The organism is Actinokineospora lacus (assembly GCF_053813445.1).
In genome coordinates this window covers 1-57671 of sequence record NZ_JBQERA010000018.1, presented here as the reverse complement: position 1 = coordinate 57671, position 57671 = coordinate 1, and the positions used below count along the sequence as shown (strand labels likewise).

Annotated in this window: 39 protein-coding genes and 1 pseudogene (1 of these 40 running past the window's edge); 30 read left to right on the top strand and 10 right to left on the bottom strand. The window is 73.0% G+C overall.

The window, feature by feature from the left end; genetic code table 11:
- From ACTG9Q_RS31275 to ACTG9Q_RS31235, 9 genes and pseudogenes are all read left to right on the top strand, one after another.
- Nucleotides 1-7060: pseudogene (locus ACTG9Q_RS31275) on the top strand (type I polyketide synthase); its annotated part reaches 1925 nt to the left of the window's first position; the annotation flags it as partial.
- Nucleotides 7061-7263: 203 nt separating this feature from the next.
- On the top strand, nucleotides 7264-8142 hold the full coding sequence (locus ACTG9Q_RS31270; protein WP_455576555.1) for a hypothetical protein: 879 nt from the start codon (nucleotides 7264-7266) through the stop codon (nucleotides 8140-8142).
- Complete coding sequence (locus ACTG9Q_RS31265; protein ID WP_455576554.1) at nucleotides 8139-11216, top strand: non-ribosomal peptide synthetase; 3078 nt, start codon at nucleotides 8139-8141, stop codon at nucleotides 11214-11216. Before ACTG9Q_RS31270 ends, ACTG9Q_RS31265 begins: the two co-directional genes overlap by 4 nt.
- 17 nt (nucleotides 11217-11233) lie before the next feature.
- Nucleotides 11234-12235 carry a methyltransferase gene (locus tag ACTG9Q_RS31260; protein WP_455576553.1) on the top strand — a complete coding sequence of 334 codons (1002 nt, stop codon included), beginning with the start codon at nucleotides 11234-11236 and terminating at the stop codon, nucleotides 12233-12235.
- Between the two features lie 5 nt (nucleotides 12236-12240).
- A complete protein-coding gene (gene fabD / locus ACTG9Q_RS31255; RefSeq protein WP_455576552.1) occupies nucleotides 12241-15447 on the top strand; it encodes an ACP S-malonyltransferase in 3207 nt (1068 codons plus the stop codon).
- Nucleotides 15448-15504: 57 nt separating this feature from the next.
- On the top strand, nucleotides 15505-16728 hold the full coding sequence (locus ACTG9Q_RS31250; protein ID WP_455576551.1) for a cytochrome P450 family protein: 1224 nt from the start codon (nucleotides 15505-15507) through the stop codon (nucleotides 16726-16728).
- 29 nt (nucleotides 16729-16757) lie between these two features.
- Nucleotides 16758-17990, top strand: coding sequence for a cytochrome P450 (locus ACTG9Q_RS31245; RefSeq protein ID WP_455576550.1), 1233 nt, complete (start codon nucleotides 16758-16760; stop codon nucleotides 17988-17990).
- Nucleotides 17991-18003: 13 nt separating this feature from the next.
- Nucleotides 18004-18441, top strand: coding sequence for an aspartate 1-decarboxylase (gene panD / locus ACTG9Q_RS31240; protein ID WP_455576564.1), 438 nt, complete (start codon nucleotides 18004-18006; stop codon nucleotides 18439-18441).
- The gene (locus tag ACTG9Q_RS31235; protein ID WP_455576549.1) at nucleotides 18438-19394 is read left to right on the top strand and encodes a class I SAM-dependent methyltransferase; all 957 of its coding nucleotides are present in this window, start codon (nucleotides 18438-18440) and stop codon (nucleotides 19392-19394) included. The genes panD and ACTG9Q_RS31235 overlap by 4 nt, the downstream gene beginning before the upstream one ends.
- Before the next feature lie 6 nt (nucleotides 19395-19400).
- Here the strand turns inward: ACTG9Q_RS31235 and ACTG9Q_RS31230 are convergent, their stop codons facing one another.
- Nucleotides 19401-20738, bottom strand: a complete 1338-nt coding sequence (locus tag ACTG9Q_RS31230; RefSeq protein WP_455576548.1) for an acyltransferase domain-containing protein — start codon at nucleotides 20736-20738, stop codon at nucleotides 19401-19403.
- Between the two features lie 213 nt (nucleotides 20739-20951).
- Here ACTG9Q_RS31230 and ACTG9Q_RS31225 point away from each other — a divergent pair, with 213 nt between their 5' ends.
- The 5 genes from ACTG9Q_RS31225 to ACTG9Q_RS31205 all read left to right on the top strand — a co-directional run bounded on the left by ACTG9Q_RS31225 (nucleotide 20952) and on the right by ACTG9Q_RS31205 (nucleotide 25411).
- The gene (locus ACTG9Q_RS31225; protein WP_455576547.1) at nucleotides 20952-21587 is read left to right on the top strand and encodes a TetR/AcrR family transcriptional regulator; all 636 of its coding nucleotides are present in this window, start codon (nucleotides 20952-20954) and stop codon (nucleotides 21585-21587) included.
- Complete coding sequence (locus ACTG9Q_RS31220) at nucleotides 21584-21922, top strand: DUF6204 family protein (RefSeq protein ID WP_455576546.1); 339 nt, start codon at nucleotides 21584-21586, stop codon at nucleotides 21920-21922. The genes ACTG9Q_RS31225 and ACTG9Q_RS31220 overlap by 4 nt, the downstream gene beginning before the upstream one ends.
- A 259-nt stretch (nucleotides 21923-22181) precedes the next feature.
- Nucleotides 22182-23591 (top strand): MFS transporter, encoded by a 1410-nt coding sequence (locus ACTG9Q_RS31215; protein WP_455576545.1) that lies wholly within the window; start codon nucleotides 22182-22184, stop codon nucleotides 23589-23591.
- Nucleotides 23588-23728 carry a hypothetical protein gene (locus ACTG9Q_RS31210; RefSeq protein WP_455576544.1) on the top strand — a complete coding sequence of 47 codons (141 nt, stop codon included), beginning with the start codon at nucleotides 23588-23590 and terminating at the stop codon, nucleotides 23726-23728. The genes ACTG9Q_RS31215 and ACTG9Q_RS31210 overlap by 4 nt, the downstream gene beginning before the upstream one ends.
- 447 nt (nucleotides 23729-24175) lie before the next feature.
- Nucleotides 24176-25411 (top strand): MFS transporter, encoded by a 1236-nt coding sequence (locus ACTG9Q_RS31205; RefSeq protein ID WP_455576543.1) that lies wholly within the window; start codon nucleotides 24176-24178, stop codon nucleotides 25409-25411.
- A gap of 10 nt (nucleotides 25412-25421) precedes the next feature.
- Here ACTG9Q_RS31205 and ACTG9Q_RS31200 read toward each other — a convergent pair whose 3' ends face one another.
- Together ACTG9Q_RS31200 and ACTG9Q_RS31195 are read right to left on the bottom strand one after the other, a co-directional pair.
- Nucleotides 25422-26255: a class I SAM-dependent methyltransferase gene (locus ACTG9Q_RS31200; protein WP_455576542.1), complete on the bottom strand. Its 834-nt coding sequence runs from the start codon at nucleotides 26253-26255 to the stop codon at nucleotides 25422-25424.
- Between the two features lie 108 nt (nucleotides 26256-26363).
- Nucleotides 26364-27320: a helix-turn-helix domain-containing protein gene (locus ACTG9Q_RS31195; protein WP_455576541.1), complete on the bottom strand. Its 957-nt coding sequence runs from the start codon at nucleotides 27318-27320 to the stop codon at nucleotides 26364-26366.
- 152 nt (nucleotides 27321-27472) lie between these two features.
- Here ACTG9Q_RS31195 and ACTG9Q_RS31190 point away from each other — a divergent pair, with 152 nt between their 5' ends.
- From ACTG9Q_RS31190 to ACTG9Q_RS31140, 11 genes are all read left to right on the top strand, one after another.
- Nucleotides 27473-29401: a RiPP maturation radical SAM C-methyltransferase gene (locus tag ACTG9Q_RS31190; protein WP_455576540.1), complete on the top strand. Its 1929-nt coding sequence runs from the start codon at nucleotides 27473-27475 to the stop codon at nucleotides 29399-29401.
- A 51-nt stretch (nucleotides 29402-29452) separates the two neighbouring features.
- The gene (gene botA / locus ACTG9Q_RS31185; RefSeq protein ID WP_455576539.1) at nucleotides 29453-29593 is read left to right on the top strand and encodes a bottromycin family RiPP peptide; all 141 of its coding nucleotides are present in this window, start codon (nucleotides 29453-29455) and stop codon (nucleotides 29591-29593) included.
- Nucleotides 29594-29685: 92 nt separating this feature from the next.
- Nucleotides 29686-30807: a hypothetical protein gene (locus ACTG9Q_RS31180; RefSeq protein ID WP_455576538.1), complete on the top strand. Its 1122-nt coding sequence runs from the start codon at nucleotides 29686-29688 to the stop codon at nucleotides 30805-30807.
- Nucleotides 30740-32068, top strand: coding sequence for a YcaO-like family protein (locus tag ACTG9Q_RS31175; RefSeq protein ID WP_455576537.1), 1329 nt, complete (start codon nucleotides 30740-30742; stop codon nucleotides 32066-32068). Before ACTG9Q_RS31180 ends, ACTG9Q_RS31175 begins: the two co-directional genes overlap by 68 nt.
- Nucleotides 32065-33969 carry a RiPP maturation radical SAM C-methyltransferase gene (locus tag ACTG9Q_RS31170; protein ID WP_455576536.1) on the top strand — a complete coding sequence of 635 codons (1905 nt, stop codon included), beginning with the start codon at nucleotides 32065-32067 and terminating at the stop codon, nucleotides 33967-33969. The genes ACTG9Q_RS31175 and ACTG9Q_RS31170 overlap by 4 nt, the downstream gene beginning before the upstream one ends.
- Nucleotides 33956-34759: an alpha/beta fold hydrolase gene (locus tag ACTG9Q_RS31165; RefSeq protein WP_455576535.1), complete on the top strand. Its 804-nt coding sequence runs from the start codon at nucleotides 33956-33958 to the stop codon at nucleotides 34757-34759. Before ACTG9Q_RS31170 ends, ACTG9Q_RS31165 begins: the two co-directional genes overlap by 14 nt.
- A complete protein-coding gene (locus ACTG9Q_RS31160) occupies nucleotides 34756-36144 on the top strand; it encodes a hypothetical protein (RefSeq protein WP_455576534.1) in 1389 nt (462 codons plus the stop codon). Before ACTG9Q_RS31165 ends, ACTG9Q_RS31160 begins: the two co-directional genes overlap by 4 nt.
- Nucleotides 36134-37309, top strand: a complete 1176-nt coding sequence (locus ACTG9Q_RS31155) for a cytochrome P450 (RefSeq protein WP_455576533.1) — start codon at nucleotides 36134-36136, stop codon at nucleotides 37307-37309. The genes ACTG9Q_RS31160 and ACTG9Q_RS31155 overlap by 11 nt, the downstream gene beginning before the upstream one ends.
- Before the next feature lie 7 nt (nucleotides 37310-37316).
- The gene (locus tag ACTG9Q_RS31150; RefSeq protein WP_455576532.1) at nucleotides 37317-39260 is read left to right on the top strand and encodes a RiPP maturation radical SAM C-methyltransferase; all 1944 of its coding nucleotides are present in this window, start codon (nucleotides 37317-37319) and stop codon (nucleotides 39258-39260) included.
- 86 nt (nucleotides 39261-39346) lie between these two features.
- Complete coding sequence (locus ACTG9Q_RS31145; RefSeq protein WP_455576531.1) at nucleotides 39347-39880, top strand: DUF2087 domain-containing protein; 534 nt, start codon at nucleotides 39347-39349, stop codon at nucleotides 39878-39880.
- A gap of 21 nt (nucleotides 39881-39901) precedes the next feature.
- The gene (locus tag ACTG9Q_RS31140; protein WP_455576530.1) at nucleotides 39902-41302 is read left to right on the top strand and encodes a leucyl aminopeptidase family protein; all 1401 of its coding nucleotides are present in this window, start codon (nucleotides 39902-39904) and stop codon (nucleotides 41300-41302) included.
- A gap of 407 nt (nucleotides 41303-41709) precedes the next feature.
- On the opposite strand, the gene ACTG9Q_RS31135 is transcribed toward ACTG9Q_RS31140, so the two are convergent.
- The 3 genes from ACTG9Q_RS31135 to ACTG9Q_RS31125 are packed head-to-tail and all read right to left on the bottom strand — an operon-like array spanning nucleotide 41710 to nucleotide 48590.
- On the bottom strand, nucleotides 41710-43506 hold the full coding sequence (locus tag ACTG9Q_RS31135; protein ID WP_455576529.1) for a cupredoxin domain-containing protein: 1797 nt from the start codon (nucleotides 43504-43506) through the stop codon (nucleotides 41710-41712).
- Between the two features lie 52 nt (nucleotides 43507-43558).
- On the bottom strand, nucleotides 43559-47479 hold the full coding sequence (locus ACTG9Q_RS31130) for a ThuA domain-containing protein (protein WP_455576528.1): 3921 nt from the start codon (nucleotides 47477-47479) through the stop codon (nucleotides 43559-43561).
- Between the two features lie 13 nt (nucleotides 47480-47492).
- Complete coding sequence (locus ACTG9Q_RS31125) at nucleotides 47493-48590, bottom strand: multicopper oxidase domain-containing protein (protein WP_455576527.1); 1098 nt, start codon at nucleotides 48588-48590, stop codon at nucleotides 47493-47495.
- 458 nt (nucleotides 48591-49048) lie between these two features.
- On the opposite strand from ACTG9Q_RS31125, the gene ACTG9Q_RS31120 reads away from it, so the two are divergent.
- The 4 genes from ACTG9Q_RS31120 to ACTG9Q_RS31105 all read left to right on the top strand — a co-directional run bounded on the left by ACTG9Q_RS31120 (nucleotide 49049) and on the right by ACTG9Q_RS31105 (nucleotide 54789).
- Nucleotides 49049-49219 (top strand): hypothetical protein, encoded by a 171-nt coding sequence (locus ACTG9Q_RS31120; protein ID WP_455576526.1) that lies wholly within the window; start codon nucleotides 49049-49051, stop codon nucleotides 49217-49219.
- Nucleotides 49220-50483: 1264 nt separating this feature from the next.
- Nucleotides 50484-50930, top strand: a complete 447-nt coding sequence (locus ACTG9Q_RS31115) for a hypothetical protein (RefSeq protein WP_455576525.1) — start codon at nucleotides 50484-50486, stop codon at nucleotides 50928-50930.
- 4 nt (nucleotides 50931-50934) lie between these two features.
- Entirely contained in the window at nucleotides 50935-51738 is an 804-nt protein-coding gene (locus tag ACTG9Q_RS31110) for a hypothetical protein (RefSeq protein ID WP_455576524.1), read from the top strand.
- A 132-nt stretch (nucleotides 51739-51870) separates the two neighbouring features.
- Complete coding sequence (locus tag ACTG9Q_RS31105; protein ID WP_455576523.1) at nucleotides 51871-54789, top strand: nSTAND1 domain-containing NTPase; 2919 nt, start codon at nucleotides 51871-51873, stop codon at nucleotides 54787-54789.
- Nucleotides 54790-54948: 159 nt separating this feature from the next.
- Here the strand turns inward: ACTG9Q_RS31105 and ACTG9Q_RS31100 are convergent, their stop codons facing one another.
- From ACTG9Q_RS31100 to ACTG9Q_RS31090, 3 genes are all read right to left on the bottom strand, one after another.
- Nucleotides 54949-55218 (bottom strand): RICIN domain-containing protein, encoded by a 270-nt coding sequence (locus tag ACTG9Q_RS31100; RefSeq protein WP_455576522.1) that lies wholly within the window; start codon nucleotides 55216-55218, stop codon nucleotides 54949-54951.
- 471 nt (nucleotides 55219-55689) lie between these two features.
- Nucleotides 55690-56280: a M23 family metallopeptidase gene (locus ACTG9Q_RS31095; RefSeq protein ID WP_455576521.1), complete on the bottom strand. Its 591-nt coding sequence runs from the start codon at nucleotides 56278-56280 to the stop codon at nucleotides 55690-55692.
- A gap of 300 nt (nucleotides 56281-56580) precedes the next feature.
- Complete coding sequence (locus tag ACTG9Q_RS31090) at nucleotides 56581-56751, bottom strand: protein kinase domain-containing protein (protein ID WP_455576563.1); 171 nt, start codon at nucleotides 56749-56751, stop codon at nucleotides 56581-56583.
- A gap of 218 nt (nucleotides 56752-56969) precedes the next feature.
- Here ACTG9Q_RS31090 and ACTG9Q_RS31085 point away from each other — a divergent pair, with 218 nt between their 5' ends.
- The gene (locus ACTG9Q_RS31085) at nucleotides 56970-57365 is read left to right on the top strand and encodes a helicase-related protein (protein WP_455576520.1); all 396 of its coding nucleotides are present in this window, start codon (nucleotides 56970-56972) and stop codon (nucleotides 57363-57365) included.
- On the opposite strand, the gene ACTG9Q_RS31080 is transcribed toward ACTG9Q_RS31085, so the two are convergent.
- Nucleotides 57319-57671: IclR family transcriptional regulator domain-containing protein (locus ACTG9Q_RS31080; protein WP_455576519.1), on the bottom strand; the 353-nt coding region annotated here is incomplete at its 5' end. The genes ACTG9Q_RS31085 and ACTG9Q_RS31080 overlap by 47 nt on opposite strands.

Here is a 57671-nt window from a genome sequence, read left to right as displayed (position 1 = left end):
CACCGCGCTGGCCGGGCGCGGCGGCATGGTGTCGGTGGCCGAGTCCGCCGACGCCGTCCGGGCCCGCGTCGCCGCCTGGGGCGATCGGATCTCGGTCGCCGCCGTCAACGGCCCCGGCTCGGTCGTGGTGTCCGGGGACGTGGACGCGCTCACCGAGCTGATCGCCGCCTGCGAGCGGGACGAGGTGCGCGCCAAGCGGGTCGAGGTGGACTACGCCTCGCACTGCGCGTACGTGGAGTCCTTGCGCGAGCGCCTGCTCGCCGACCTCGCCCCGATCACCCCGATCACCCCGCGCGTGCCGTTCTTCTCCTCCGTGCGCGCCGAGTGGGTCGACGGGCCGGACCTCGACGCCGAGTACTGGTACCGCAACCTGCGCCAGACCGTCCGCTTCGACGACGCCGTGCGCGGCCTGCTCGAGCGCGGCGTCACGGCCCTGGTGGAGGTGAGCCCGCACCCGGTGGTGTCGCTGGGCGCGGCGGAGACCGCCGCCGCCGCGGGCTCGGACGCCGCGGTGGTCGCCACCCTGCGCCGCGACGAGGGCGGGATGGCGCGCGTGCTCACCGCCGTCGCGTCCCTGCACGTGCTCGGCGTGCGGCCGGACTGGTCGGCCGTGCTGCCCGGCGCGGTCGCGGTCCCGCTGCCGACCACCGCGTTCACCCCCAGCCGCTTCTGGCTCGTCGCCGAGTCCGGTGTGGACGCCGGGGCACTGGGCATGGACCCGGTCGGGCACCCGGTGCTGCGCGGCGCCCTCACCGACGACGAGGGCGGGCTCGTGCTCACCGGCAGGCTCACCCTCGCCACCGACCCGTGGCTGGCCGACCACGCCGTGGCGGGTCAGCCGCTGCTGCCCGGCGCGGGCGTCGTCGAGCTGTTCCTGCGCGCCTGCGACGAGGCCGGGGCCACCGGGATCGGTGACCTCGCGCTGCTGGCCCCGGTGGCCCTGCCCGCCGAGGGGGACCTGCGGCTGCGGCTGGAGGTCGACGCCCCCGACGCCACCGGCGACCGCCCGGCCCGGCTGCGCTCGGCGACCGCGGGCGCCCCGTGGCGGCTGCACGCCACCGCCACCCTCAGCACGGGGCCCGCCCCGGTACCCGCCGTCGACACCGCCGCGTGGCCGCCCGCGGGCGCCGAGCCGGTCGACCTGGCCGACCTGCGCGCCGCGATGACCGGTGTCGGCCTGCGCCACGGACCGCGCTTCGAGGGGCTGCGCGCCGCGTGGCGGGTGGGTGGCGATGTCCACGCCGAGGTCGAGCTGCCCGGTGGCGAGCCCGGCGAGTTCGGCGTGCACCCGGCGCTGCTCGACGCCTGCCTGCACCCCGTCGCCGCGGGCGGGTTCCTCTCGGGGGAGACCGACCGCCCCTGGCTGCCGTTCGCCTGGACCGGCGTCCGCCTCCACGCCACCGGCGCCGTCGCCGTCCGCGTCCACCTCGCCCCGGCGGGCACCGACGCCGTGTCGGTGCGGGTCACCGACCCGACCGGCACGCCGGTGCTGACCGCGGAGTCCTTGGCATTCAGCCCGCTGGCGGAGGTCGAGCCCGCGGCCATGGCCGGGGATCTGCTGCGCCTGGAGCGCGCACCGCTGCCCCTGCCCGCCGCGGGGGAGTTCACCGTACTCGGCCAGTGGTCCCTTGTGGACGGTCACCCGGTCGTGGCGTCGATCGCCGAGCTGGAAGCGGTCCCGCCGCTCGTGGCCACCCCGGTGCCCGACGGCGACGTGCTCGACACCGTCACCACCGTGCTCGCCCTGGTCCAGGAGTGGGCCTCGGCGCAGGCGTGCGCGGACTCCACGCTCGTCCTGGTCACCCACGCCGCCGAGCGCGAGCCCGCCGCCGCCGCCGTCTGGGGCTTGGTGCGCTCGGCGCAGGCGGAGTACCCCGGCCGCTTCCGCCTCGTCGACCTCGACGACCGTGGTCCGGCCACCCTCGCGGCGCTGCCCGCCGCGGTGGCCGCCGATGTCCCGCAGCTCACCCTGGCCGAGGGCAACGCCACCACGCCCACCCTCGTCCGCGTCCCCGCCGCGGGGAACGAGGACGCGCTCGACCTGGGGACCGTGCTCGTCACCGGCGCCACCGGTGCCCTCGCCGCCGTCCTCGCCCGCCACCTCGTCGAGCGACACGGCGTGCGCGACCTGCTGCTCCTCGCCCGGCGCGACCCGGACCCGGTTCTCCTCACCGAGCTGACCGAACTGGGCGCGACCGTCGACGTCGTCCGTTGCGACGTCACCGACCGCGCCGCCCTCGCCGAGGCGGTGGCGGGCCACGCCATCGGGACGGTCGTGCACACCGCGGGCGTGCTCGACGACGGCCTCGTCGCCGACCTGACCCCGGACCGGTTCGCCGCCGTGCTGGCGCCCAAGGTCGACGCCGTCGGCCACCTCTGCGCGCTGCTGCCCAAGGCCCGGCTGGTCCTGTTCTCCTCCGCCACCGGTGTCCTCGGTGCCCTCGGCCAGGCCAACTACGCCGCCGCCAACGCCGCCGTGGACGCCTTGGCCCGCGCCCGCGCCGCTCCCACCACCTCGCTGGCGTGGGGACTGTGGGCCGAGCACAGCGCCATGACCGCGGGCGCCGACCGCGCCCGGTTCGACCGCTCCGGCCTCGGCGCGCTACCCACCGCCGACGCGTTGGCCGCGTTCGACGCCGCGCTCGGCCTGCCAGACCCGGTGCTCGTCCCGCTGCGCGTCGACCCGGCCGCACTGCGCGCCCACGGCGAGGCGTTGCCCCCACCGCTGCGTGCCCTGGCCGGGGTCCGCGGCCGCCGCACCGCCGCCCGCGGCGCGGCCGAGCGCTCCGAGCTGGCGGGCAGGCTGGCCGGGCTGTCCGACGCCGACCGGCTGCGCGCCGTGACCGAGCTGGTCGCCGGGCACGCCGCCGCCGTGCTCGGCCACGGCGGCGCGGACGCCGTCGACCCCGACCGCGCGTTCAAGGACACCGGGCTCGGTTCGGTCGGCGCTGTGGAGCTGCGCGACCGGCTCACCGCGGCGACCGGCCTGCGCCTGCCCGCCACCCTGGCCTTCGACCACCCCACCGCCGCCGCTCTGGCCCGCCACCTCGACGGCAGGCTGCGCGGTGGCGAGCGGGTCGCGGTCTCCGCCGTCCCCACCGGCCCGGTCGGCGGGGCCGCGGACGACCCGGTGGTCGTGGTCGGCATGGCCTGCGACCTGCCCGGCGGCGTGCGCACCCCGGACCAGCTCTGGGAGCTGCTGATCGCCGAGCGCGACGCGGTGTCGCCGTTTCCCGACGACCGCGGGTGGCCGCTGGAGCGGCTGCTCGACCCCGACGCCCCCGGCGGCCCGCTGAGCGGCCTCGGCGGCTTCCTCGACGACGCCGCCCACTTCGACCCCGGCTTCTTCGGCGTCTCCCCGCGCGAGGCCGTCGCCATGGACCCGCAGCAACGGCTGCTGCTGCGCACCTGCTGGGAGGCGTGCGAGGACGCGGGCATCGACCCGACCTCGCTGCGCGGCACCAGCACCGGGGTGTTCGCGGGCGTCATGCACGCCGACTACGGCCGCCACCTGGAGGGCGTCGCCGCGGCGGGCTTCCTGGCCCCGGGCGTCGGCGGCGGCGTGCTGACCGGCCGCGTCGCCTACACCCTGGGCCTGGAGGGGCCCGCCATCACCGTCGACACCGCGTGCTCGTCGTCGCTGGTGGCCCTGCACCTGGCAGCCCAGGCGGTCCGGGCGGGGGAGTGCGAGCTCGCGTTCGCAGGCGGTGTGACCGTGCTGGCCACCCCGGCGGTGTTCGTCGAGTTCTCCCACCAGCGCGGCCTCGCGCCGGACGGGCGGTGCAAGCCGTTCTCCGCCGACGCCGACGGCACCGGGATGTCCGAGGGCGTCGCCGTGGTCGCCGTCGAGCGGCTGTCGCGGGCCCGCGCGCTCGGCCACGACGTGCTCGCCGTGCTGCGCGGTTCCGCGGTCAACTCCGACGGCGCGAGCAACGGGCTCACCGCGCCCAGCGGCCCGGCCCAGGAGCGCGTGATCGCCGCGGCCCTCGCCGCGGGCGGCCTCCGGCCGTCGGACGTGGACGCGGTGGAGGCGCACGGCACCGGCACCGCCCTCGGCGACCCGATCGAGGCCAACGCCCTGCTCTCGGCCTACGGCCAGGACCGGGCGCACCCGCTGCTGCTCGGCTCGGTGAAGTCCAACCTCGGGCACACCCAGGCCGCCGCGGGCGTCGTCGGGCTCATCAAGGCCGTCCTCGCCCTGCGCCACGGGCTGCTGCCGCGCAGCCTGCACCTGGGCACGCCCAGCCCGCACGTCGACTGGACCGCGGGGGCGGTGCGCCCGCTGACCGAGGCCACCCCGCTGCCCGAGCGGGACCGCCCGCACCGCGTCGGCGTGTCCTCCTTCGGCATCAGCGGCACCAACGCCCACGTCGTCGTCGAGGCGGCTCCACCGGTGACGACCACCGAGCCCGCGGGCGCCCCGCTCGTCGGCGCGCCCTGGGTGCTCACCGCCAAGACCGAGGCCGGGCTGCGCGCCCAGGCCGAGGCCCTGTTGGCCGCCCCCGCGACCCGGACACCGCTCGACACCGCCTACTCGCTGCTCACCAGCCGCGCCGCCCACCGGCACCGCGCGGTCGTCACCGGCGCCGACGGCGGCAAGCTCGTCGCGGGCCTGCGCGCGCTCGCCGCGGGGCGGGGCACCCCGGCGGTGACCACGGCGGTGGCCGGGCCGCGCACCCTGGCCATGCTGTTCACCGGCCAGGGCAGCCAGCGCCCCGGCATGGGCGCGGACCTGTACGAGGCGTTTCCCGCCTTCGCCGCCGCGGTCGAGGAGGTGTGCGCCGAGTTCGACCGGCACCTGGACCGACCGCTGCGCGAGGTCGTGCTCGACCCCGGGCACGAGGACCTGCTCGACCGCACCGAGTACACCCAGCCCGCCCTGTTCGCCCTCCAGGTCGCCCAGGTCCGGTTGTTGGAGACCTTCGGCGTGCGGCCCGACGTCGTCATCGGCCACTCCGTCGGCGAGCTGACCGCCGCGCACGTGGCCGGGGTCTTCTCGCTGCGCGACGCGGTGGCCCTGGTCGCCGCGCGCGGCAAGGCCATGGGCGAGCTCCCCGGCGGTGGGGCCATGGTCTCGGTGCGCGCCACCGAGGACGAGGTCCTGGCCTGCCTGGGCGGCCACGCGGGCGAGGTGTCGGTCGCCGCGGTCAACGCCCCCACGTCGGTGGTGGTCTCCGGGGCCGAGCACGCGGTGGTCGCCGTCGCCGACGAGCTGCGCGCCCGGGGGCACCGCACCAGGCGGCTCAAGGTGGGCGTGGGCTTCCACTCCCCGCAGGTCGACCCGGCGCTGCCCGGCTTCCGCGCCGCCGCCGAGGCCGTGACCTGCCACGAGCCGAGGCTCCGGCTGGTCTCCACGGTCCGCACCGACGAGAAGGTCACCGCTCCCGCCTACTGGGTCGACCAGCTGCGCGGCGCGGTGCGCTTCGCCGACGCGGTCGCCGCCGCCGGGGCCACCGCCTGGCTGGAGGTCGGGCCGGACGCCGTGCTGACCCCCGCCGTCGCGGAGTGCCTGCCCGACCTGGCCGTCCGCCCGGTCGCCCTGCTGCGCCGGGACCGTCCCGGCACCCGCGCGGTCACCGAGGCGCTGGCCACCCTGCACGCGCTGGGCGTGGCCGTCGACTGGGCCGCCGTCTGGGCCGAGCGCCCGGTGCGCCGGGTCGACCTGCCCCGCCACGCCTTCGCCGAGCGCCGCTACTGGCCCGAGCCCGCTCCCGAGCCCCGGGCCGCGGGGCGGGCGGTGGCCGCGACCGACGACCCGGTGCTGGCCGCGGTGGACCGCGCCGACGTTCCCGGCGCGCTGGCGCTGCTGGGCTTGCGCGGCGACGAGCCCGCGGCCGACGTGCTGGCCGCCCTGGCCCGGCTCCGCCGCCCGGACCGCCCGGTGCGTGAGCAGCTGACCTGGACCCCGGTCGCCGACACCATCGCCGAGCTGACCGGTGAATGGCTCCTGGTCGCACCGGCCGACGCCGACGACACCGCCGAGGCGGTCGACGCGCTCGCGGGCGCCCTGGCCCGCCACGGCGCCCGCGTCCGGATGGCCACCACCATCGACCCGGAACCGGGGAACCAGGTCGTCGTCCTGCCCGCCATCACTCCGGAATGGACGGTCGTGGTCGGTGGCAGGCGGATCGACGTGCGGTGCCCGCTGGACCGCCAGGCCCGCGTGCGGTTCTGCGCCGCTCTCGCCGCGACCGAGCCGCACCTGGCCGTCACGGCCGATGGCCTGCGCGCGGCCGGGTACGAGCCCGCCGTGCCGGTGGCCCCGTGGAGGCCGGAGGGCACCGTCTTGGTCTCCGGGCCCGCGGACGAGACCACGGCGGCGGTGATCGCCTCGGTGCTCTCCGCCGGGGCGGCCTGCCTGGTGGCCGGTCCCGCCGCGCGGGTGTGCCCGGAGGGCGCGACCGTGGCGGACCTCGACGCGCTGCCACCCCTGTCGGCCGCCGTGGTCGACGCGCCCACCACGGTCAGCGCCGACCGGGCCGTCGTGCTCACCCGTGGGGCCGAACCGGCGGAACTGCCGGGCACGTGGACGGTGGCCGCCGCCGAGGAGATCCCCGCCGAGGCCGTTGTCGCCGGGCTGTGGGAGGCCGTCGCCGCGCCCGCCGCCGCTGCGCGCCTGGTCCCGATGGGCGGCGCCGGACCGGTTCCGGCCCTGCCGCTGTCCACTGTGGTCGACCGGGTCTCGGCGCCCGCGCCGGAACCGGAGCCCGCGGCCGTGGGCGGGCTCTCCGCCGGTGTCGCGCCGGAACTGCGCGAGCGGCTCACCGCGGTCGGGCCGGGGGAGTGGGAGGCGGTGCTGCTGGACGGGGTGCGGTCCATCGCCGCGGTCGTCCTCGGCCACGAGAGCGCCGAGGGCGTCGGTCCCGACGACGTGTTCCTCGACCTCGGCCTGTCCTCGGTGACGGCGCTGGAGCTGCGCGACCACCTCGGCAGGCTCACCGGCCTGGACCTGCCCCCTGACCTGTTCTACGACCGGCCCACCGCCCGCGAGCTGACCGCCTGGCTCCTGCCCAGGGCCACCGATGGGGAAAGGGCGGCGACCGGCTGGCCGGACAGGTGAGAATCGAATAGGCAAATACGTCAGGACAGGGATTTCGACTGGCAGGTCGAGGTCCTTATCTGGCGTCCGAAATAATAGAAAGTGCAGGTGGAGGGCATTGACACCCTCAATAGAAGGAATGTTGGAAAATCCTGGACAGGGTGAGATGAGTATTTCTATGCTCGGGTCTGAGTGGCGTTGTGAGAACTGAGGAGAGTGACACCATGGCGAGTTCCGCGCCTGCCCCTTCCGCCGCGCCGGACCCGGCGGTGTGGAACGTCCTGCGCGAGGCGGAGTCCGCCGAGGACCTCGTGCTCGCCGCCGACTTCCCGGTCACCGGCCGCAACGAGGGCGGCTTCCTCGAACTGGTTCCCGGCCTGGGCCTGGACTGCGCCGTCTGGCAGACCGTGGCGCCCAAACTGGCGCCGGGCTGCGGCGTGTCCACCGAGGACTACCTGGCGCCGTGGCTGGACGCCGTGACCGCCAGCGGTCGCCGCGTGCGCGCCGTGCTGGGCTACTGCGCGGGCTCGGTGTTCGCCGGTGCGCTCGCGCAGCGCGTCGCGCGGGCCCAGGGCAGCGAGCCGGTGGTCGTGGTCTTCGATCCGGAGCTGGTCGACGTGCCGACCGTGCACCTGCAGTTCGGCCGGGTGGTCGGCAACATGACCACCGTCCTCAGCGAGGACGAGGCCGCGTCCCTGGCCGCCACCGCCGAGAAGCTGGCCGAGGACAGGACCGCGACCCCCGCCGAGTTCGCCGCCGAGCTGCACGCGGAATTCCGCCCGGTCGGCATCACCGCCCTGCGGCGCGCGGGCATGGACGAGGACTACGCGGGCGAGCTGGTCGACCTGGTCGGCTCCTTCATGACCTACCTCGGCGTGGCCGCCGCGCTCGACCCCCGGCCGGGCTGGTCGAAGGCCACCGTGTTCACCTCCACCAGTCCGCGCAGCGGTCTCAACCGCATGCGCGCCACCCCGGGCATCGCCGAGATCGCCACCGGCGACGAGGTCCGGGTCGAGGTCGAGCACCGCGACCTGCTCCGCGACCCCGCCGCCGCCGAGGCGGTGTCCCGCCTGCTGGCCCCGGACGCCGGAGAGGCCAGGTGACCGCGACCACGGCACCGGCGGTCCCGGCGAGCCGCAAGGAGACCGCCCTGTGGTTGCTGGACGACCTCGTCCCCGGTACCACGGCCAACACCTTGTCGCTGGCCTTCCGGGTGCGGGGCGGCCTCGACCCCCGCGTCGCCGAGGCCGCCCTGCGGCTGCTCGTCCGCCGGTTCGAGGTGCTGCGCACCGCCTACACCCGCACCGGCGCCGAGCTGACCAAGCACGTGCCCGCCACCGTCGAGGTCCCGCTGGAGCAGGCGGCCCTCGACGGCGACGGCGCCGACCAGTTGACGGCGTTCGTCGCCCGCCCCTTCCAGCCCGACGGCACCCTCCTCACCCGGGCGCTTCTGCTGACCGGCGCGGGCTCGGCGCTGTTCTGCCTGGCGCTGCACCACGCCATCGGCGACGTGCGGTCCACCGAGGTCCTGCGCTCGGCGTTCATCGGGTTCTACGAGCGGGTGCGCGCGGGCGAGCACCCCGACCCCGGGCACGTCCCCGCCTGGGCGGGGCCCGAGCCCACCGAGGCGGACGCGGCGTTCTGGCGCACCGCCATGGCGGGCTTCCGCCCCGCCGCCCTGGAGCTGGGCTGCGAGCGGGCCGACCACCCCGAGCCGACGTTGGTCGGCGACGAGGTCACCCACACCCTGTCCCCGGGGGCCACCGCCGTCGTCCGCGAGCTGCGGCGCTCCCTGCGCGCGCCGGAGTCGGTGGTGCTGCTCGCCGCCTACTGCGCCCTGCTCGCCGCGCACGGCGCCGGGCCCGACCTGGCGGTCGGCTGCCCGGTCAACACCCGCACCCGGGAGGCGGCCGACACGGTCGGCTACCACTCCAACATCGTGCCGGTGCGCGTGCGCGTCGATCGCGCACGCGGGTTCGACACCCTCGTGGCCGACACCCGCGCGGCGTTCCTGGACGCCATGGCGCACTCCGCCGTCCCCGCCGACGACGTGGTCGACCTGGTCGGCCGCGAGGGCACCGGGTGGCGCAACGCGCTGTACCGCCACGTTTTCAACTACATCCCGCACAGCGGCGGCCACCGGGAGTTCGGCGTCGCCGGGGCGCGCGCGGAGCTGGTCGTGGTCGAGAACGGCGCCAGCCAGTTCGACCTGGAGTTCTTCGTGACCTCCGACCAGGAATCGATCACCGTGCGCGCGGTGTTCTACACCGGCGTGCTCGACCGCTCCGACGTCGAGCTGGCCGTGCGCCGTTACGACGCGCTGCTGGCCGCCGCGGGCGCCGACCCCCACGCCCCGCTGGCGGGCCTGTCCACCTGGTGCGACCGCGACCACGAGGTCATCGACGCGGCCAACGCCACCGACCGCGCCATCGACGCCCCCACCGTGCTGGCCGCCTTCGCCGACCGGGTCGCCGAGGACCCCGACGCCCCGGCACTGCGCCACGACGGCGAGGAGACCACCTACGGCGCACTGTGGGCGGCGGCCACCGCCACCGCCGAGGCGCTGACCGACGCGGGCGTCGGCAACGGCGACGTGGTCGCGCTGCTGCTTCGCCGCGGACCGGAACTCGCCGCGGGCGTGTTCGGCACCTGGCTCGCGGGCGCGGCGTACATGCCGCTGGACCCCACCCACCCCGAGCAGCGCATCGCCTACCAGATCGAGGACTCCGGCGCCGCCGTCGTGCTCACGGGCCCCGGCACCAGCGCCCCCGAGGGTTGCCGCGCCGTGGTCGCCCCGGAAGTGGACCCGCACGGTGCCGCCCCGGTGGACGCGGTCGAGGTCGAGCCGGACGACCTGGCCTACGTCATCTACACCTCCGGCTCCACCGGCAAGCCCAAGGGCATCCCGATCCGGCACCGTGGCCTGGTCAACCACATCACCGACTACGCCGAGCGGTTCGGTGTCGCCGGGTCCGAGCGCCCCACCGGCTGGCTGAGCACCTACAGCTTCGACACCTCGGCCATCGAGCTGATGATGCCGCTGACCACGGGCGGGTCCACCGTGGTGCTGCCCGACGAGGCGCGTACCGACGGCGAGCTGCTGGCCGCGGCCGTGCGCGCCGAGGACATCGGCTTCCTGCAAGCCACCCCGACCACTTGGCGGCTGGTCGCCCCCGCACTGGGCGAGCTGGTGGCGGGCCGCACGCTGCTCACCGGCGGCGAGCCGCTGCCCCCACCGCTGGCCCGCGCCCTGGTCGACGCCGGCGCCCGGCTGTGGAACGTCTACGGCCCCACCGAGAGCACCATCTGGGCCACCGCGGGACTGGTCGACCCGGACCGCGGCATCCACGTCGGCGCCCCGGTGGCCAACACCCGGGTCTTCATCGCCGGGCCGGACGGCGAGCCGCTGCCGGTCGGCCTGCGCGGCGAGGTGTGCGTGGCGGGCGTCGGCGTGGCCCCCGGCTACCACGGCAGGCCCGACCTGACCGCCCGGCAGTTCGGCGAGGACGCCACCCACGGTCGGTTCTACCGCTCCGGCGACGTGGCCCGCTGGCGCCCGGACGGCGGCATCGACCTGCGCGGGCGACTCGACCGGCAGGTCAAGCTGCGCGGCAACCGGGTCGAGCTGTCCGAGGTGGAGGCCGTGCTGGCCGCGCACCCGGACGTGGCCGCCGCCGCCGTGGTCGTCGTCGGCGACCCGCACGGCGACGGCGTGCTCGCCGCCTTCGTGCGCGTGCCGGAGCGGCCGGAGGCCGTCGACGAGCTGTGGGACCACGCCCGCGCCCACCTGCCCGCCGCCGTGGTCCCGCACCGGTTCACCGCCGTGGACGCCTACCCGCGCACCGGCAGCGACAAGATCGACTACCAGGCGCTGGCCGCGCTCGCCGCTGAACGGCCCACCACGACCAAGGCCGTGGTGGGCGGTGACACCGCCGACGAGCTGGTGGCCTTCCTGGTGGGGCTGTGGGCTGAGCTGCTGGAGCAGCCCGACCTCGGCCCGGACTGCCACTTCTTCGCCAACGGCGGCCACTCGCTGCAGGCGGCCGTCATCGGCCAGCGCGTCAAGGCCGCCACCGGCGTGCGCCTGGCCCTGACCGACGTGTTCGAGAACCCGACCCCGACCGCCCTGGCCGCCCGCGTGCGGCGTGAGGACCCGGCCGCGCGGCCGGGCACGTGAGAGAAGGACGTGCACCGATGGAGATCCTTAAGCTGGCGGTCAGTGGCTGGTTCGCCAGGGCGCTGGCGGTGGCGGCCCGCCTGAAGATCGCCGACATCCTCGGCGACGGCGCGCTGACCGCCGACGAGCTGGCCGAGCGCACCGGCACCCACCCCGGCGTGCTGTACCGGCTGCTGCAGATGCTGACCGTGCCCGGCGTGTTGGTGCGCGACGGCGAGAGGTTCCGCCTCGGTGAGGCATACGCCCCGCTACGCGCCGACCACCCCTACACCCAGCGGCACTTCGCAATCCTGGCCGCCGAGCTGTACGACGACGCCTTCGGCGGCCTGATGCACACCGTGAAGACCGGCGAGTCCGGTTTCCGGGAGGTCTTCGGCACCTCGCTCTACGAGCACCTCGAACGCGAGCCGGAGATGGCCGACCTGTTCGACCGCGGCATGGTCGACTTGGCCCGCCCGGTCGCCGACGCCCTGGTCGCCGCCCACGACTTCTCCGGTGTCGCCACCGTCGTCGACGTCGGTGGCGGCTCCGGTGGCCTGCTGCCCGGCCTGCTCGTGCCGAACCCGGGGATGCGCGGCATCGTCGCCGACCGGGCCGGCGTGTGCGAGCGGGGCCCGGCGCGGCTGGCCGAGCTCGCCCCGGCCGAGATCGCCGAGCGGGTCTCGTTCGTCCCCGGCGACTTCTTCGCCCAGGTGCCCGCGGGCGCCGACCGGTACGTGCTCAAGAACGTGCTGCACGACTGGACCCAGGCCAACTGCGTGCGCGTCCTCAAGACCGTCGCCGCGGCGATGGCGGAGAGCGGTCCGGACGCCCGCCTGCTCGTCGTCGAGCCGCTGGTGGAGAACGACATCGACGGGTGGCGCGCGATGTTCCAGGCGGTGGCCTGCGACCCGGGCACCCTGGGCCTGGACGAGACGGCCCTGCGCGCCGTGCTCGCCGAGGCCGGGTTCGCCGTGGAGGCGCTGACCCCGCTGCCCACCGGGCACAAGGTCATCACCGCCGTGCTGGGCACCCCCTGACGGCCATGGCGCGCACACCGGTCTTCCTGTTCGCGGGACAGGGGGCGCAGTACCACGGCATGGGGCGCGGGCTGCGCGACGCCGACCCGGTGTTCCGCGCCGTGCTGCGGCGGCTCGACGACGTCGTGGTCGCCGAGCGCGGTGAGTCCCTGCTCGCCGCCCTGCACCACGACGGCGTCGGCGCGGAGGTCCCGCTGTCGGACTTCCGCCACAGCCAGCCCGGCATCTTCATGATCGAGTACGCGCTGGCGGAGATGGTGCTGGCGCACGGGTTCACCCCCGCCGCCGTCCTCGGCGCCAGCCTCGGCGAGGTGGCCGCCGCCGCGGTGGCCGGGGTTTTCGACCCCGAGGACTGCCTGCGGCTGCTGTTGGCGCAGGTGGACCTGTTCGCCCTGAAGTGCCCGCCCGGCGGCATGCTCGCCGTGCTGGCCGACCCCGCGCTGGCCCGCACCGACCCGGTGCTGGCCGCCACCCACCTCGCGGCGGTCAACTCGCCGGGCAACTTCGTGCTGGCGGGCACCGTGGCCGACCTCGACCGCGCCGAGGCACACCTGTTCGCCCGCGGTGTGCTGTGCCAGCGGCTCCCGGTGCCCTACCCGTTCCACTCCCCGCTGATCGACCCGGTCGAGGCGGCGTTCAAGGCCCTGGTGTCCGGCATGAGCGCCCGCCCGGCCCGCATCCCGCTGCTGTCGGCCACCAGCGGCGGCCCGGTGCGCCTGCCCGACCCGGCGCACCTGTGGCGGGTGCTGCGCGACCCGTTCGACGTGCCCGCCACCCTGGGCCCGCTGCTCACCGGTGAGCACCTGTTCCTGGACCTGGGCCCGTCGGGGTCGATGGCCAACCTGGTGCGCGCCGCGCTGCCCGCGGGCTCGACCGCGAAGTCCCTGCCGCTGCTGTCCCCCTACGCCCGCGACGAGGCGCTGCTGACCGCCGTTCTCGCCGAAGCCCCCGCCCGGACCGAGGTGCCGCCCGTGACCACCCTGACCGCGCCGACCCCCTCCACGACCACCACCGCCGACGCGCTGCGCGTGTGGGTGTTCCCCGGGCAGGGAGCCCAGTCCAAGGGCATGGGCCGCGAGCTGTTCGACCGGTTTCCCGACCTGGTCGCCCGCGCCGATGCCGTCCTCGGCTACTCGCTGCGCGAGCTGTGCCTGGAGGACCCGGGTCGCGACCTGCGCCGCACCGAGTACACCCAGCCCGCGCTGTTCGCCGTGGAGGCGCTGACCTGGCTGGCCGCGGTGCAGGAGGGCGGCAGGCTGCCCGACGTGGTGCTGGGCCACAGCCTCGGCGAGTACGCCGCGCTGTTCGCCGCGGGCGCCTTCGACTTCGAGACCGGCCTGGCCCTGGTCCGCGAGCGCGGCAGGCTGATGGGCGCCGCGGGCGGCGGGCGGATGGCCGCGGTCTCCGGCATCACCGCCGAGCGGGTGGCCGAGGTGCTGCGCGACAACGGCCTGGACCGGATCGACATCGCCAACTACAACTCCCCGCTGCAGACCGTCATCGCCGGTCCGGACGACGCGATCGAGGCGTCCCTGCCGCTGTTCACCGCGGCGGGCGCCCGCTGCGCCCCGCTCAACGTCAGCGCGCCCTTCCACAGCCGGTACATGGAGCCCGCCGCCGCCGAGTTCGCCGCCGTGCTGGCCCGCACCCGCATCGCCGCGCCGAAGATCCCGGTGCTGGCCAACGCCGAGGCCGACTTCCACACCCCGGACGGGGTCGCCGACGCGTTGCGCAGGCAGATCACCGCCCCGGTGCGCTGGACCGAGAGCGTCCGCGTGCTCATGGGCCTCGGCCCGTTCGAGCTGCGCGAGCTGGGCCCCGGCCAGGTGCTGACCAAGCTGGTGGCCCGCATCCGCGACGAGGCCACCCCGCTGCCCCGCCGCCCGCTGCCCGTCTCGCTGTTCACCACCGCGGCCCCCGCGCCCGCCAGGCAGGCCCCCACCGCCGAACGACTGGGGTCGGCCGAGTTCCGCGCCGACCACGGCGTTCGGCTGTCCTATGTGGTGGGTGGCATGCACGAGGGCGTCAGCTCGCCGGAGCTGGTGGCCCGCTTGGCGAAGTCCCGCGTCCTGTCGTTCCTGGGCGCCCCCGGCCTGCCCGCCGCGGAGGTCGCCGACGCCATCGCCCGCGTCCGCGCGCTGGCAGGCGCCGACGCCCCGTTCGGCGTCAACCTCACCCACGACCCGTTCACCCCAAACGCCGAGATCGAGCTGGTCGACGTGGTGCTGCGCACCGGGGTCCGCGCCGTCGAGGTGTCCACCTACGTCGAGGCGAGCGCCGAGCTGGTCCGCCTGCGCCTGTCCGGCGCCCGGGTCAACCCCGACGGCACCGCCACCCCCGCCCGCCGGGTGCTGGCCAAGGTCACCCGCGCCGACATCGCACGGGTGTTCCTGTCGCCCGCACCGTCGACGGTGATCGCCGCGCTACGCGCGCGGGGCCGGATCACCGACGAGGAGGCCGAGGCGGGCGCGCTACTCGCCCTCGCCGACGACGTGTGCGCCGTCGGCGACGCCGCCGACTACACCGACCAGGGCGCGCTGTGGGCGCTGCTGCCCTCGATCCGCGCCGCGCGCGCCGAGGTCGGCGGGCCCGCCACCGGGGTGCGCGTCGGCGCGGGGGGCGGCATCGGCACCCCGGAGGCCGCCGCCGCGGCGTTCGTGCTCGGCGCCGACTTCGTGCTCACCGGCTCGGTCAACCTGGCCACCGCGGAGAGCGGGATGAGCGCCGCGGCCAAGGACCTGCTCGTCGCCGCCGACGCGCACGACACCGCGTACGCCCCCTACGGCGGCCTGTTCGAGCTGGGCGCCCGGGCGCGCGTGCTCAAGCGCGGCGTGCTGTTCCCGGCCCGCGCGGGAAGGCTCTACGACCTGTGGCGCAACCACGACTCGTGGCAGGCCGTGCCATCCGACGTGCGCGCCCGGGTCGAGCGCGACTACCTCGGCATGCCCTTCGACCAGGTCCCCGTCACCGCCGAGCCCGACCCCAAGCGCCGCATGGCCTTGGTGTTCCGCTGGTACTGCGCCCGTGCCCGGCAGTGGGCGATCAGCGGCGACCCCGCGCGCGTCGCCGACTACCAGGTGGCCGCCGGACCGGCGGTGGGCGCCTGCAACCAGTGGCTGCGCGGCACCGACCTGGCCGACTGGCGCGCCCGGCACGCCGACGAGCTCGCCGACCGGATCATGGCGGGCGCCGCGCTCGCCATGGCGGGCTGAACCCGGCCTGCCGTGACCACGACCCGAGGGCGGGGACGGGAAGGAGCATGGACAGCGATGACGAGAGTGGAACAGGCAGGCGACCGCAGTGAGTTCGACCTGTCGGACCCCGCGTTCATCACCGACCCGGCCGCGGGTGAGCGCTGGCTGTCGGGCCCGCGACCGGTGTGCCGGGGCACGTTCGCCGACGGCACCGACGTGTGGGTGGTCACCGGCTACGACGAGGTCCGCGCGGTGCTGTCCGACCCGCGCATGCTCAGCAGGCCGCCGGGTGACTCGCACCGGGAGAGCATGCTCAGCCGGGGCGTCCCCGAGGACATCGTCGACATGTTCGACTCCACCCTGCTGACCATGGACGGCGCGGACCACAGCCGGGTCCGGCGCATCGTCGTCCCGGCGTTGTCCACCCGCCGGATGCGCGCGATCAGGCCGCGCATCGCCGAGCACGCCACCGCGCTGCTCGACGCCATGGCGGACAAGCTGACCCTGGACCTGATCGCCTGCTACGCCCACCCGCTGGCGATCGCGGTGATCTGCGAGCTGCTCGGCGTCGACGAGGCCGACCGGGAGCCGTGGCGGGAGTGGAGCGACGCGCTGGCCGAGGCCCTGCGCCCCGACCCCGAGCAGTTCGCGCCCGCCGTGCGCGGCATGGCCGAGATCACCCGCCGCCTGGTGGCCGCCCGGCGCTCGGAGCCACGCGACGACCTGGTGTCGGACCTGGTGGCCGTGCACGAGCGGGACAGCGACCGCCTCACCGACGATGAACTGGTGGCGCTGGCCATGGTGCTGGTGCAGGCCGGCCACGAGACCGTGCGCAACCTGATAGCGCTGGGGGTGTTCACCCTGCTGCGGAGCCCGCACCAGCTGGAGCGGCTGCGCGCCGAACCGGGGATCACCACCCGCGCGGTGGGTGAGCTGATCCGGCACACCGCCCCGGTCAAGCACGCCTTCCGCCGGTTCGCCACCGACCCGGTCGAGGTCGGCGGCGTCACCGTCGGGCCGGGGGAGGCGGTGCAGGTCGTCCTGGCCGCCGCCAACCGCGACCCGGCCGCCTTCGTCGACCCCGACACCCTCGACCTGGGGCGCACCGGCAAGCCCCACGTCGGCTTCGGCCACGGCCCGCACCACTGCCTGGGCGCGGGCCTGGCCCAGATCGAAGGCGAGGTCGCCATCACCGAGCTGTTCGCCCGGTACCCGCGGCTGCGCCTGGCCGCCGACCCGGCCGAGATCGGCCCCCGCTACCTGCTGCCCATGCGCACCCTGCCCGTCCACCTGTCCTGACCAGGTCCGCGTCCTAGGAGGACCCCCGGATGACCGACACCCCGACCACCGGAACGCACCCGCCACAGCCCCGCGTGGTGGACGGGCTGCCGATGCGCCGCGGCTGCCCGTTCGACCCGCCCCTCGGGCTGGCCGAGCTGCGCGAGCACGACCCCGTCGCGCGCATGGTCTTCCCCGACGGCCACCACGGCTGGCTCGTCACCGGCTACGAGCAGGTGCGCGCCCTGCTGGCCGACCGCGGGATGAGCTCGCGCGGCGACCTGCTGCGCAGCCCCATCCCGCTGCCCATGGCCGGGGACCGCACCGAGGTGGACCCCGGCATGTTCACCGCCATGGACCCACCGGAGCACACCCGCTACCGGCGCCGCATCGCCACCTGGTTCTCCGCGCGGCGCACCCGCGAGCTCGAATCCCGGGTCGCCGAGATCGTCACCGAGCACCTCGACGCGTTCGAGGCCGCCGGTGCGGGCAGCGCCCCGGTGGACCTGGTGAAGGTGTTCGCCGAGCCGGTGTCCGCGCTGGTGATCTCCGAGCTGCTCGGTGTTCCCGCCGACGAGCGGGACACCTTCGTCGAGGCCACCACCGCGCTGTTCACCACGCACTCCAGCGCCGAGGAGGCCATCGCCGGGTGGCAGCGCATCGGCGGCCTGCTCGCGCACCTGGTGGAGGCCAAGCGCGCGCACGGCGGCGACGACCTGATCGGCAGCCTGGCCGCCGAGGGCGAGCTGACCGACCGGGAGCTGGCCACCGTCGGCAGCGTGCTGCTCGTGGCGGGCCACGACACCAGCACCAACATGCTCGGCCTGGGCGCCTTCGCGCTGCTGGAGCACCCCGATCAGTACGCCGCCCTGGTCGCCGACCCGGACTTGGCCGCGGGTGCGGTCGAGGAGCTGCTGCGCTACCTGACCATCGTCCACGCGGGCTCCATCCGCGCGGCGGGCACCGCCACCGAGATCGACGGCCACACCGTCGCCGAGGGCGAGGCGGTGTCACTGTCGCTGGCCGCGGCCAACCGGGACCCGGCGCTGTGCGCCGACCCCGACCGGTTGGACATCACCCGCGCCCCGGTGCCGCACCTGGCCTTCGGCCACGGCATCCACCAGTGCGTCGGCCAGCAGCTGGCGCGCCTGGAGCTGCGCCTCGCCTTCGGTGAACTGGCCCGCCGCTTCCCCAACCTGAGGCTGGCCGTTCCGGCCGCCGAGGTCCGCACCCGCGCCGAGATGATCATTTACGGCGTGCACGCCCTGCCCGTCACCTGGTGAGAGGACACTTGTGATCCACCGCGAGATGCTCAAGTCCAAGATCCACCGGGCGACCGTGCGCCAAGCGGACCTGCACTACGTCGGGTCGATCACCATCGACAAGGCGCTGATGGACGCCGCCGACCTGCTGCCCGGGGAGAAGGTCGACGTGGTCGACATCGACAACGGCAACCGGCTCAGCACCTACGTCATCGAGGGGCCCGCCGACAGCGGGGTCATCGGCATCAACGGCGCCGCGGCCCGCCTGGTCAGCCCCGGTGACCTGGTCATCATCATCTCCTACGCCCAGGTCCCCGAGGACCGCGCCCGCGACTACCCGGCCCGCGTGGTGTTCGTCGACGCCGACAACCGCCCGGTGCGGACGAGCGATGACCCGGCCGAGGCGCCCGAGGGCTTCGGCCTCCGGCGCGGCGACGAGTTGGCGGGCACCGCGCGGGAGGCCCTGCGATGAGCACCCCGGCGGTCATGACCGCGTTCACCAGCGGCCTGGCCGAGATCAACCTCGCCGAGGACGACAGCGTCGGCGGTGACGCGGGCGCGGCGAGGATCAAGGACGCCAGCGCCGCCATCTACGACATGGCCGCCCAGCACGCGGCCGCCGGTGCGTTGTGGAACTGGGGCATGCACGATCCCGAGCAGCTGGCGGAGATCCGCGATCTGCTGCCCGGCTTCGCCGAGTCCGGCACGGACGGGTTCAGCGAGCAGCTGTACTACCGGGCACTGCGCGGTCTGCCCGGCGGACTCGCCGCCGTCGCCGACAAGGACGTGCTCGAGGTCGGCTGCGGTATGGGGGAAGGGCTGAACTTCCTGTCCCGCTTGGTCCCCACCGCGCGCATGGTCGGCCTGGACCTGTCCGCGGGGGCGGTCGCGCGGGCCACCGCGACGCTCAGCCGCGGCGCGGGCCTGACCTACGTGCACGGCGACGCCGAGGACCTGCCGTTCCCCGACGCCTCAGTGGACGTGCTGGTCAACATCGAGAGCTCGCACACCTACCCGAACCTGGGCAGGTTTCTGTCCGAGGTCGAGCGGGTGCTGCGCCCCGGCGGCCACCTCACCCACATCGACGTGTTCACCCGCCAGCGCCACGCGGCCATGCGCCGCGTCCGCGAGCAGATCCCGGGTCTGGAGTGGACAGTGGATGAGGACTTGTCGGAGTTCGTCCGCGCCGCCGTGCGCGGGCGGATGGCCGCCGACAGCCACTTCCGCCGGGAGCTGGGCAAGCGGCGGATGAACCGGCTCGTGCGTGAGCTGACCGCGCACGGCCAGATCCTCATGCACGGCGGGATGTTCGCGGGCTACGAGCCCAGCCGCACCATCAAGGTGCTGGCCAAGCTGGGCGTCGTGCCGTGGATGACGGGCCTGCCGATGGAGAGCTACCGCCACCAAGTGGCCGTGCGCCGCTGACCCGGATCAGGCCGCGGGCACCGGGCGGGGCAGCCGCGCCGCCCCGAGCACCGCGGCCTGGTAGGGCGTCAGCTCGCCGCCGACCACCCGGGCGGGGCCGACCCGCACCCGAGGGTCGCGGCCCGCGCCGAACAGCACCGCCGCCGAGGACACCATCGAGCGCAGCTCGCCGTCGCGCCGTCCCGAGGCCAGCAGGTGGCCGGGCAGGTCCGCCGCCGCCAGCGTCTGCCGGACGGGGGTGAGCAGCACCGGGTGCGCGCTCACCTCCAGGAACAGCTCGTGGCCCGCGCGGGCCAACGCCCGGATGGCGGCGGCGAAGCGCACCGGCTGCCGCAGGTTGCGCATCCAGTACGGCGCGCCGAGTTCGGTGCCCGATACCGGGGACCCGGTGACGGTGGAGTAGAAGGGGACCACGGCGGGGCCCGCGGGCAGGCCGCGCAGGGCGGCGTCGAGGTCGTCGCGCAGGAAGTCGATGAAGTGGCTGTGCGTGGGGACGGTGCCGTTGATGAGGCGGCAGTAGACGTCCTCGGCCTCCAATTCGGACACCAGCGCGGCGAGCGCGGCGGACTCCCCCGCCAGGACGGTGGAGCGCGGGCTGTTCTCGCCCGCCACCGCGATCCGGCCGCCGCTGGCCGCGGCGAGGTCGTGCGCGCGCTCGGGCGACAGCTCGGTCGTGGCCAGCGCGCCGTGCCCGACGACGCGGCGCAGCAGGTCGCTGCGCCTGCACGCCACCAGCACCGCCTCGCGCAGTCCGAGCGCGCCGCAGGCGTGGGCCGCGGAGATCTCGCCCATGCTGTGCCCGACCACGGCGTCGGGAACGATGCCCCAGTGCCGCCACAGCGCGGCGTAGGCCACCTGCAGCGACATCATGGTCGGCTGGAGGACGTCGATGCGCGTGGTGCCCGCCTCGCCGTCCGGGTGGTCCAGCACCTCGTGCACGGAGAACCCGGCGAACTCGCGCACCAGCGCGTCGCACCGGTCCAGCGTCTCGGCGAAGACCGGTTCAGCGGCGCGCAGCTCACGCCCCATGCCGTTCCACTGCGCGCCTTGGCCCGCGAAGACGAACGCGACCTTGGGGGCGCGCGCGGCGACGTCGGCGGGGAGCAGGTCGGCGGTGCCCGCCAGCGCGGCGTCGAGGCGATCGAGCAGCTCCGCCGCGGTCTGCACGGCGAACGCGGCGCGGTGCGGCCCCACCGGGCCGGTCGCCGCCGCGCGGCAGTACCCGGCGAGGTCCGCCACGCCCATGGCCGCCCGCTCCCGGTGGGCGGTGAGCAGTGCCCGCAGCCCGTCCTCCGTCGCCGCCGCCACCGCGAACAGCCGGACCTCGTTCTCCGTGCTCCGCACCACCGGGACCATCCCCTCGCTCCGCCGGTCGGGTCCGCTCCGACGGTAGCAACCGGCAGACGCCCCGGACAGGTCCGATCGTCGGTGGCGCAAGGGTTCCGGGTCCGGGTGACCCGCTTCCGCGCATCCGTTCGACTTTGATACCGTCCTGTATACAGATACAGGGCTGTATCTGAAACGACGGGCGTCGGGGAGGCCGTCATCGCGAAGCGGGTGAGCAGGCAGGAGAGCCGGGATCGGACTCGGGAGAAGCTGCTGCGCGCGGCCGCCGAGTTGTTCGGCGAACGCGGGTTGAACGGCACGTCGGTCGAGCAGATCGTCGAGCGGGCAGGCTTTACCAGGGGCGCGTTCTACGGCAACTTCGAGGACAAGCACGAACTGGTCCTCGCGCTGCTCGAACAGCGCACCGAGCGCGAACTGGGGGAGCTCAGCGCCTTGGGCCGCGAAGCGGGCTCGTTCGCGGGCATGGCGGAGCGGTTCCGCGAGTGGCACCGCGACCGCGACCGGCACCTGCCGGAGTGGCTGGCGCTGCGCACGGAGCTGTGGCTTTACGCCATGCGCCACCCCGAGATCCTCCCGCTGCTGGCCCAGCGGGAGAGCCGGGTGCGGGCGGCCATCGCCGCCGCGCTGGCGCGCGACATGGCCGGGAGCGGAGCCACTCCGCCCGCGCCGGTGGAGCTGCTCGCGCTGGTGGTGCACGCGCTGGAGGACGGGCTGGCGATCCAGCGCGTCCTGTCGCCGGGCGCCATCCCCGACGACATCGCCGTCGACGTCGTCGCCCTGCTGCTGCGGTCCTGGGCCGCGCTGGGCGAGGCGGGTTCCCGAGTGGAGAAAGAGGAGAACCGGTGAGCGAGCACACTTTCCGGGTGATGGTGCGGGGCAGGTTCGACCGCCTGGACAAGGCGGTGCGGGAGAAGTTGCTGGCCGAGATCGATGACCACGACCTGGTGTTCGGCGCGTCCTTCACCGACGAGGGCACCGTCACCTACGGGCCGAACCTGACCAGCTTCACCTTCCGGGTCGTGGTGCGCGCGGAGTCGGGCGGCAACGCCGAGCGCGAGGTCCGCGAGCTCGCCGAGCGGCGCATGGCCGCGGTGCTGGGCGCCTTGGGCTGCGGTTACCGCGAGCCGCAGTTCGGAATCACCGACATGGACGAGATGAGGATCCGCGGGCGTTCCCGCTAGGGCCTGTCCTCAAACCCTGGTTGATGAGAGTCGGGATCGGATCGGTTGCTGGCGGCGCTGGCGCAGGGCCCTCGTACCGGGTTGTACTCGGGTTCTGTGGCGGTGTCGTCAGCGGCCGATCCGGCCCGGCTATCGCGATTGGGGTTTGAGGACAGGCCCTAGGCCGCACGAGGGAGACCAGGCCACGTACTCGGCTCCCGACGGCGGTCGAGGGCGCCCGCTTCCCTTGCCCGCGCTCACCCGCGCGTCGGAGGAGAGAATGACCGGCACCGACCAGACCGCGCTCGAGGCGCCCGCCGCGCCCGAAGCCGCACCGGCGGGCCCCGCGCCCCCGCCCACCCCGGCGCCGGACCCCCATCGCTGGCGGGCACTGGGCGTGCTGCTGGTGGCCACCTTCATGGACCTGCTGGACGTCAACATCGTCACGGTGGCGATCCCCAGCATCCAGGGCGACCTCGCCGCCTCGGCCGCGGCCATCCAGTGGTCCACGGCGGGCTACACCCTCTGCTTCGCGGTCGTTCTGATCACCGGCGGCAGGCTCGGTGACATCTTCGGCCGCAAGCGGATGTTCCTCACCGGCGTCATCGCGTTCACCGCGGCCTCGCTACTGTGCGCGCTGGCGCAGAGCCCGGAGGCGCTGATCGGGGCCAGGGTGTTGCAGGGCTTGGCCGCGGCCGTCATGGTCCCGCAGGTCCTCGCGCTGATCCACGTCACCTTCGCCCGCGAGGAGGTCGGCAAGGTCGTCAGCCTGTACGCGGGCATGGCGGGCCTGGCGATCGTGGCGGGCCCGGTGCTCGGCGGCCTGCTGGTGCAGTGGGACCCGTTCGGCTTGGAGTGGCGCTCGATCTTCGCGGTCAACCTCCCGGTCGGCGTCGCCGCCGTCATCGGCGCCATGGCGTGGATGCGCGAGTCGAAGTCCCCACACGCCCGCAAGCTCGACCTCGTCGGCACCGTGCTGGGGATCGTGGGCCTGTTGCTGTTGCTGTTGCTGCTGCCGCTGATGCAGGGGCGCGAGCTGGGCTGGCCCGCGTGGACCATCGTCTCGCTGGTGCTGTCGGTGCCGGTGCTCGGGTTGTTCGTCCTCCACCAGCGCCGCCTGCGCGACAGCGGCGGCTTGCCGCTGCTGGCCCTGGGCCTGTTCAAGAGCCGCGGCTTCGCCACCGGCGTCGCCGCGCAGCTGCTGTTCAGCTGCGTGCCCGCGGGCTTCTTCATCAGCTGGACGCTGTACCTGCAAGCCGGCCTGGGCTGGTCGGCGCTGCAGACCGGGCTGACCATCATCCCGTTCTCCATCGGCGTCCCGGTCGCGGGCGGCCTCGCGGTCCGCCACTGGTTCCCGAGGCTGGGCAGGAGGCGGGCTCGGCCTCCGGCGTCATCAACGCCACCGGCCAGCTCGGCGCCGCGGTCGGCGTGGCGATCGTCGGCAGCCTGTTCTTCGCCGCGCTCGCGGGCATCGGCCTGGCCACCGCCGACGGCGACGGCGAGCGGGCCAAGGCCGCGCTCGTCGCCGAGGGTGCCACCCCGAAGCAGGCCGACCGGATCATCGCGGGCCTGCGCCGGTGCGCGGAGGACTCCCTGGCGGGCAAGGACATCGCGGCCGCCCCGGCAGGCTGCGCCACGCTGGCCGAAGGCCTGCCCGCCACCCAGCGGGCGGTGGTGGTGGACTCGGTGACCGCCACCCACCAGGGCACCTTCACCTCCGCGTTCCAGCGCGCGCTGTGGTACAGCTGCGCCGCGCTGGTCCTGGTGTTCCTGCTGCTGCTGAGACTGCCCAGCGGCAAGGCCTCACAAAGGAGGGCCCCTGGTTGACTCGGTTCCGGTCGGCCCGTCCGCGCCGGTGAACTCTTGGCGCGGTCAACGCTGTCGAGACGCCGGGCACTTTCCCGGGTTCGCTTCGACGCGCTATTCGAAGTGAATTCGGTGTGAAGCCCGGGGCGGCGCGGCCATTCACGCTGGGCCGTGACATCGAGGTCGACCAGACCGGTGTCCGATTCACTAGCACAATTTTGGATGCTTCGCCACATGATCGTCTGCGGCGCCCCCGGGAATGCCCATGTGGCCAGTGCGGGGTGTCCCATTTGTTCAGCTTGGAAAGCGCTCATGTGCCCGATTGGCCCGTTCGTGTCCCCGCCTGCCTGCCGGAGCCGCCGGGCGCGTGCGCCAATCGTCACCATCACCCGGTCCAACGCCGCAACCGGGTGACAAGGTGCCTCGGATATGGATTGCGCGGCGGCTCACGCAAGAATTGGAGTTGTGGTGATCCGGTACCTCCTTTCCCATGCCCTGTCCATGCTCGGGAACTCCATGGCGGCCATCGCGCTGCCGTGGCTGATCCTCGTGCGCACCGGCGACGCCGCCGCAGCGGGCCTCATCGCGGCGGTGAGCGCGCTGCCGGTGCTGGTCGCGGGCGTGGCGGGCGGACTGGTGGTCGACCGCTTCGGCAGGCGCAGGACGTCCATCGGGGCCGACATCGCCTCCGCGCTCGCGGTCGCCGCCCTGCCGTTCGTCGACCACGTCTCCGGCCTCACCATGACCTGGTTCCTCGTGCTGGGCGTGGCGGGCGCGCTGTTCGACGTGCCGGGCATGACCGCCCGCGAGTCGCTGGCCCCGGACGTGGCCGCCGCGGCCGGGGTGCCCCTGGAGAAACTGGCGGGTATGCGCGAGGGCGTCAACGGCGTCGTGCTCGTCGTGGGCCCGGCCGTCGCCGGCGGGCTGCTCGTGCTGTTCGACCCGACAACGGTGCTGTGGGTGACCGCGGCCTGCTCGGCCGCCGCCGCGCTGTGCACCGCCACCCTGCCCCGGCGGCTGGGCGCCAGTTCGGGCGAGCCGTCCAAGGGCGTGCGCGGTGACCTGGGCGAGGGCTTCCGCGCGCTGGCGGGTGACCGGGTGCTGCTGACGATGACCGGTGTGGTCACCGCGAGCCTGCTCGTGCTCGCCCCGATGCAGAACATCCTGCTGCCGGTGCACTTGATCGCCGAGGACGCCCCCGGCGGCTACGGCCTGGTCATCGCGTGCCTGGCCATCGGCGGTATCGCGGGCTCGATCGCGTACTCGGTGGTCGGCGCGCGGCTCTCGCGCCGCACGGCGTTCGTCCTGGCCCAGGTCGTCACGGCGCTGGGCACCGTCGGGCTGGCGCTGCTGCCGCCGACCCCGGTGCTCCTGGCCGCGGCCGTGCTGGCCGGGTTCGGCGCCGGTCCCCTGCAGGCGATGGTGCTGGTGCTGGTCAACGAACGCATCCCGGGGCGGTTCCGGGGCCGCATCCTCGGCCTGCAGAACTCCGCGCAGCTCACCGCCGTGCCGCTCGGCACGCTCGCGGGCGGCCTGCTGATCGAGGGCATCGGAGTGCGCCAGACCGGTGTCACGCTCGCCGTGGCCTGGGGTGTCGTCGCGGTGTTCGCCCTGCTGGTCCCGGCCCTGCGCCGGATGGAGCGACCGGCCGAGGCCGCGGCGGGCACGGCGGCCTCCGAGACCGCCGTGCCGCCGCGGGAGTGAGGCGGGGGCCTCAGTCGAAGGCGAAGCGCGTGATGTGCCCGACCCCGCGGGTCACCGGCAGCTTGGCCAGCACCTTGGTGTCGAGCAGCAGCAGCAGCCGCAGCCCCAGCGGCAGCCGCCGGTGGTCCCCGGGGTCGGTCGTCTCGTACGCCTTGACGGACTCGACGACACGCAGTCCGGGCACCTGTTCGAGCAGCTCACGCGGGTCATCGATGCCCCAGTGCATCTGGGCGCCGGTCTCGCGCATCACCGGCATCGGCCTGCTCATGCGCACCGTCGCCCGCGAGTACGAGTCGAACGCGATCTCCCCGCCGCCGGGGAAGTGCCCCACGATCGCGCGCAGCATCTCCGGCCCCTCCTCGGCGCCCAGGTACATGGCCAAGCCCTCGGCCACAACCAGCACCGGGAGGTCGGTGGGCACCGCGTCCAGCCAGACGGTCTCCACGACCGAGGCGCCGATGGCCCGGTACCGCGGGCGCTCGGGGTAGAGCCGGGCCCGCAGCTCCATCACGTCCGACTGGTCGACGTCGAACCAGCGCACGCCGGGGCCGGGGTCGATGCGCTGCACCCGGCTGTCGAGCCCGCAGCCAAGGTGCAGCACGGTGCACTCGGGGTGCTCGGCGAGGAACGCGCGCACCCAGCGGTCGAAGAACCGGCTGCGCAGCGCCACGCCGATCGCCGTCGTCGCCTGGACGCGCAACTTGGCGAAGTCGTAGTCCAGCTTGTCCATGACCTCGACGGCCGTGGTGTCACCGAGCATGGGGTGCGGGGACCGCGCGTCCACGGCGCGCGCGCACAGCGTGGCCAGCAGCGTCTCCGCCGAACCCGTCAATGAGACCTTCATCTGAACCCCCATCGGGTGTGGTGCGTCAGGTGGGTGGGAACCGTGGCGCCCCGGCGGTGCCGAGGCGGGCGGCTCGACCGGGCGCTTGGCCGTCGAGCCTGGTCGGGATCATCGGGTCGGGCCGTCGGGATCACCCCAGATCCGGCAGGGGCACACCCGCGTGCCGGGGTCCCCGGACTGCGTCGGCGGCCACGGCGCGGGGCAGTCGGGCTCGGTGAGGCGGGTCCAGCCGCGCGCCCGCGTGCGCAGTTCGGCCACTTGCGGCGTGGTGTCCACCGCCCCGAGCCAGCGGTCCACCAGGACCGACCAGCGCGCCGCGCCAGGGATCGCCTGGCAGCGGATATGCGGTTTGCGGGCCAGCCAGTGCCGCACTGGGTAGGTCGCCAGCGCGCGCTCGTCCGAGCAGAGCACGTGCAGTGGGTCCGTTTGCCCGCCCGCGTCCACCGCGTCGAGGAACCGGGGCAGGTCCCTGGTCCAACCGGAGTCCGGGTGGGTCCGCACCACCGGTTCCGGAGCCGCGTCGCCCGGCTTCCGCGCGCCCCGCCGCACGGCCAGCGCGAGCGCGCCGCCGCCGGGGGCCAGGAGCACGCCCGCGATGCCGCGCACCCGGGCGACGAAATCCGGGTCGAACACCAGGCGCCACGTCTCCACCAGGTCAGGGCGCAGGCCCGCGTCGCGCCAGATGCGCGACACCACCGTCTGCGACAGCCCGCGCTCCGCGGCCATGGACCGGGTGGTCCAGCGAATCCCGCCGGGCGCGGGAAGCTCCAGGGTCGCGGCGACCAGACAGCGCGCCGACTCGTCGCTGATCGCGCGCGGCGGACCGGGGCGTGGCCGGTCGCTCAAGCCCTCCAACCTGTCCTCCTGGAAGCGGTCACGCCACTTGCGGACAGTTTCCCTCGACACCTTCAGCTGCTTGGATATCGCAACGGCGGTCACTCCTTCGGAGCAGGCGAGAATAATCTGTGCACGCAGCGCGATCGGTTTTCCGCTTCGCGCCAACTGTCGCAGTATGCGACTCTCCACTGCGGACAATTCAACCGGCTCAGCACCGGCGGTCTTCATGGCCCTCCCTGCCCAAGTATTTGAAACTCACTGGCCGGTTAACGCCTGGAAGTGCGGGGGTGGCCGCTGCTGTGCCCATTGTGGGGGCGTTGACGGAGTGGGTGTCATCGACGAACATACTCTCCAGAGTGCCACAACCACTGGGGTGGTGATTGGTCATCAAAGCACGCAGGGTTTCCCTTGTCTCGATGCCGTGGAATAGCGCTACCCGTCCTTCCATCCAGGTGGGAATTTTGCGCTCCGTGGCGGAGGTCGAGGGATGGCAGGTCGATTCCCACTACGCCTATCTCGAGTTCTACTCGATGGCCCCGGACCTGGTCGGGCTGTCGCGGGAAAACTGGGCACAGGCCTACGAGCTGGTGTCCGAGCGGCTTTACCACCTGTCGGTCGGTGACTGGATCTACACCAACCGCCGGGGCGACGAGGCCGCGCGGGAGGCGTACTTCGACCTGCTGCGGTCCAAGCGCGTCGACGACGAGACCATCCGCGTGCTCGACGCACTGCGCGAGGTGGCGGACAGGCACGTGGAGTCGACCACGCGGCGGCTGCTCGACGTCGAGCCGGACGTGATCGGGTTCACCACGATGTTCAGCCAGAACGGGGCCACCCTCGCGGTGGCGCAGCGGCTGCGCGAGTCCGGCTACACCGGCCGGATCGTGCTCGGCGGCAGCAACTGCGAAGGGCAGATGGGGCGCACGCTGCTCACCAACTTCCCCGCCATCGACGCCGTCGTCGACGGCCCCGGCGAGGACGCGTTCGCCGCGCTGCTCGGCCAGGTGGCCACCGGTTCCGAACTGCGCTCCACCGGCAGGCTCGTCACCCGCGGCGCGGCCGATGTCGAGCTCGCCACACTGGTGCCCGCGGAACGGCTCAGCGTGCCGATGCCCTCCTACGACGGCTTCTTCGAACAGCTGTCGGACGCGGGGCTCACCGAACTGGAGGCCGAGGTCTCGCTGCCGGTGGAGTTCTCGCGCGGCTGCTGGTGGGGCGCGAAGACGCACTGCACCTTCTGCGGCCTCAACGGCGCCACCATGCGGTACCGCAGCAAGCATCCCGACGCGGTGGCCTCCGAGCTCAAGTACATGATGGACCGCTACGGCGTGCTCGACTTCTTCGCCGTGGACAACATCCTCGACCTGGGCTACCTCGACACCGCTCTGCCCGCTGTGGAGGAGCTGCGTGCCGACCACTCACTGTTCTTCGAGGTCAAGGCGAACATGGAGTGGGCCGATATCCGGCAGATGCGCCGGGCGGGCGTGCGCTCGGTGCAGCCGGGCATCGAGAGCATCAGCACCGAGGGCCTGCGCGCGCTGCGCAAGGGCGCCACGGCGTTCCTCAACGTGCGGTTCCTGCTCGGCTGCGAGGAGTTCGACGTGCGCGCCGACTGGAACATCCTCACCGGCTACCCCGGTGAGACCCCGGCCTCCATCCTCGCCCAGATCGACCTCGTCGCGTCGCTGTCGCACCTGACCCCGCCGCACGTGACGCTGATCCGGTTCGACCGGTTCAGCCCGTACGTGGAGAATCCACAGCAGTACGGGCTGGCGCTCACCGAGCCGTTCCCGGGCTACAAGTACGCCTACCCGGGACTGTCCGATGAGGACATCTGGAACATCGCCTACCACTTCGAGGGCGAGTTCACCGACGACCCGCGCAACGCCGAGCTGCGCAGGCGCCTCGCCGCTCGCATCCGGCTGTGGCGCAACCACCACGAGACCGCCTCCTTCACCTACCGGTTGGGCTTCGACTCCGTCCTGCTGGACGACCGGCGACCTGGCCTGCCACGAGAGCAGACCATCCTCGCCGGGGACGAGGCCAAGCTGTTCCGGGCGGTGATCGGCGGCACCCGCTTCCGAGACCTGCAAGCCCAGGGGTGGGACGGACCGCGCTGGGACTTCGCGCTGGAGCTGCTGCACAACTGGCAACGGCGCCGCTGGGTGATGATCGAGGGCACCAAGGTGATCGCGCTGCCGATTCGCCACGAGCCGTCGGCACACCGCACGCCGCCCGCCAAGGGCACGCCCAAGCGCGCCAAGACCCCGGTCCCGCTCACCCTCGCCAACCCCGCCCCGCGCCGGTGACGGCTCGGGGCGGCGGAAGTGCACATCCCTCTGAAGAGAAAGGAAACGATCATGGGTCCGGTTGTCGTGTTTGACTGTATGACCGCGGATTTCCTCAACGACGACCCCAACAACGCTGAGCTCAGCGCGCTGGAGATGCGTGAGCTCGAGGCGTGGGGCAGCTGGTCCGACGAGAGCGACGCCACCGTCTGAGCATGGTGGCACCGCTTTCCGCGGTTCGCATGACTGAGTCCGAATAGGATGAAGTCGGTCGACGGGTCCGGGTGACCCAGGGGAGAAGGGCGATGGTCGTGACACCGGTGGTGGAGTGCGCGCTGCGGGAGGTTGCCTACTGGGCACACCCCGCGGAGCACACGGTCACGGTCCGGTGCGCGGTCGTCGCGGAGACGGGATCGGCGGAGGGATACGGCACCGCCGACACCGAGCGGCTCGCGCGGCTGAAGGCCTTCTCCGAGGCCGTCGAGCGCCTGCTCGCGTGCACCCCGTTCGCCCTGGTCGCCCGCTCGTCGACCACCCGCGCCGCGGTGACGTCCACACAGGACGGAATGCGGTCCGCCCCGCCGGGCGCGAGGTTGCGCCGATACCGCGGCATGGACGGGAACGTCGACCGCGACGTCCCGCTGTTCTGGTCGTCACCGTGGTTCTCGGGCGCCGAGCTGTCCGAGGGCGTGCTCACGCCCCCGGTCGCCCGGCTGTCGAGCACCATCGGCTGGGCCGTCGCGGGCACCGAGGCCGAAGCGCTGCGCGGCGCGGTCCTGGAGCTGACCGAGCTGCTGGACTACGGCGCGTTCCTGCTCCGGTCCCTGGAGGGCTCGCCCGACGGGCGCGCGCCCGACCCGGCCGAGGACGACACCACCGAGACCACCACGATCTCCTTCGTCGGCCGCACCCCCGTGGTGCTGGCCGTCTCCCGCACCGCGGGCAGGCTCATGCCCGCCACCGGCCTCGGCGCGGCGGCCACGGTCGCCGAAGCCACCGAACGGGCCGAGCTGGAACTGGCGCAGGCGGCGACGATGTGGCGGGACAACCCCACCAACGCCGCCGCGGAGCGGTACTTCCTGCGCCGGTTCGAGCGTTGGCCGTTGCTGCTGCGGTGCGCCACGCTCGACTTCGACCCGGCCGGGTCCACCGCCGATGGCCCGCCTTCCTCCCCCCGGGCGGAACTCGCGGCGGCGGGCGTGCGGCTCTGGGCCGATACCGGGGCGCTGCGGGTCAGCACACCGGGCTCCGACCCCATCCGGCTGCACTTCGCACACGTCGTGTCCCGACCCCAGCCGCTCCTGGGCCTTGTCCGCGCAGGCATTCCCGTCTTCGACGCGGGGGAAGTGAGGAAGACCCTTGACCACCGAGCACCTGGAACAGGACCTGCTGACCGCCGCCTTGCTGGGCGGGGCGCAACGCGATGACGTCCCGCCCGAGCGGGAGACCACCATCGGCTCCGCGCTCACCGCGGTGCGCGACTGGCTCGACGCCGAGCGACTGACGCCGCTGATCAGCAAGTACGGCCCCGACACCGCCCCCACCTACGAGGTGCAGCTGCGCGACGCCGACGGCACGCTGTGCTCGCGCAGCTCGGGCAAGGGCCTGGGCCACCGCAGCCTGGCCAGCGCCTTGTTCGAGAGCGCGGAGCACTACCACCTGGACTGGCGGCGCGAGCCGAACGCGGGGACCGCGCGGTTCCTGCCCGGCGCCGAGGTGGCGGGGCAGCCCACCGCCCGCCGCTCCGCGCTGCTGCGCAGGCTCGGCGGCATCATGCCCGACGCGCCGGTGCTCACCCGCGAGTACGTGCCGATCGGCACCGCCTTCGGCGAGGAGGGCGGCACCCCGCACAACCAGCCGGTGTTCCTGCGCGACGGCGGCTACCGCAACTGGCCGCACCCCGAGGACGACCTGGCGTTCCGCCCGCTGTGGCACTACACCTCCAGCGCGGGCTACGCCGCGGGCACCACGCTGTTCGAGGCGCTGGTGCACGCGGTCAACGAGCTCATCGAGCGCGACGCCTGGTCCTGCCAGCTCGCCCGCACCTACTTCGGCACCGGCGAGAAGGACCTGGTGGTGGTCGACCCGGCCACCCTGACCGAGGACTTGGCCGCCCTGTGCGCCGAGGTCGAGCAGCTGACCGGGGCGTCGGTGCTCATCGTCGACATCACCTGCGAGAGCGGCGTCCCCGCCTACGTGGTGTGCGACGGCGCGGCCGACGAGCCGATCCGGCTGATCGGCAGCGGCGCCTCCCCAGTGCGCCACTACGCGCTGCAGCGCGGCCTGCTGGAGTACCTGCAGGTGCGCACGATGTTCCAGCACGGCCCGGTCGACGCCGACACCGAGGCCACGCAGATCCACGCCGCGCTGGCCAACTACCCGCGCCACCTCGCCGCCGCCCGCTTCGACGTCCGCGACCTGCCGCGGCGCACCGTCGCCTTCGACCCGGCCGACGGGCTGTCCCAGCAGGCCGCGCCGGAGGAGCTGCTGCGCCACCTGGTCGGCCGCCTCGCCGCGATCGGGGTGGACGTGTTCTACCGGGAGCTGGCCCGCCCGGGCGGCATCACCGTCGTCGACGCGGTCGCACCCGGCCTGGAGCTGCTGGACAAGGCGCGCGCGGGCTACCCCGTGCTGCCCACCGGCCGCCTCGGCGAGGGCCTGCCTGCCGGGGGAGGGGCGAAGGCATGAAGCTCGTCCTCGTCGCGCCGCCGTGGAACAGCCTCTACCGCCCGTCGATCCAGGTCGCGTCGCTGGCCGCGCTGGCCGCCAAGTCCCCCGGCGGGCCCGCCCGCTGCGAGTACGCCTACCTGGACTGGTTCGAGTTCGCGGTCAAGGCGCTGGACTGCGAGCCGGAGCGGTTCACCGCCGTGTACGACACCATCAGCGAGGAGCTCTACGGGCTCGGCGTCGGTGACTGGGTCTTCGGCGCCGGGCTGGCCGCGGTGTCCGGCGAGGACGAGGCCGCCATCCGCGCCGAGTACGGCACCTTCCTGCGCGAGCGCGGCACCTCCGACGAACTCGTCGAGCACGTGCTCGCGATGCGCGAGGCCGCCGGGGAGTTCCTGGCCGAATACACCGGCAAGCTGCTGGCGACCGGGGCGCAGGTCTTCGGCTTCACCACCTCTTTCAGCCAGCTCGTGCCCGCCCTGGCCATCGCCAAGGCCATCAAGGACCGCGCGCCGGAGAAGGTCGTCGTCCTCGGCGGCGCCAACTGCGACCAGCCGATGGGCGAGGCGGTCATGCGCGCGTACCCGTTCGTCGACATGGTCGTGCAGGGCGAGGGTGAGGCCGCGGTGGCCGCGCTCTGCGCCGCCGACGGCCCCGGCGAGCAGATCACCGCCCCAGGCCTGGTGACCCGCGGCGACGCCGGGCTGCTTGTGTCCCCCGCGGTCGTGCAGTCGGTCGAGGCCGTCCCGGTGCCCCGCTACGGCGAGTACTTCCGCAGGTTGCGCGAGCTGCCGTGGAGCGAGCTGATCCGGCCGCACGTCGCGCTGCCGTTCCAGATGTCGCGCGGCTGCTGGTGGGGCGAGAAGATGCACTGCACGTTCTGCGGTGAGAACGGCAGCGGTATGCCTTACCGCAGCAAGCCGGGCAAGCAGCTGGTGCACACCCTGCGCGAGCTGACCGAGACCCATGGTGTGTTCGACACCTACGCCGTGGACACCATCCTGGCCAAGGACGACAACGGCCTCGCCGAGCTGGCCGAGGCCGAGGTCGACGTCACCACCTTCTTCGAGGTCAAGGCCAACCTCAGCCCCAAGGCCCTGGCCCAGCTGCGGGCCGCGGGCGTGATGACGGTGCAGCCGGGCATCGAGAGCCTGAGCACCGGGTCGCTGAAGCTGCTGCGCAAGGGCGCCACCGGGTTCCACAACCTGCGGTTCCTGGTGCTGTGCCAGGAGCTGGGCATCGAGGTCGGCTGGAACCTGCTCTCGGCCATGCCCGGCGAGCGGGCCGAGATGCTCATCGAGCAGCTGCGCCTGATCCCGTTCCTGTCGCACCTGCAGCCACCCTCGACGGTCAGCAAGGTCCGCGTCGACCGCTACAGCCCCTACTTCGTGGACCCCGACGAGTTCGGCATCGACCTGGTGGGCCCCGAGGCCAAGTACCGGTTCGTGCACCCCGCCGCGGACGCCGACCGGGCGGAACTGGCCTACTCGTTCGACCACGTCGAGCGCGAGGCGCCCACCGACGGGGAGACCATGCTGGCGCTGCGGCGCAGGCTGGGCGCGCGCGTGGGGCTGTGGAAGAAGCTGCACGGCCAGTCCCGGTTCACCTACCGCTTCGGGCCCTCGATCACCGTCGTGTTCGACCACCGCCCCCACCTCGGTGAGGGCAGGCAGGTGCTGCGCGGCTGGCGCCACGAGCTGTTCCGCGGGTTCGTGCACGGCGGCCGGGTCAACCAGGCCGTCGCGACGGCCATCGCGGCCGGGGGCCCGCAGGACGAGGTCCACGCGGAGCTGGCGGAGTGGACCCGCCGCGGTTGGGTATACGTGGAGGCCCCGCACGGGCTCGTCCTGGCCGTCCACGACAGCGGACGCGACGAGTTGGGCCGCGCGGTGGCCCTGGGAGGCCGCAGTGCGACGTCCTGACCGTTCCCTGGAGCCCTTCGAGACCACCTCCGCCGACGGGACCCGGCTGCGCGGCGTGCGCCGCCCGGGGGCGGGCGAGACCGTCGTCTTGGTGCACGGCGTCGCGATGGACTCGCGGGTGTGGGCGGACTCCGGCTTCTTCGACGCCCTGCCGGACGCCGACCTGCTCGCCCTGGACCTGCGCGGGCGCGGTGCGAGCCAGCGGGTGGGCGACCCCGGCAGGCACGGCATCGCCTCCCACGTCGAGGATGTGCGGGCGGTGATGGACCTGTTCCCGCGCGATCGCCACCACGTCTTCGGCGTGTACTTCGGTGGCCGCACCGCCCTGCAGGTCGCCGCCGCCGACCCACGGGTGTCCATCGCGTACTCGTTCTGCGCGCACGCCGAGGCCGTCGAGCTGCCCGAGGGCGCGGTGGAGGAGGAGGCGAACGCCATCGAGACCCAGGGCGAGCGCTACCTCACCGAGCACTTCCGCAAGGTCGGCGCGCCGGACTGGATGGTGCGGGCCTGCACGCGGGTCGACATCCCCGAGCTGGCCGCGGTCACCCGCGGTCTGCACCACGGATCAGCCCGCGGGGTCGAACACCGCCACCCCGGACAGGAGCTGGTCATGATCACCGCCGCGGGCGATGCCGAGCTGGCCGTCTTCGCCGAGGGGGAGCGCCGCCTGGGCGCCCGCCTCTGGCTGGTCGAGAGCCCGACGCGCGTCACGGCGGCGCACCGCTTGGCCGAGGTCGGCGCGCGCGTCGCCGAGGACCTCGCCGCGCGGGCGGGGACGGGGGCGCGGTGAAGCCCAGCGAGGACGCCCAGTGGCGGTTGCGCGTCGGCTTGCTACCCGAGGGCGACCCGCTCGCCGAGGCACTGCGGGCGCTGGCCTCCCGGCCCCGCACCCACCACGTGCCCGGCGTCGCGCTGGTCGATCCCGCCACCGGGCGGGCGGGGCAGGTGACCGACCTGACCGTCACCGACGGCCGGGTCTCCACCACGCCCCGCCCACCCGCGGCCGGCCAGCCGCTCTGGTATGCCGTGCCGGGGTTCGTCGACGCGCACGTGCACGTGTCCTCCGCGGGCGACCTCGTCGGGCTGATCACCCACGGCATCACCGGCTACCGGCAGATGTGGGGCGAGCCCGCCCACCGCTACACCGCGGGCGTGCACCGCGCCCGCACCGCCGTGGTCCCCCGGGCGTGGGTGAGTACGGCGGTTGTCGACGGCCCGCGCACCCACGTGCCCGGCGGGGCGATGGTGGTCGATGACGAGCGCTCCGTCGACCACGTCCTCAACGAGGCCCTCGGCTTCGCCTTCGACGGCATCAAGATCTACGACGACCTGGAGCGCCCCCGCTTCGACGATGTCGTCGCCGCAGCGGACCGGGTGGGGCTGCCCGTGGTCGGGCACGTCCCCGAGCGGGTGCCGCTGGCCCACGCGCGTACGGCGATGTGGTCCACCGAGCACCTCTACGGCCTGGTGCCCAACATCTTCCGGCTCCCCGCGGACCGCCGCTGGCCGGTGTTGGCCCAAGCGCTCGACGGGCTCGCCCCGGACGCAGTCGCGGGCTTCGCCGACCGCTTCGTCTGCCCGACCCTGGTCACCTGGCGGGCGCTGACCGGCGAGCGCCGCTGGACCCGCCCCTCGGGCGCGGCCTTGGCCCTGGCCGACGCGGGCCGCGGCCTGGCCTGGAAGGTGGCCGCCCGCGAGGCGCTGAGCCTCGACCGCGACGAGGTCGGGGCGCGTGGCGCGCTCATCGACCGCCTCGGCGACGTGGCGCTCGCCCTGCACGAGGCGGGCGCGCGGCTGCTGGTTGGCACCGACTGTGGCAACCCGTTCGTGGTCGCGGGCCCCTCCTTCCACAAGGAGCTGGCGGAGCTGTCCCGTGCGGGCCTGGCACTGCCCGCGTTGCTGACCGCGGCGACCACGCAGGCGCGCGCGGCCATGCGGCTGCCGGAGACCACCGACGACCTCGTGCTCTACCGCACGCCGCCCGCGACCGTCGCCGACCTGGCGCGTCCGGACGCCGTGCTGGTCGACGGCGTGCTGCTCGACGCCGACGACCTCGACGATCTGTGGGAGCTGCGGCTGACCACGGCGGGCCTGGACGCGCGGTCCTGGCCGCGTGGTGCCCTGGACCCCGCCCCCACCGTGCGACGGGAGAAGGAGAAAAGTGGTGCAGGTTGACGGATGCCCGGTCACCGGAGTGCGGAACTCCGTGGGCTTCGAGTTCTTCGCCGCGCCGGAGCAGTATCGGCAGGCGGCGGCCGAGCACGCCCGCGACGGCGCGTTCCACAGCTCGAGCGGCGACGGCTTCTGGGTGCTCTCGACCTACGAGGCCATCTGCGCGGCGTTCCGCGACGAGGACGCGTTCAGCGTGTCCAGGGTCAGCGCCGCCGAGGGCGCCGAGGACGAGCGCTGGATTCCGCTGACCATCCAGGGCCAGGCCCACCACGAGTGGCGCAAGCACCTGGCCTCCTGGTTCACCCCGCAGCGCGCCCGCGACCTCACCCCGGCCATCCGGGAGAACGCCCGCCGCCGCATCGCCGCCTTCGCCGACCGCGGCGCGGTGTCGTTCTCCGACGAGTTCGCCCGGCCCTACGTGCTGGAGAACCTGATGCTGGCCGTCGGGTGGCCGGTCGAGGACCTCGACCTGCTGCTGGCCATCAACGTCGCCATGATCCGCTCCCGGGAGGCGCCCGACCCGCGCGCCGCCTTCAACGGCGAGACCGCCATGCCCGCGCTGCAGAAGTACGTCGCCGCGCACGTCAAGCGACGCCGCGCCGAACCGGTCGCCCGCGACCTGACCAGCGCCACCTTCGGCTGGGAGGTCGGCGGCGAGCCGATCAGCGATGCCGACCGGGCCTCACTGCTGGCCGTGCTGTTCTTGGCCGGGGTCGACTCCACCGTCAACCACATGGCCAACGCCCTCCAGCACCTGGCCACCACCCCGGCCGACCGACTGCGGTTCCTCGACGAGCCCGAAGTGCGGCCCGCGGCACTGGAGGAGTTCCTGCGGGTCAACTCCTGCATGTACCCGGGCCGGTTGGTGGCCAAGGAGAACGTGGCCGCGTCGGCGGAGCCGGGGGAGACGGTGCTGCTGCCGCTCGCCCTGGCCAACTACGACCCCGAGGTGTTCCCCGACCCCCGGCGCGTCGACTTCGACCGCGAGCACAACCCGCACATCGCCTTCGGCACCGGCCACCACCAGTGCCTCGGCGCGGCGTACGCCCGCGCGCAGATCCTCACCGCGTGGGAGGAGTGGCACGCGCGGATCCCGCAGTACCGCCTGGCGGACCCGGCGGACGCGCGTTTCCTGCGCAACGTCTACGACCTGCGCATCGTGTGGTGATGGGCCCATGACCGACAGCAGCCGCGCCACGCTCGTCTCCATGCCGTGGAACAACGTGTACCGGCCCTCGATCCAGATCGGCACCCTGCGCGCGGTGGCCGAGGCCGAGGGCTGGGCGGTGACCTCCGACTACGCCTACCTCAGCTTCTACTCCCTGGGGCTGCAGATGCTCGGGATGTCGCCCGCGCAGTGGGCGGCTGCATACGAGCGGGTATCGGAAGGGCTGTACCACCTGTCGGTGGGCGACTGGATCTACGCCCGCAGGGACGCCGACGCCGACGAGTGCGCCGAGTACTACGCCATGCTGCGCGCCAAGGGCATCTCCGACGACGAGGTGGCGCTGGTCTCCGCGCTGCGCCCCATCGCCGACCGGCACGTGGCGGAGACCGCGACGGGGCTGCTGGCGCAGGAGCCCGACGTCATCGGGTTCACCACGACGTTCAGCCAGAACGGCCCTACCCTCGCGGTGGCGCAGCAGCTGCGCGACACCGGCTACACCGGCACCATCGTGCTCGGCGGCAGCAACTGCGAGGGCCCGATGGGCCGCACGATGCTGGCGAAGTTCCCCACCATCGACGCCGTGGTCGACGGCCCGGGGGAGGACGCCTTCGTCGCCCTGCTCAACCAGGTCGCCGCAGGCGGGCCGCTGGCGCCGGTCGGCAGGCTGGTCGTGCGCGGCGACGGCGAGCAGACCCAGCGCGCGCTGCCGAACCTGACCGACCCCAGCGAGCGGCTCAGCGTGCCCAGACCGAACTACGACGGGTTCTTCGAGCAGCTGCACGCCGTCGGGCTGGACCTGCTGGAGCCGGACATCACGCTGCCCGTGGAGTTCTCGCGCGGCTGCTGGTGGGGCGCGAAGACGCACTGCACCTTCTGCGGCCTCAACGGCGCGTCGATGGTCTACCGGTCCAAGCACCCGGACGCCGTCGCCGACGAGCTCAAGTACATGATGGACCGCTACGGCGTGCTCGACTTCTTCGCCGTGGACAACATCCTCGACCTCGGCTACCTCGACACCGCGCTGCCCGAGGTGGAGCGGATGAGCACCGACCACTCGCTGTTCTTCGAGGTCAAGGCGAACATGGACTGGGCGCAGATCCGCGCCGCGCGGCGGGCGGGCGTGCGATCGGTGCAGCCGGGCATCGAGAGCCTGAGCACCGAAGGGCTGCGGGCGCTGAAGAAGGGCGCGACGGCGTTCCAGAACGTGCGCTTCCTGCTGGGGTGCGCCGAGTACGGGGTGCTGCCGGTGTGGAACATCCTCACCGGGTACCCCGGGGAGACCCCGGCCTCGTTGCTGACCCAGCTGAACCTCGTGGCGTCGCTGACCCACCTGGAGCCGCCGGACGCGGACATCCTGGCCGTGCACTTCGACCGGTTCAGCCCGTACGTGGAGAAACCGGGGTCGTTCGGGCTGACGCTGTCCCGCCCGTTCCCGGGCTACCGCTTCGCCTACCCGGGGCTCTCCGAGCAGGAACTGTGGGACATCGCCTACCACTTCGAGGGCGACTTCGACGACGACGCCCGCAACGTGGAGCTGCGGACCCGGCTGGCGGCGCGGGTCCGGGTGTGGAAGGCCCACCACCGGCACGTGTCGTTCACCTACCGCCTGGGCTTCTCGTCGGTGGAGCTGTCCGACCGCCGCCCCGGGCTGCCCGCGGAGGACACCGTGCTCACCGGTGACGACGCGACGCTGTTCCGGGCGCTGATCGGCGGGACCCGCTTCCGCGACCTGCAGGCACAGGATTGGGGCGGCACCCGCTGGGAGCCGACGCTGGACCGGCTCCACGCCTGGCAGCGGCGGCGTTGGGTGATGATCGAGGGCACCAAGGTGATCGCGCTCGCCGTGCGGCACCAGCCCTCGACGTACCGCAGGCCGCCCACGTCCGGGACCCCGCGCCGGGCCCGCCCCACCGTCCCCGTCGAGCTGGCGCCACCCACCGTGCGCACCTGACCCAGCCGGGCGACGGCATCACCCGACCGAGCGTTGCTGCTAGGTTGGGAAGTCGATCAACGTACAGCCCCGACATGAGGTGACCCTTGTCTTCGACCGACCCCAGCGAGCACCCGCCATCCTGCGGCGACCTCGTCGGCCTGCTGGCCGAACCCGCGCGCCGCTCCGCCTTCGCCGCGCTCGTGCTGGGAACGGGCACGGCCGCCGCGGTCGCCGAGCGGACGGGCCTCAAGCCCAAGGAGGCCGTGCAGGCCCTGCGCAAGCTGGTCGACGGCAGGCTCGCCACCGAGGACGGCGGCACGTACACCCTGCTGGAGGAGACCTTCCGCAAGGCGATCCAGACCGAGGCACGCCTCACCGGCGGCGGCGGTGGCAGCGGTGGCGCGGGCGCGTACTTCCGCCGCGGCCGCCTCACCGCCATCCCGGGCGACGCGGAGGTCCGCGCCAAGGTGCTGGCCGTCGTCGCCGACGCCTTCACCCCCGGCGAGGTCTACTCCGAGGCCCGCGCCAACGCCCTGTGCGGCGAGTGGTTCGACGACTGGGTGACCCTGCGCCGTGCCCTGGTCGACGAGGACCTGCTCCGGCGCGACCAGGCGGGAAACGCCTACCAGCGGGCCTGACCCGTGTCCCCACCCCAGGCCGTGACCCTCACCGCCACCCCCGAGCCCGCGCGGGCGGACGTGGTGGCGCTCCCGTGGTTCCACGGCCCCCGTCCCGGCGACTTCGCCCTGCGGCGGGGCTTTACCGGGCGGCTGGGCCAGGTGGTGGCCGAGCCCGGGGACGACGGGCGGTCGGTGCGGCTCACCGTGGGCCTGGGGCGTGCGGAGACGGCGGACTCGGCGGCCTTCCGCAGGGCCGCCGCGGCGGCGGTGCGCCAAGCGGGCCCGGTCCCGGCCCTGCGGCTGGACCTGGCCTGGGGCGGACCGGCGGAGCGCGCCCGCGCGGTGGCCGAGGGGGCGGCGCTGGCGGCCTACCGCTACGACGAACACCGGTCCAGCCCCCGCTCCCCGCTGACCGAGATCATCATCCGCACCGAGCACGGCGAGGCGGTCGCCGAGGCGATCGCGATCACCGACGGCGTCCGCCTGGCGCGCGACCTGGTCAACGCGCCACCGAGCCACCTGACCCCCACCATCTTCGCCGAGCGCATGGCCGGGCTCCCCGGCGACCACGTGACGTGCACGGTGTACCCGGCGGACGCGCTGGCCGCCCTGGGCGCGTCCGCGCTGCTGGCCGTCGGCCGCGGCTCGGCGGAACCCCCCTGCCTGGTGGAGTTGAACTACACCCCACCCGGAGCCGAGCGCCTTGTGACCCTGGTCGGCAAGGGCGTCACCTTCGACTCCGGCGGCCTCACGCTCAAACCCGTCGACGGCATGCGCCGCATGAAGGCCGACATGGGCGGAGCCGCTGCCGTGGCGGGCGTCATGACCGCCGCGGCGGCGCTGGGGCTCCCCACCCGCCTGCGCGCCCTGCTCCCCTTGGCGGAGAACATGCCCGGCGGTGCCGCCATCCGCATCGGCGACGTCCTCCACCACGCCGACAGCACGACGACGGAAGTCCTCAACACCGACAACGAGGGTCGCCTCATCCTGGCCGACACGCTGTTGCTGGCCCAGAGCCCCACCCCCGACCACATCATCGACGTGGCCACCCTCACCGCCTCGGCCGCCCATGCCCTGGGAACCCGCACCGCCGCCCTCTTCTCCCCCAGCGACGCCCTGGCACGGGCACTCCTCACCGCCGCCCAGAACGCGGGCGAGCCCCTCTGGCGCCTCCCCCTGACTGAACAGGAACGCCACCACCTCCGCTCGACGATCGCCGACCGCACCAACAGCTCCCACCGCCCCGGTGACGCCATCCACGCCGCCCTCTACCTCAAGGAATTCACCGACGACACCATCCCTTGGGCCCACTTGGACTTGGGCGCCGCCGCCTACAACGAAGACCCGCCCTACAACGAAACCCCCCACGGCGCCACCGGCTTCGCCGTACGGACCCTTCTGGAACACCTCCGCGGTCAGGACCTCCAGGACGCGCGCTGAGCGGGTCAGCTGAGCCAACGGCCAGAATCGGTGCTGTGCGTGCAGTTCGGCGCGGGCGGCTGGGACGTACTCGGCCCGCGCCGCGCGGGCCAGCCCGTCGACGAGCCGCGTGTCGACCGGCCAGGCCGGGCCGGGCTTTGTGGTCCTGGCCCTCGTCGTTCTCGGCCACTCCGGGGCCCTTCCTGCTCGTCGTCTTGGTGGCCGGGTGTTCGTCGTCGGTGGGGGAGTGGCGGAGGTCGGCGGCGCGGAAGGTGCCCTCGGGGGCCAAGACCCCGCCGATGGCAATGGTGCGGCGCACCGAGCGGGGCGCGCGGACGGTCTTGGCGATTCGCGGGCCGGATCGTCGTGGTCAACCCGAACCGGGCCCGCCGAGAACGCTCGGCAGGCCCGGTGTCAGACGACGCGGCTCAGCCGCCCACCTCGGAGCGGGCCGCGGCGCGGATGATGACGTCGCGCTCGGTGCTGGTGATGACGTTGTCGGCGACCAGTCCGCGGGTGACCCGTTTGACGTGGTTGACGAAGGCGTTGTGACTGGCGAACTCACCGTCGGCGTCGATGAGGTCGTTGATGGTGCAGCCGTTGCCGGAGTCGGTGTTCTCCACGCCGGTGTCGATGTGGCCGATGACGACCGTCGCGCGGGTGTCGGAGTCCGGGCAGCGGTCGCCGACCTGCTCGACGACGGTGAACGCCGCGGCGGCCTCCGGTGAGGTGTTGCCCGCGGCGTCGGTCGCCCGGTAGCGCACGGTGTGGCGGCCCGCGGCGCCGACGACGACCGGCCCGGTGTAGGGCAGCCAGTCACCCGCGAGGGCGTACTCCACCGACTCGACGCCGGAATGCGCGTCCCGCGCGGTGATGGTGACGGTCGCGCTGTCCACGAACTGCCAGCTGGAGTTCAGGTTCCCGGTCACCGCGACCGACACCTCGGGCGGCATCGTGTCCTCATTGGACGGTTCGACCACGGTGAACGAGACGGTCGCCTCCGCCGAGGTGTTGCCCGCGAGGTCGCTCGCCCGGTACCGCACGGCGTGCTCGCCGACCGCGCTGACCGGGACCGGCGCGGTGTAGGCGGTCCACGCGCCGCCGTCGAGGGCGTACTCCACCAGGTCGACGCCCGACCCGGCGTCCTCGGCGGCCACCGTCACGGTCGCGGTGCCCACGTAGGCCCCGCCGCCGTCACGCTCCCCCTCGACGGTCGCGGTGACGGTCGGCGGGGTGGTGTCGTCGGCGGCCTCGACCACGGTGAAGGAGACCACCCCCACCTCGGAGGTGTTGCCCGCGTTGTCGGTGGCCCGGTGGTGCACCATGTGCGCGCCGACCTCGGTGACCACGACCGGCTCGGTGTAGGCGGTCCAGGCCCCGCCGTGCAGTTGGTACTCGACGGTGTCCACACCGGACTGGGCGTCCTCGGCGGACAGGGTCACCATCGCGCTGCCGACGTAGGCGCCATCGGCGTCCCTCGTGCCGGAGACGACCGCGGTCACCGTCGGCGGGGTGGTGTCGTCGGAACCGGGCTCCACCACGGTGAACGGCACGGACGCGGTCTCGGAGACGTTGCCCGCCTCGTCGGTCGCCCGGTACTGCACGGTGTGGTCGCCGACCGCGGTCACCTCGACCGGCTCGGTGTAGGGCCGGAAGCCGGTGTCGTCCAGCTCGTACTCCACCGACGCGACGCCGGACTGCGCGTCCTCGGCGGCGACGGTCACCGTGGCGCTGCCGACGTAGTCCCCGTCGGCGTTCTGGTTGCCGGTGATCTCCGCGGTGACCGTGGGCGGGGTGGTGTCGTCGCCGCCGCCGTCGGTGACGGTGAACTCGCCGGACATCTGGCCGTGGCCGGGGATGGCGCAGAAGTAGCGGTACTTGCCCGGGGTGAGGGTCACCTGGGCCTCGTGCCTGCCCCCGTTCGCGTCGAGCGGGCCGGCCACGATGTTGAGGTTGACGTCGTGGTTGTAGCCCGGGGCGGAGGTGTCGAAGGTCAGGGTGTGGGTCATGCCGCTGGTGTTGCCGGTGGCCTCGCTGTTCTCGAAGACGATGGTGGTCACGCCCGCGACGGCGGTGGCCGGGGCGGTGCGGTACTTGGTGACGTCGTTGTCGGCCGTCCAGGTGAGCGCCTGGAGGGCGACCGGGTCCTCGGCCGCGGCGGGGACCGCCACCGGCCCGAGCACCAGGGCCGCGGCGCCGAGCGCGGCGAGCACGGATCGGATCATGGGTGCGCCTTTCGGGACGGGGCGGGCGCCCGGGTGGGCGCCCGCCCGTTCGCTAGAGCTGCCGCACGCGGATGTCGCGGAACTCGATGACGTCGGCGTCGCCGTGGTTCTGCAGGCCGACGAAGCCGTCGGTGAACTGGCGCAGGTCGGTCGCCGGGTCACCGGGCCGCGAGGACTGCTTGCCCGGGGTGTTGTCGAACTCGTTGATCACCACTCCGTTGCGGATGACCGTGTAGTGCTGCCCGACGACCCTGACCTCGTACTCGTTCCACTCGTTCTTCGGCGTGCCCCCGGCCTGCTCGGCGGGGACGGGGTCGAAGTTGTAGATCGAGCCGGTCTTCTGCGGCTCGCCCGTCGCGCCGTCGTAGATCTGCACCTCGTGGCCGCAGAAGATCGCCACCCACGCCTGCGACGTCCTGGCCGAGCCGGCCGTGCCGCAGCTGCCCGGCGGGCGCTCCGCCAGCGGTGTCCTCGGGTCGGGGAAGCGCACGAACACCCCGCTGTTGGCCCGGGTCTGCCCCGGTGAGATGTCCTTGAAGCGCAGCTTGACCGAGAAGTCGCCGTACGCATGGCGCGCGTACCAGAGCATGCCCAGCCCGCCGGAGGACCGCAGCGACCCGTCCGGCTGGATGGCGAAGGACCCGCCCGGCGCTTGGAGCCAGCCCCGCGTCGACGTCCCGTCGAAGATCGCCTCGTACCCGGTGTGGCCGGGCCTGCCGATCGCGGTGTTGCCCGCGATGCGGACCAGGTCGTCGCGCTCCCGCTTGGTGATGATCCCGCGCTCGCGCAGCGGTGCGACGGCGGCCTTGACGTGGTCGACGAACGCGGCGTTGGTCGGCCAGGTGCTCTCGTCGTCGATCAGGTCGTCGACGCGGCACCCGCCGCCGACGGCCTTGTTGGGCACCTTGGTGTCGCGGTCGTCGAAGCGCACCGTGGCCCCGGTGTCGGGGGTCGGGCAGCCGAGCGTCACCGAGGTCCGCGTGGTCACCTCCTCGCCGTCGGCGTAGGTGACCGTCAGCCGCGCCGAGTACGGGCCCACCCACGGGTAGGTGTGCCGCGGGTTGGCCTCGGTCGAGGTGGTCCCGTCGCCGAAGTCCCACCGGTAGGAGACGCCGCCGGACCTGTCGCCGGTGAAGGCGACCGTCAGCGGCTTGTTCTGCACGGCCACCGACGACGCGGTGACCGCCGGGGTCGGCGGGCCGCCCTTGTAAGTGACCCGGACCAGCTTCTGGTTGGCGTGCAGGCTGAAGAAGCCGCCCGCGTAGTCGAGCAGGTAGAGCGCGCCGTCCTTGCCGAACTTGGCGTCCATCCAGCTCTGCAACTGTTGCGGGCCGTTGCCGGGGGGCACGATGTGGCGCAGCGTCTCGGCGAACAGCGGCGGCTTCTGCTCGGGCACGCCCGCCGGGTCGACGGTCACCGCGACCCGGTTCGCCGAGTTGGACTGGTCGCCGATGAACCACTTGCCGTCCCAGTACTCCGGCCACGCGACACCGCTGCCGGTGTTGACGAGCGAGCGGTGGTAGGTCGGCCCGGACATGATCGCCTGCCCGCCGCCGCGCAGGTACGGCTGCGTGTAGACGGCCTCGGCCGCCTTGTAGCTGGGGATGCCGTCGCCCCGGTCCGGGAAGACCGGCCCGCCGCCGTCGGGCGAGTACCAGATCATGTTGTCCTTGACCGGCGGCAGGTCGACCAGGCCGGTGTTGCGCGGGCTCTCGTTCTTCGGGTTGTCGCAGTCGTACCACCCGGTCAGCACGGTCGCGTCGGTGTTGCTGCGGTCGCGGTAGGGCTGGCGGTTGCCCATGCAGTAGGGCCAGCCGTGGTTGCCCGCCTCGGTGATGATGGTCGCCGTCTCGTACTTGGCCGGGCCCAGCTCCGGGCTGGGCGAGGTCGCGTCCGGGCCGACCCAGCCCGCGGTGACCCAGTCGTGCACGGGGTCGACGGCCAGTCGCGAGATGTTGCGCACGCCCATCACGTAGATCTCCGGGCGGGTCTTGCCCCCGGTGTCGGCCGCCTCGTCGAACAGGTTGCCCTCGGGGATGGTGTAGCGGCCGTCGGGCTCGGGGTGGACGCGCAGGATCTTGCCGTTGAGGTCGTTGGTGTTGCCCGCGGTGCGCCGGGCGTCCTGGAAGGACAGTCCGTTGAAGTGCTGGGTCCAGTTGTTGCCGGAGTAGCCGTTGGAGCCCTGGGAGGAGTTGCTGTCCCCGGAGCCGATGTAGAGGTTGCCGTCCTCGTCGAAGGCCATGCCGCCGCCCGCGTGGCAGCAGCTGTGGATCTGCACGCGCCACTTGAGGATGTCGACCCTGGTGGCCTGGTCGATGGTCTGGGTCTGGTGGTCGTAGGTGAACCGGGAGACGGTCCGCTCGCCGACGCGGTCGGTGCGGTCGATGGAGGCGTGCGGCATCCAGTAGGCGTAGAGCCAGCCGTTCTCGGCGAAGCCGGGGTCCGCGACCAGGCCGAGCAGGCCCTCCTCGTTCTTGACCAGCTCGGTGCCGCTGCCCCGGTTGCCCATGACCGGCAGCGTCGTCAGCAGCTTGACCTGCTTGGTGCCGGGCTTCCACTGGTGGATCGTGCCGCAGCCCAGGCCGACGTTCGGGTTCTCCCACTCGACGACCGGTCCGCTGGGGCAGGCCGCCTTGCCGACGTAGAACACGGTGCCGTCGGGGGCGACCTCCAGGCCGTGCGGCTCGCCGATCTGGTCGAGCTGGCCCGCCTTGTTGGGTGTGGTCAGGCGTTCGACCTGGTAGTTGGCGGCGATGGTCGCCTGGCAGTCGGCGCGCTGCCTGCCGGTCGTCCACTTGAGGGCGCCGGTGAGGTGCTTGCGGAAGTTCTCCTCGCCGTAGCCGGCCTCGGCGCGGCCCATGCCGGTGTAGAAGGAGCGCCCGCCGTCGTAGTCGCGGCACCAGGAGATCGGGTGGAACGCGCCGTTGGCGCCGCCGCCCGGGTTGTAGTGGCGTTCCTCGACCTGGGCGACGGTGTGCACCGTGCCGACCGGGTTGGGCGACCAGTTCAGCCACCGGTCCGAGCGGGTCCACTGGGCCGGAAGGCCCTCGGTGGCCGGGTGCCCGCTGTCGAGCACGCTGACCACCGACTCCTGGACGCCGGGCTCGGGCACCGGCTGCGCGTCGCCGCGGTAGAGCAGGAAGTCGGCCAGCTGGATGCTGGTCGCGCCGCCGTTCTTGGTGATGTCCAGCCGGTAGTGCTTGTAGGCGGTGGTGTTGGCGAAGTCGAAGTCGCGGCGCTGGAAGCGGTCGGGGAACGACTGCCCGGTCTTCTTGTCCAGCTCCACCCAGGTCGTGCCGTCGGTGGAGCCCTTGAGCGTCCAGTCGACCGGGTCGCGGGTCGAGGCGTCGTTGGCCGAGGTCAGCGAGTAGCGGGTGAGCGCGAGCGGCTGGGCCAGCTCCAGGGAGACCCAGGCGGTGGCGCCGAAGGCGAGCCACTTGGTGTTGGAGTCGCCGTCGACCAGCTTGTCCTTGGTCTCCCGCGGCGGGTTCTCCGCGCTGGCCGTCACCGCGGCGACGGGCTCGGGCGTCGGGCGCGCGCCGAGCGGGCGGGCGCCGATGAGGCCGGTGAACCAGGCGGAGTCGTCCTGGGCCTTGGCGGCGTCGGAGATGCCGAGGAAGCCGCCGCCCGCCTTCATGTAGCCCTCCAGCGCGGCTTCCTGGTCGCGGTTGAGGACCACGCCCTCGGCGGACAGGAACACCACGCTGCGGAAGCGCGCGAGGTTGTCGGCGGTGAACACCGCCGGATCGGCGGCGGAGTCCACGGCGAGACCGCTGTCCCCGCCGATCCGCACGAGCGCGTCGGTGGCGCGCAGGACGGGGTCCTCCTGTTCGGCCGCGGGCCCGTGGAAGACCAGGATGCGCGGCCGGTCGTCGGCGGCGACCCGCGGCGGGTCGGCCACCGCCTGCGGGGCGGTGACCAGGGACGCGGCGAGCACGATGCCCGCGGTCAGCGCTGGTGCGCGTCGTTTCACGGTGCTGCCCCTCTCAGTGGTGGCCGTGGTGGGCGGGCGGCGCGGCTGCCGGGTGTTCCGTTGCGGGCGGCAGCACGGGGGCGAGCTTCGCCGCGCCGCCGGGCTGCAGGGGCACTTCCGGCTGACCGGGCACGTGTTGGGTGGTGTGCTCGTGCGGCGCGTGGCCGTGGAAGCGGTCCAGCGCCTCCTGCGCGCCGGGTGGCAGGGTGCCGTCGGCGTTGCGGACGAGGAAGACGCCGACCATGCCGCCGTCGGAGTGGAACTGGACGTGGCAGTGGTACATCCACGCGCCCGGGCCGACGCCCTGCCCGGCGATGACCTGGAAGCCGAAGGAGCAGCCCGGGTTGAGGTCCTTGTTGTCCACCACTTGCGCCCGGTCGTCGGGGCCGGTGAGCATCCCCGTGCGGGTGTCGGCCCAGCGGTGGGCGTGCAGGTGGAAGGTGTGCGGCTGGTTGCCGTGCCCGATGGCGATCCACTCGACCCGCTCGCCGAGGCGCGCTTCGTAGAGCGGGGTGTGCGGGGCCATCTTGTTGTTGATCGTCATCTCGTTGAACACGCAGACGAACTGGCGGTCGGGCAGCAGGTCCCCGCGCTTGCGGACGACCAGCGCGCCGTAGAGCCCCTTGGCCACGCCGGTGGTGCCGTGGTCGGTGCCCAGGGCGTGGTCGTGGTAGTGCCAGTAGCCCGCGCTGCCCGGCAGCCAGCTGGTGGTGGTGAGCTTCGTGGCCACGCGGGAGCGCCAGAAGTAGGTCCGGGTCGCCCCGGGCGCGCACGCGGAGTCGTTGAGCGGGCTGCCGTCGGAGTCGGTGCTGTAGTCGACGCCGTGCGGGTGGATGGACAGGCGCTGGTCGGTGGTGTTGACCAGCTCGATCTCCAGGGTGTCGCCCTCCCACATCTCCAGGGTGGGCCCGGGCACGGTGGCCTGGCCGGGGGCGAGGCCATAGCCGTAGAGGCCGCCGGGCAGCGCCTCGGCGTAGACGGTGATCCTGCGGGTCTCGGCCGCGCCGGCGGGGGCCGCGGCGGCCACCGCGGGCGCCACCACCCCGACCGCCGCCGCACCCGCGAGCAGGGACCGCCGGGACACGGCCCGGACTGGCTGTTTGTCGTCCATTGTGGAGCGCTCCATTCGCCGCCCCGGTCCGGGGCGGGGGCAGGGGAGAGGCGCACCCCGGGCGTCCGCGCAGGCGAGCCCGGGAAGCGGATGGAGGGGCACGCGACAGCGGCGCCAGCCGCCCTGGCGCCTTGTCCGCGGTATCCACTTGTGCACCGGCTTCGGTCGCCGGTTGAGCCAACTTTCGCTAGGGCGAGATCAAGTTTGGCAAATCACTCACTGAACTTATGCTTGGTTCCAACAAAAGTGAAGGTCCAAATGGAGTAACGCGGACACGACCCCGGTGGTGCTCGATTGTGGGTAGGTTGAGGCTGCCGCGGCGCGCACCGACTCGCCCGCGGTGCGGTGACCCGGCCGCGACCTCTTCTGGGGCGTGAGGGGATTCGGCGCGCCAGGTGCACCCGTCGCCGGTCTGTTCGCACGACACCGTGACCTCCGGTTCCACGTAGCGGGCGGCGATGGCGGTGTTGAGTTCCTGGCAGTACGGGCACGGTGAGGAGAACGTCAGCACGACGCCCGCGCGGGCGGCCCGTTTGCGGTATCGGAGGATTCCGCAGTCGGTGTTGCGCAGGGCGGTGCCCGAGGGTTGGGGCTCACTGGTCACCGCCGAGTCGTACAGCAACAGCTGACGCCGCAGCCGGGTCATGAAGTGGTCAACTCGGCGGGGCCGTTGCGCCCACAGCAGCTCCGCGGCCCAAGACGCGTTCAGCACCTGCTACCACCTGCTGTACTCAACCTCCACCCACTTCGACAGCCACCTCCTGTCCTAGAAACAGTTCACGGACAACAGGTCGGTATCCTGGTCGTGCCGGAGGCGCTGCGCTGGGGAGCCGACCACCCAGGCCAGCGGGCCCGCGCCGAGCATGCGAGCTAGTGCGTCGACCGATCAGGGGGCGGCGATTCGTTCCCGAACTCGTGGGTTCAAGCCAGCGGGTGGTCAAGGCTTTTCCTGGCCGCCGTGGTCGTCCTGGTTGGCGGGGACAGGCGGCGAGCGAACCCATGATGTTGGTCCCGGCCACGCTGCCAGGCGCGGCTGGGACCATCGCTGACCAGACGTTCTGTGACTGCTCGACGCCACCGGGACCGCGGGTCCCATCCAGATCGCCCCCCGCCCGTGACCACCCCGCCAAGTTCAGTCGGAACCGGCGCTCAACACTGGGAGCCCGGCGGGACTGCCTGTCGCGGTGGACCGATCTGCGATTCGCAGGCCCGGCGGCGCTTGCGACCCGGTGTTCAGCTCTGCCAGGGCCTCACGCAGGACGGGGCCGGGCACGATCTCCGATTCCGAGTAAGGGCGCTGCGTTCTGCTCGCCCGGACCTGGCAGGCGGCCACCGCGGACTCCGCCCGCCCGTGTGCAAGTGATCAGCCGGGCGTAGCCCAGCGCACGTTGCCGACCGTGGTGCCCAGATCATCCGACGCCGAACGAATGCCGGTGCTGCGGACGTACCGCACGGCGCCTCCACTATCGCCCGCCGCGGAGAGAGTTGCCACATCCGCACTCCGGCGGGTGTCGAGAGCATGACCGCGGGCCCGAGCGACGCGTTGGCGGCTCGCAGTCAAGCCCCCGGCAGGCGATCAGTCGTCGATCGAGACTCGGCTGACGCCCTCGTAGAACGCACCGCGTTCTGCGACCACAATGATCATCTTGTTCGGTGACCACCGCCATCCGCGGTAGCGGGCACCGGGTCGAACAACCCGATCGGAGCAGTACGACGGCCAGGGTCGGTTGTCCGGGGTTTGTTGTCCGGCGTCCGCACGTCGAGACCGGACAACGGGTTCCGCACTACACCTTGGTGCAGCGCGGCAGGTGATGCCCGCTCGGTCGCCCGACCCGGGCGACGTCCCTCCAAGCCACGCCCGGGATGGCGTGGCGACGTCCAAGAAAGAGGTTCATGACCATGCGATCCACCTCGAAACTCGCCGCCTTGACGGCGGTACCCGCGGCACTGGCCGCGGCGGTCGTGCTCGCCGCGCCCGCCTCGGCCGACCACGTCGGCGACGTCAACCTGGTCGAGGCGCGGTGTGCCGCCTCGCCCTACGCGCTGTGCCTTTACCACAGCGGATTCGCCACGGCGTGGTGGGGAACGAACGTGGCCGTGTCCAACCTCGCCGACCCGACCGTGCACAGGTTCTTCGCGGGCACCGGGACGGGGGCGGGACAGCAGGTCAAGAACAACGCCACGCACATCGCCTGCGACGCATCGACGACCACCATCTGCTACGTGTTCTACTCCTCGCGCTTCACCGGCCCGTCGGACCACCTCTACGGCAAGAGCAGCGGGCGCCTCGCCGACACCTACAGCGAGAACGCCTCCGTCAGGATCAGCTGGGGGGCGTGACCGCATGGGCACGTCCCGCATCGCGGCCGTCATGGCGGTCGCCCTGGTGACGGCGTGCTCGACGGGCGGAGCCGACCAGGTCGGCTCCGCCCCGCCGGTCGCCACCGCACCGGACGCCGTCCGGCTCCCCCTCGACGCCTACCGCACCACGACGTGGCAATCCGGTCAGGTGGTTCTCGCCCGCGCGCTCCTCATCGCCAAGTGCGAGGGCACGCCAGCACCCGACCGGACCGCCATCGAGCAGGACACCGTCGACCGCATCCGGGACTTCGGCCCAGCAGGCAACAAGCGGCGCTACGGGGTCACCTCGGCCGCGGATGCGGCCATGTACGGCTACCACCTCCCGTCGACCCTGAGCCCGCGGCGCCCTCCGCAGGTCCGGCACGACGCACCGCGACCAGAATGCGTCCGCGCCGCCGACGCCGAACTGGGCAGTATCAAAACTGAGCTGGTAAGCGAACTCGACACGGCGTCCTACAGCCGCTCCCTCGGTGAACCCGGCCTGGTGCGCGTGGTCGCGGAGTGGGCCGTGTGCATGGAAGACCTCGGATTCGACCATCCATCTCCGGAGGCAGCGATGGTCGCGTTCGACCTGACCAGTCGGTCGGTGAGCAAGGAGGAGATCTCCACCGCCACCGCTGATGTTCGCTGCAAGGAGCGCACGGGGCTGGTGTCCAAGTGGCAGGAAATCGAGTCGGCCACTCAGACGGCCGCGATCAACGAGCACGAGGACGACTTGGACGAGGCGGTCACCAGCCGCGACGAGGTCATGTCGCGGGCGGCCGAGATCATTTCGTTCCACGCCTGAATTTCGGCGCCTCACCGCGGTGGACGAGTCTTGAGCGGGTGAGCCGATCGGGTAGTTCGACAGCGATCGGCGGACATCGCCCGACGATCGCCGCACGATGGATCGGGGGTTGCGACTGACTAGGGGGTCTCGATGCCGCGAGCTGAACGTCCGCTGGTGCCCGACGGGTCCGCGTTGGTGGAGTTCGCCGCCGAGCTGCGGAAGTTGCGGCAGGAGGCGGGCACACCGTCGTACCGGGAGTTGGCCCGCCGTGCCCACTTCTCTTCGACCACGTTGTCCGATGCCGCGGGCGGCAAGCGGATGCCCAGCCTGGCCGCCACGGTGGCCTACGTCCAAGCCTGCGGCGGCGATGTCGGCGCTTGGGAGCAGCGGTGGCGCGACCTCGTCCGCACGACGGCGCCGTTCAGCGGCCCACGCCACGAGGCCGCTGAACGGGCGCCTTACGTCGGGCTGGCCGCCTACCGCGTCGAGGACGCGGACTGGTTCCACGGGCGGGAGGCGCTGGTCGACGACCTGTCGGCCCTCGTCGCCGACCGGCGCTTCGTCACCGTGGTCGGCCCGTCCGGAGTCGGCAAGTCCTCCCTCCTGCGGGCGGGTCTGGTCTCGCGGCTGAGGTCGCGGGGCGTGCCGGTCGTGCTGTTCACCCCGGGCTCCCACCCGGTCGAGGAATGCGCTGTCGGCCTCGCCCGGCTGCTCGGCGGCACCCCGGCCGTGACGCAGGCCGAGCTCGTCAGCGACCCCCGCGGCCTGCACCGGCTCGTCCGCCAAGCCCGAGCGCTCGAGCAGGACACCGACCTAGTGCTCGTCATCGACCAGTTCGAGGAGCTGTTCACCCTGTGCCGGGATTCCGAGGAGCGATCGACGTTCATCGATCTGCTGGCCCGAGCATGGAGGGCGGACAGCAGCCGGTGCCGAGTGGTGATCGGCATCCGGGCCGACTTCTACGGCCATTGCCTCCTCGACGCCGAACTCACCCGCGCGGTGCGGGAAGCACACCTCGCCGTCGGCCCCATGACGGTGGACGAGCTCCGAAGGGCCATCGTCGGTCCTGCGCAGCGGTCGGACTGCGTCGTCGAGAGCGCGCTGCTGACGACGCTGGTCGCCCAGGCGACCGGCCACGCGGGCGCGTTGCCCCTGCTGTCCCACGCGCTGTTGGAGACCTGGCGATACCGCAAGGGCAATACCCTCACGCTCGCTGGTTACGAGCGCACCGGGGCCATCGACGGCGCGCTCGCGCGAACGGCCGAGGACGTGTTCGCCGCACTCGACCCGATGCAGCAGATCGCGACGCGGAACCTGTTCCTGCGGCTCGTGGAACTGGGCGAGGGCACCCAGGACACCAAACGCCGGGTCGCACGGACCGAATTCGACCCGGAGGTCGACGCGATCATCACGCGGTTCGCGGACGCCCGACTGCTGGTGCTGACCAGCCACGAAGTCGAGAGCGCCCACGAAGCCCTGCTCGGCGGGTGGCCGCGGCTGCGCGCCTGGCTCGCGGCGGACCGCGACGGGCAGCGCCTGCACCGCCAGCTCACCGAGGCCGCCGCCACCTGGGTCCAGCACCACCGCGACCACGGCGCCCTCCTGCGGGGAGCGCGCTTGTCGATCATTGCGGAATGGGCTCGCGACCGGACCCGGCTGAACCGGACCGAGCGCGAATTCCTCGACACCAGTGTCGCCGCCGAGCACCGCGAACGACGCGGGGTGCGCCGCCGCGCCTTCATTCTGCGCGCCTGTGTGGTCCTGCTGGTCGTCCTCGTCGTCACCGTCACGACCACGGCGATCCGCGCCAACCGGCAACGCGACATGGCAGTGGCCCTCCACGTCGTCCGCTTGGCCGACGACCTCCTCGACTCCGACCCGCGACTCGCGGCCCGGATGAGCCTGGTGGCCTACCGCCTTCACCCCACGCAAGTGACCCGAGAAGCCCTGATCTCCACCTCAGCCGCGGCGACCGCCGTCCCACTGAACACGCTCTCGTTCCACTCCACGATCGATCCCCTAGGCCGCTTCTTGGCTTTCGGCGACCGCGCGACGGACACCACCGTCCTCTCGGCCACCACCGCCACCGGCATCACCGAGGTGGCGCGGTTGATCGGCGGAGACCGATCCGCGGTCTACAGCCACAACGGCGACATGATGGCGACCGTCGACAAGAACGCCACGGTTCGACTGTTCGACATCGCCGAACCCCGGCCGCCCTACCTCATGAGCACACTTCCAATGAAGGCACAGGACGTCCAGTTCGGCAACCACGGAGACGTCCTGGTGGCCACCGAGGTGGCGCAGGCACCGCGCGACCCGGACGGCCCCCCGACGAGGTGGAAGAACGCCCCTGACAGCCATCTGTGGGACATCAGCGACCCGCGGCAACCCCGGCACCTGGCAACCCTCCCCGACTCGAGTGCCGAGGTGATCAAATTCAGCCCCGACGGGCGGGCGGTGGTCGCCGTGGACCTCCCGGACGGAACGGGCGCAGGGAAGATCACCGTGTGGACCTTCCACCCGCGGGAAGCTCCTCGCCTTGCAGGCCGCCTGGACACCATCGGTCACCACGAGGCCATCGACGCGGCGTTCCTCGACAGCTACCGGCTGGTCGTCCTCAACACCCGAGGCGACCTCTGGATTTGGGACCTGAGTGAGCCGATCACCGCACGCCCGATCGCTGACCTCGACAGCTACACGCAGAACGTCGGGCAGATCGCCTTGAGCCCGGGCAAGCAGAAGATCGGCACCGCAGGCGTGGACACAGGCCCGATGGTCTGGGACGTGGCCAGTCCCACCAGCCACACCCTCGCCGCCGAACTCCGCAGGCCCTCAGAAACGATGATCGCAAGCCTGGCGTTCAGCCGGGACGGCGGCACGCTCCACGCGGTGCTCCTGAAGTACGCCGACGACGCCACCGGCCAACCCACCGCAAGCAGCCTGGTCTCCTGGCGATTGGACGCCGAATCCGCAGCCACGTCGGTGTGCGACGAGACGGAACAGATGACGGACCTGCAATGGGAACGCTACTTCGGCGACCTGCCGTACCGATCAGGATGCGAATAGCAAACCCGATGCGGAGGCACCCAAACACCGGGGTCGTCAGGCGCGCTGGAGTCTGAAGCGCTCGTTGGGGCACCGGTGGCCTGCCACTGGGAGACGCGGGTGCCGTCGGCGGTCGACACGTCCATCGCCAAGCCGCTGTGCCGGTTGACCAGGCTCACCTCACCGGCTCGCATGGGTGATCACCTGCCATTGCTGGGCAGCGGTGCCTGCGCCCGGGCGTTGGGTGATGTCCGTGCCGCCTGCGGTGCCCTCGACCTGGAGGACGAGACCGCTGTGCCGCGCCCGGATTCGGTAGTACCCGTCGCCGGAGGTGATGAAGTCGAACTGCTCGTTCAGCCCGCCGTGCACCGACCACTGGATCAGCCGCGCCCTCGAGGAAGTGGACGCGCCGCTGACGTCGGCGGCTTTGCCGCTGTGCGCGGCCACCAAGCGGTACGCGACGCCCGGCTCGGGGAGCCGTGACGGGCGGATTGCTCGTGAACTGGCTGAAGAACCGCCAGATCTCCGGTTTGACCCAGATCCGCGCCCCGTTCTCGCACCCCGCGCAGCCGTCCACCGGGCCCTGCTGGTGTCCGCCGTTGAACGCGGCCCAGACGACCGGGGAGCCTGCTCGGCAGCCGGAGTAGGCGGTGGTGATGTGGGTCAGGGTGCCTGGCGCGGGCTCGGGTGGGTTCTGCGGTGCAGCCGTTGTTGGCGACGAACCGGTCCCGCATGGCTCGCGTTCGGCATGCTGCCCGAGACGCCCTGCATCCCGAGGTAGGCGACGGGCTGGGTGCCGAAACCCCGCGAGCAGCGACCTCGTCCGGGCGGGCGAAAGCCGACCTCGGCTGGCGAGCGCGACACGCGTGAGGCGCCGGACCGCGGGTCGGCGAGGAGTCGACCCGCGGTCCGTGGACTCACTCAGCAGTTGTTGGTGCTCCTGATCGCCTTCTTCTGTCCAAGTGAGACAGTGACTCCCTCGACGGTAGGGTTGGTGTCGATCGATCCGCCCGCGGTGATCTGCTCGTAGTGCAGGTGTGGCGCGTAGTTGCCGCCGCTGCCGCCGACCGTGCCGATCCTGGTCCCCCGCGACACTGCCATCGACTCGCCGGGGCCGCGCGCCATCGTGGCGAGATGGGCGTAGCGGGTCTTGGTGCCGTCCCCGTGGGTGATGACCACGTACCTGCCGTAGGCCATGACGCCGATGTCGCCGTCCGCGGCCGAGAGGGTCGAGTAGAACCGGGCCGTGCCACCGGCGGTCGCCCGGACCGGTTCGTCGCCGATGGCGTCGCCGCCGTAGCTCTGCCAGTCGATGGAACCCGAGGGGTCGTGCCCGGGATACCAGTTGTTGGCGTAGAAGGTCTTCCCACAGTCGAACGGACTGCTGTGCGTCGCCATGATGACGACGTCCTGGCCGTAGACCTCGTCGGCCTGCGCCGGGGCGACGCCCGTCAGGCCGAGGGTGGCCAGTGCGCCGACGACCGTCGCGACCGCGCCACGCCTGCGGGTCAACGCTGTTGAAGCGGTTGGTGACCTCACGTGCGCTCTTCTCTCCCGCCGTCGGCGGGGTTGCAGGTGTCGAGCTGCAATCTTTCCCCGTGACGACATGAACACACAAGTAACTACGGAGATTCGTTAATCCTTAACGTTTGCCGGACATTCGACGCTCTAGCTTCAGTCTTAACCCTGTTCGGCGAGGTCGTGGGGTGCTGGACTTGGCTGGCGTGCCGCTGCAAGGCGCCCAACACAGCGGGCGTGCCGCTCAGATGCGGTACCGCTTTGGTCAGGTGTGCCTCACGTAGGCCCCCGACCTCAGCCTCGGTGAACGGGGGGTGCCCCGGACATCAGTTCATAGGCGATGACGCCCAGGGAGTAGACGTCGGTCGCGCTTGTGGCGCGTTCGCCTCGCCATCGTTCAGGTGCGGCATACAAGGGCGAAAGCGCGAACTTGCGGGTATCTGGAGAGGGTGGTCGCCTCGGCATACCGGAAGATACCGAAACTGCCAGGCGCCAGCGGCCCACCAAAATCCATCAGACACGCCCTAGCCGCCCAGGGTCGTGATCGTGCGCGGGTAGGAATTCTACGGCCTGCGGCGGGTGCTGACCTTTCACTCGGCGTCACCGCGGCCGCGGACTTCGCCCGCACCCGGCCGACGACTCGACGGCGGGGTGCGGGCGCCACCCACGCCGACACCCCGCTGGTGGCTCGGCATGTGCACGGCGAGATGGACGCCGCGGTCCGCGCCGACGTCCTCGACCACCTGCGCCACCCGCCCCCCGGCGGATGGACGGTGGTGACCAACGTGCGCTGCCTCGTCGAAGGCGGCGACATCCCCGCCGTCGACGGGGCGGTGTTCGTCGACCCCAAGAGCCAGGACACCGCCATCGTGCAGGCCATCGGCCGCGCGGAGCGCCGCTCCCCGGAGACCACCGACACCGCGGTCATCGTCGTGCCCATCGTCATCGCCGATTGCTCGCCGGCTTGGCGGGAAAGAGGTTCAGCGGGTGGGTGCCCAGTCGTGGTCGGGCTCGGGCGCGACGAGTGGGGCCTCATCGGTCGGTGGCGAGGAGGCGGCTCACGTCGGAGGCTGCGTTGAGCAGGGGGCGGGCGATGCGGTGGGGGGCGAAGGAGCTGTTGCGGCCGATCACGCAGAGGAAGCCCACCAAGGTGTCGTCGTCACCCCGCACGCCGACCGCGATGCAGCTGTAGCCGAGGGTCATCTGGTTGTGCTCGACGGCGATGCCGGTATCCCGCACGGCGTCGAGGGTGGCGGAGAGCTGCGGCCACGAGGTGATTGTGTATGGGGTGAGCGCCGTCAGCGGCCGCGATCTCACGCGCGCGGCGAGGTCGGGTCGTTCGGCGAGGACGAGCCTGCCGACGGCGGTGGTCAGGAAGGCGGCGT

Excerpts from the sequence above, each read along its gene's own strand:
- ACTG9Q_RS31270 (WP_455576555.1), top strand. The coding sequence starts at position 7,264 with ATGGCGAGTTCCGCGCCTGCCCCTTCCGCCGCGCCGGACCCGGCGGTG.
- ACTG9Q_RS31260 (WP_455576553.1), top strand. The coding sequence starts at position 11,234 with ATGGAGATCCTTAAGCTGGCGGTCAGTGGCTGGTTCGCCAGGGCGCTG.
- fabD (WP_455576552.1), top strand. The coding sequence starts at position 12,241 with ATGGCGCGCACACCGGTCTTCCTGTTCGCGGGACAGGGGGCGCAGTAC.
- ACTG9Q_RS31250 (WP_455576551.1), top strand. The coding sequence starts at position 15,505 with ATGACGAGAGTGGAACAGGCAGGCGACCGCAGTGAGTTCGACCTGTCG.
- ACTG9Q_RS31245 (WP_455576550.1), top strand. The coding sequence starts at position 16,758 with ATGACCGACACCCCGACCACCGGAACGCACCCGCCACAGCCCCGCGTG.
- ACTG9Q_RS31235 (WP_455576549.1), top strand. The coding sequence starts at position 18,438 with ATGAGCACCCCGGCGGTCATGACCGCGTTCACCAGCGGCCTGGCCGAG.
- ACTG9Q_RS31215 (WP_455576545.1), top strand. The coding sequence starts at position 22,182 with ATGACCGGCACCGACCAGACCGCGCTCGAGGCGCCCGCCGCGCCCGAA.
- ACTG9Q_RS31200 (WP_455576542.1), bottom strand. The coding sequence starts at position 26,255 with ATGAAGGTCTCATTGACGGGTTCGGCGGAGACGCTGCTGGCCACGCTG.
- ACTG9Q_RS31195 (WP_455576541.1), bottom strand. The coding sequence starts at position 27,320 with ATGAAGACCGCCGGTGCTGAGCCGGTTGAATTGTCCGCAGTGGAGAGT.
- botA (WP_455576539.1), top strand. The coding sequence starts at position 29,453 with ATGGGTCCGGTTGTCGTGTTTGACTGTATGACCGCGGATTTCCTCAAC.
- ACTG9Q_RS31180 (WP_455576538.1), top strand. The coding sequence starts at position 29,686 with ATGGTCGTGACACCGGTGGTGGAGTGCGCGCTGCGGGAGGTTGCCTAC.
- ACTG9Q_RS31170 (WP_455576536.1), top strand. The coding sequence starts at position 32,065 with ATGAAGCTCGTCCTCGTCGCGCCGCCGTGGAACAGCCTCTACCGCCCG.
- ACTG9Q_RS31150 (WP_455576532.1), top strand. The coding sequence starts at position 37,317 with ATGACCGACAGCAGCCGCGCCACGCTCGTCTCCATGCCGTGGAACAAC.
- ACTG9Q_RS31135 (WP_455576529.1), bottom strand. The coding sequence starts at position 43,506 with ATGATCCGATCCGTGCTCGCCGCGCTCGGCGCCGCGGCCCTGGTGCTC.
- ACTG9Q_RS31125 (WP_455576527.1), bottom strand. The coding sequence starts at position 48,590 with ATGGACGACAAACAGCCAGTCCGGGCCGTGTCCCGGCGGTCCCTGCTC.
- ACTG9Q_RS31120 (WP_455576526.1), top strand. The coding sequence starts at position 49,049 with ATGGCGGTGTTGAGTTCCTGGCAGTACGGGCACGGTGAGGAGAACGTC.
- ACTG9Q_RS31115 (WP_455576525.1), top strand. The coding sequence starts at position 50,484 with ATGACCATGCGATCCACCTCGAAACTCGCCGCCTTGACGGCGGTACCC.
- ACTG9Q_RS31110 (WP_455576524.1), top strand. The coding sequence starts at position 50,935 with ATGGGCACGTCCCGCATCGCGGCCGTCATGGCGGTCGCCCTGGTGACG.
- ACTG9Q_RS31105 (WP_455576523.1), top strand. The coding sequence starts at position 51,871 with ATGCCGCGAGCTGAACGTCCGCTGGTGCCCGACGGGTCCGCGTTGGTG.
- ACTG9Q_RS31090 (WP_455576563.1), bottom strand. The coding sequence starts at position 56,751 with ATGCCGAGGCGACCACCCTCTCCAGATACCCGCAAGTTCGCGCTTTCG.